Origin of the sequence: Saccharopolyspora sp. CA-218241, assembly GCF_050954615.1 — a bacterium.
In the GTDB taxonomy this organism is placed as follows: Bacteria; Actinomycetota; Actinomycetes; order Mycobacteriales; family Pseudonocardiaceae; genus Saccharopolyspora; species Saccharopolyspora cebuensis.
This window is the reverse complement of record NZ_CP191860.1, coordinates 1,134,468-1,189,942: the sequence shown is the minus strand read 5'-3', so window position 1 is coordinate 1,189,942 and position 55,475 is coordinate 1,134,468. Positions and strand designations below refer to the sequence as shown.

Below are 55,475 nucleotides of genomic sequence, written 5' to 3'. Positions count from 1 at the left end.
CCACGGTCACCGCCTGGTCGAACTGGCGATGGGTCGCGCGCAGCGCGACGCAGGAGTCGCACGGCAGGTGCGTGCCGGGGGTGATGGCGTCCAGTCCGGTCGTCCGGACCCAGGGGCCGCGCAGCGGATGGCCGCACACCGCCTGAGCCGCGTCCGCGCTCAGGTGGAACCGGCTCTGCTCCGGTGAGATCACCCAGGTCGTCACCGGCCTGGCAGGAGTCGGCTCCGCGGCCCCCGGCGGCGGCTCGTCGTCGGCTTCCTCGTGGCTCGACGTGGAGTGGGAGAGGACGATCCCGACCAGCGCCACGAGCACCACCGCCGCGAAGAGCAGCCATTCCCGTGCGCTCACCGGTCGGCCCGCACGGCGTCGATGACCAGCGGTGCGGGGGCGGCGGCCGCGCGGAGCTTCCCGGCCAGCACTTCGGCCGTCCGCGCCAGCTCGACCAGCTCAGCCGGTGCGGGGCGGTAGCCCTGCTCGACGTTCTCCGCCGTGCAGTCCAGCGCCAGCGCCCCGGCCCGCAGGTACGCCGCGAGCAGGGCGGGTTCGGCGCTCATCCCGCAGCTGCCGTCCGGCGCCGACGCGGCATCGGCACGCCCGCGATGCGGTGCGCCTCGACGTCGCACCGGACGCACGTCGGCCACAACCAGCTCTCCACCGTGTCGACCGGGCGGATCTCGGCCCCGCACAGCGCCGCGACCGAGGCGGCACCACGCCACTCCCCTTCCCGCGTCGCGTGCCGCTCCGCAGCGCCCGGCGCCCAACTGAACGGATGTGGTCTGAAGGTCATGTTCAGCATGGCGAGCAAGCTAGGGCCGCTGCTCGGCTCCGGGGTAGGACAGGGCGTCCGACTGCACGACCGGGTTAGCGGACGCCCAGCTGAGCCGCCAGCGTCCGGAGGCGCGAGGACCGCTTCGGGCTGGTGTGCAGCAGTTCGCGGACGACCGACTTCGGCAACGACTGGTGCTTCGCCCAGTTCGGCGCCATCGACGTCGCCGACGCCACCAGGTCCAGCGCCGGGCCGTGTTGACCGACCTTCACGTGCGCGAGCGCCTTGTCCGTCAGGTGGCGGCACCGCGCGATCTTCGGCAGCGCGGCCCCGGCGTTCGGCATCCCACCGGCGAGGCGCAGCGCCTCGCCGTGTTCGCCGAGGTTGATCAGGATGTCCGCCGATTGCATGGTGACCTGCGAGGGACCGAACGCGGTCGAGTAGTCGTTGCGACCGTCCGGGACCCGGGTCGACACCTCGGCCGCCTCGGCGAGGAGATCGCGCGCCCGCGACGCCTTCCCGGCACGGGCTGCGGCGTTGCCCGCTTGCAGCACCAATGAGCCGTACGCCGACAACGCGGGCAGCGTCGCCCCGCCGTCCGGTTCGATCGCCGACGCCGAGGACAGCGACAGCTCCGCGGACTCCTCGTAGCGACCGGCCACCATGAGCTGCCAGGCCAGCGAGCCGCGCACGGCCGCAGCCAGGTGCGGATCCTCTCCCCGTGCGACGAGGTCCACGGCGCGCCGGGTCGCGATGAAGGCCGCATCCAGGTGCTTGAGGTGCACGAGCGTGGACCCGGCCGCCCACAGCACGCGAGCGAGCGCGTGCCGCGCGACCTCCTCGTCGGCGCCGTGCGCCGCCGCCACCGTCGCGCGCAGGTCCGCGAGGACGCCGGGCAGCATCGCGACCGTCGCGTCGTGGTTCCCGGACCAGTACGCACCCCACACGTAGACGTCGGCGCGTTCCGCCTCGTGCGCGGTGAGCGGGGATCCGTCGGCCGGGCCGATGAGGTCGTCGACCCCGGCAACGGCGTGGCGGAGCGCGGTGACGCCTTCGGACTGCTCCTGCTCCGGCAGGTGCCCACGTCCGATCAGGTCGGCGAGGGAGACGTCCAAGGCGCGCGCCAGCCGGTGCAGGCTCGCGACGCTGGCCGTGTTCCGGCTCCCCTGTTCGAGCTTGCGCACCAGGTCGACCGACACCCCGGCCCGCTCCGCGAGTTCCCGCTGGGTGTAGAGCCTGCCCCTCAGTGCCTTGATGTGTTCGCCCAGTGACTGACTGCTCATGCCGTCAAGGTAGCGGCGCGACCTGGGCTTCTGCGAGGCCTGATCGAATGCACTCACCGGATCACCCGCGCCGGTGACGTTCGCGGGACATCGCCACCGGTTCGACTCAGTTGGCGTACCAGGATCGCCGGGAAGGCCGTTGCTCCGGCGGTGGGGTGCGGCTCATCGTGGAGCACGATCGCCACACGCTTCCGAGCATCGAGGAGACACCGCGATGACCCTCCGACCGATCGCGTGGCGCAAGTCCGGCCGGAGCACGAACACCGACAACTGCGTCGAGGTCGGCCGGGTCGGTGGTGGTGCCGCCGTGCGCGACACCAAGCACCGCGCCGCCGGGCACTTCACCACCACCCGACCCCAGTGGACCGCCTTCATCGGCGCCATCAAGACCGGGCGCTACGACTCCTGAGCCCACCACCGGGAACGCCTGTCCGGGCCTCCGGGCAGGCGTTCCCGCACGTCCGGCCGTTGTCGGAGGTCGGTGGGACGCTGGAACCCCGACCCGAGGAGGTAGCGATGGCCGCGCCGCAGATCACCACGTTCCTGATGTTCGAGGGCGACGCCGAGGAGGCCATGGAGTTCTACATCGGCCTGTTCGAGGATTCCGAGATCGTCTCGCTCAGCAAGTACGGCCCGGAGGGCCCCGGTCCCGAGGGCACCGTCGTGCACGCCACGTTCGTGCTGGCCGGGCAGCGGTTCATGTGCATCGACAGCTCCGTCTCGCACGACTTCACCTTCACCCCGGCGACCTCCCTGTACGTCGAGTGCCGGTCCGAGGCCGAGATCGACCGCCTGCACGCGGCCCTGAGCGACGGGGGCGCGGAGCTGATGCCACTGGACTCCTACGGCTTCAGCACCAAGTTCGCCTGGCTGAACGACCGGTTCGGCGTCTCCTGGCAGCTCACCCTGCCGTAGTGCGACCGCCGGGGCGGCGATGCCACCAGCAGGTCCGACGGGCAGAGGTGCCGCGCGTTCGGGTCGAACCAGGCCGACGGGTGTGGTACCTCCGCGCACGCTGTGCTTACGTCGAACGTGGAGTACGAGCAGTGGACTGAGGAGAACGCTATGCCGGCCAAACTCACAGTGGACCTTCACCCGATCTTCCGCAGTGACAGGGACATCGACACCGCCGTGCGCAACGTGATCTTCCGCGCGGCGGGCCAGAACGTCCCGCTCGTCGAGATCATCCCCGGCAAGGGTTCCGGCAAGCTCAAGAGCCGCGTTCTCGCGATGCTGAAGCAGCCCCACTTCAAGAAGCTGTACCGGCGCGTGGAATCGGCCCCGGGCAACGACGGGATGGTGCTGGTGCACCTGAAGTAGGCGCGCACCGCCACCTCGGGGTGGTCCGAATCCTGGCGCGTGGAGGCTGACGCACCGGGCAGCACCCCGGGCGTCGGCCACCCCGCGATCAGACCAGCGCCGCCGCGTCGGCTTCGGCCGCCGCCAGCACCTCGTCGATGCGGACCCGTTCGCCCCGCGACGCCGAGGCGATGGCGGCGTGCACCATCGCGAGGCTGCGCAGGTTGTCGTGGCACTCGCCCATCGGCGCCTCGCCGGTGCGCAGGGCGCGGGCGAACAGGGTGAGCGAGCCGAGCAGGTCGTCGCCGGGGTAGTCGTCGAGGGCGTCGACCGTGGCGGGAGCACCACCGGTGCGCTCGGCCACCGGCCTGCCGTCGCCGTCCCAGGTCGCGCTGCCCCGCTCGGCGCTGAGCCGCCACCGGCTGTTCCACGCGGTCTCCAGCCCGGGGCTGCACCAGCTCCCGGTGTAGACGAACCGCACCCCGCCGGTCATCTCGAAGATCGCGGTGGCCGCCGCGTCACCGCCGTACCAGCTCCACCCGGGGTTGTACTCCTCGCAGTACACCGCCACCGGCTCGGCGCCGAGCAGGAACCGGGCCGCGTCGAAGTTGTGGATGGCCATGTCCAGCACCAGCGGGTTCGCCATCACCTCGCGGAACCCGCCGAAGTGCGGTGCCTTGAAGAACTCGTGGGTGAGGATGCCGGCCCGGCCGAGCTGACCGGCCAGCCGCCGCAGCTCCCACAGTCCGCTGTGGAACCGCCGGTTCTGGCTGACCGCGAGCAGTTGCCCGGTCTCCTCGGCGATGCGGACCAGCGCCAGCGCCTCGGCGGGGGTCGCGGCCATCGGTTTCTCGCTCAGCACCGGCAATCCGCGCCGCAGCGCCTCCCCGGTCACCGGCAGGTGGGCCTCGGGGATCGTGACGTTGACGACCGCGTCGGGCCGGGACCGGTCGACCACCTCGGCCAGCGTCCGGCCGACGTCGGCACTCGGGGGCGCGGCGGACTCGGCGGCGGCCAGGTCGAGGTCCACCACGCCGACCGCCTCGACCAGCGCGCTGCTGCCGATCGCCCGCAGCCAGTTGCGGCCCATCTGACCGGCCCCGACGACGACCAGCCGCAGCGGACCGTCACCGGGGGCGGTCCGGAACGCCGTCACTCGAACCACCCCAGCGGCCGGTTGCGCAGCTCCGGCAGCACCCGCTCACCGCGCGGGGCGACCCAGGCCGCGCCGTTGGCGATCACCCGCCGGACGTCCGGGTGGTGGTAGACCGGGTACTCCTGGTCGCCGGGGCTGAAGTAGAAGATCGTGCCGTTGCCGCGCCGGAACGTGCAGCCGGAGCGGAACACCTCACCGCCGGAGAAGGAGCTGACGAAGACCAGCTCGTCGGGCGCGGGGATGTCGAAGTGCTCGCCGTACATCTCCTGCGCCGGGATGATGATCGGGTGCGGCACGCCCTCGGTGATCGGGTGCGTCGGGTCGACCGTCCACACCAGCTCGCGGTCGTCGGCGTTGCGCCAGGCCAGGGTGCAGGTGGTGCCCATCAGCCGCTGGAAGACCTTCGACAGGTGCCCGGAGTGCAGCACCACCAGGCCCATGCCGGACAGCACGTGCCGCTGCACCCGGTCGACCACCTCGTCGGCCACCTGCTCGTGCGCGGCGTGCCCCCACCAGGTCAGCACGTCGGTGCTCGCCAGCCGCTCCTCGGTGAGCCCGTGCTCCGGCTCGGCCAGGGTCGCGGTGGTCACCTCGACGCCGTCGCCGAGGTGCTCGACGAGGCCGTCCGCGATCGCCCCGTGCATCCCGTCCGGGTAGCGCTCGGCGACCTCGGGTTCGGTGGTCTCGTGCACGTTCTCGTTCCACACGGTGACCCGCAGCGGGTTCCCGGCCATCTGGCGATCCCCTCTCACTTCACCGAGCCGCGGCTGATCCCCGCGGCGATGTAGCGCTGCGCGAAGACGAGCAGCACGGCGGCGGGCAGGCACGCGAGGACCGCGGTGGCCATCACGGCCGCCCAGTTGGCGACGTCGGCGCCGATGAACTCGTAGATGCCGAGCGTGATCGGCACGATGTCGCCGGTGGTGGTCAGCGTCAGCGCGAACAGGAAGTCGCTCCACGCGAACAGGAACGCGAAGACCGCGCCGGTGATCAAGGCGTTGCGGCTCATCGGCAGCACCACGGAGACGAAGGCGCGGAACCGGTTCGCGCCGTCGACCACGGCCGCCTCCAGCACCTCGCCCGGCAGCGACACCAGGTACGCGCGCAGCAGCACCACGACGAACGGGATGCCCAGCGCCGCGTCGGCCAGCACCAGCCCGGCGTAGGAGTCGACCAGCCGCAGGTCCACGTAGGCGCTGTAGACGGCGTTGGCGATGACGATGTCCGGCACCATCTGCGCCACCAGGGCGCCGAACAGCACCCAGCGCCCGCCGGGCAGGTCGAAGCGCGCCAGCGCGTAGGCCGCCGGGGCCGCGACCGCCAGGCACAGCGCGGCGGCGCCGACGGCGATCAGCACGCTGGTCGCCAGGTTGCCGGTCTGGGACCCGAGGGCCTCGGCGAAACCGCCCCACCCCGGGTCCAGCGGCACCGGGGTGATGGCCGCCAGGCTGGTGCCCGGTTGCAGCGCGATGTTGAGCATCCAGTACAGCGGGAACAGCAGCACCGCCAGGATGGCGATCGCTCCCGCGGTCCGCAGCCACCTCATCGGCTCACCTGCCCTCGGCTCGGTTGGCGCGCAGGTAGATCAGCGCGAACACCAGGCAGGCGACCATCAGCACGTTGCCGACCACCGCGCCGCGCCCGAAGTCCAGTTGCAGGAAGGAGTTCGCGTAGACCTGGGTGCCCAGCGTCTCGGTGGCGTTGGCCGGGCCGCCGCCGGTGAGCACCAGGATGATGTCGAGCACCTTCACGGTCGCGATGAAGCCCAGCAGCAGCACGACGGTGACCACCGGCCGCAGCATCGGCCAGGTGATCGAGACGAAGGTCCGCCACCTGCCCGCGCCGTCGATCGCGGCGGCTTCGTAGAGATCGGGCGGGATCTCCTGCAAGCCGCCGTAGAGGATGACCATGTTGAACGGGATGCCGATCCAGATGTTGACCAGCACCACCGACAGCAGCGCGAGCTGCGGGCTGCTCAGCCACGGCACGCCCTGGTCGAGCAGGCCCGCGCCGCGCAGGAAGTCGTTGACGACGCCGCCTTCCTGGTCGAGGAGCTGCCGCCACACCGTGCCGGCCACCACCAGCGGGACCAGCCACGGCAGCAGCAGGAGCGCGCGCAGCACCCGCCCGAGCGGGAAGTGGCGGCGGAAGAACAGCGCCAGGGCCAGCCCGATCGTGAACTGCCCGACCAGCGAGCCGACGGTGAACAGGGCGGTGTTGCGCACCGCCGTGCCGAACACGTCGGAGGACAGCACGGCCGCCCAGTTCTCCCAGCCGGTGAACGGCGCCTCCCCGGTCCAGAAGGTCGCGGCCGTGTAGTGCCGGAAGCTCATCACGATGTTGTTGACCAGCGGATACCCGAAGAACGCGAGGATGTAGACGGCGGCGGGCAGCACGAACGCCCACTTGGCCAGCAGCGCGCGACGGCCCGAACGCGGGGCGAGCTTTCCGGCGGCCATCAGGAGTCCGCGTCGAGTTGCCGTTGGGCCCGTTCCAGCGCCTGCCGCGCCGTCGCGGTGCCGGTGAGCGCGGACTGCACCGCCGTCCACATCGCCTGCGCCGTCTGCGGCCACCGGGTGCCGAGCTTCGCGGTGCGCGAGCGCGCGTCGGGCACGGTGTCGTAGAAGATCCGCAGGTCGGGCACCTGCTCGCGGAGCCGTTCGGCGACGACGGGGCTCGCGGGCACCCGGTCGGCGGCCAACGCCACCGCGGCCTGCGCCTCCGGGGAGCTCAGGCAGCGCACCAGGTCGGCGGCGGCGCGCTGGCGCTGCGGGGTGGTCTTCGGGATGGTCAGCACCTCGCCGCCGAGCGCGGTCGCCGGTGGCGCACCGGGATGCGGCACCGGGATCGGCACCACGCCCCAGCGCAAGCCGGGCGTTTCGCGCAGCGTCGGTGCCTGCCAGCTCCCGTTGACCATCATCGCGACCCGGCCCGCGGTGAACTGGTCCCGCACTTCGGACTGGCCCCAGTTCACCACCGCCCGCGACGCCGAACCGGTCTCCACCAGGTCGACCCAGAGCTGCAACGCCTCCACCGCCTCCGGGCTGTCCAGCCGCCGCTCGTCGGCGCCGTTGGGCCACAGGAACGACAGGAACTGGTAGGCGCCCTCCAACCCGGCCAGCGCGCTGAAGGCGATGCCGTACTGCTGCTCGTCGGTCAGCGCCGCCGCGGTCGCGCGCAGCTCCTCCCAGGTGCGCGGCGGCTCCACCCCGGCCTGCTCCAGCAGGTCGGCGTTGTAGTACAGCGCCAGGGTGTTCACCGTGGGCGGGATGCCGTAGAGCGTGCCGTCGTAGGTGCTGGCGGCCAGCACGTTCGGGTAGATGCCCTCCCCGGTGATGCCCAGCTCGGGCAGCGGGTTGAGCGCCTGCGTCGCGGCGAACTGCGGCAGGTCCGGGTTGTCCAGCATCAGCACGTCCGGCAGCGAGCGGGACGAGGCCATCCGCAGCGCCTTGGGCACGAGCTGGTCGTTGACGACGCTGCGGTGCTCGATCCGCTTGCCGATCTCCTCGCCGCAGCGGGCGAGCTGGGTTTCCATCGCGCTGTGCATGGGTTCGTCGGTGTGGTAGTCCATCACCGTCAGCACCCCGGGATCGGGTGCGCTGGCACAGCCGGTCAGGACCGCGGCGCACAGCGAGACGACGAGCGCCTTCCTCGGGACGTGCTCCACCACATCGCCCTCCCTCCGGGCTCCGGTGCGCTGAGGGATTCCTGGACTGGGGACTGCTTTTTCGCCGATGGCCCGCATGGCGGTGCCGGTAGACGGCCCCACGCATGCGGCTCCGCCGCATTCTGGAAGGACCACTTAGTTCACGGGGCGTACGAACGAAACGGCGAGCACGAGACTCGCAACACCGGCGGCGGCGGTCAACCTTTTCCGGAAGCACCACACGAATCGCCTAATACCCGTTCGTGCAGGCACGATTCGGCCGAATGGCCGCCATTGCCGCCGATCCGTTGTGCCGGGCTCGGTGGCTGCCTTAGTTTGGCCGCTGTCCTTACTGCGCTGGGAGTGTGGTTGCGAGAGCACGGCGACGCCACGTCCGGACCGTCCCCGGTCGACCAAGCGGCGGTGCGACGGGGCAACCTCGCGCGGGTGCTCGCCGAGATCCGCCGCCCCGGCGGGCATTCCCGCGCGGCGCTGGCCACCACCACCGGGCTGACCAAGGCGACGGTGTCCAGCCTGGTGGCCGAGCTGATCCGACGCGGGCTGGTGCGCGAATCCGGGCAGCGGCAAGAAGGCGTGGTCGGGCGGCCCGGGCGGCTGCTGGAGCTCGACGGCGCGTCGCTGGCCGCGCTCGGCCTGGAGATCGGCGCCAACTACCTCGCGGTGCGCGGCGTCGACCTGGCCGACCGGGTGCTGCTGGACCGCCGGGTGGGCTTCGACGCGGTGCGCGCCGGTGCGGCGGGCGCGGTCGACGAGCTCGCCGAGCTCACCGCCGACGCGCTCGCCGAACTCCGCCGCGCCCGCATCGAGGTGGTCGGCATCGGGGTGGCCGTGCCGGGTCTCGCCGACCTCGCCACCGGGACCGTCCACTACGCGCCGAACCTGCTGTGGCAGGACGTGCCGGTCGCCGACCGGCTGCGCGAACGGCTCGGCACCGCCGAGGACGTCGCGGTGCTGGTGGACAACGAGGCGAACCTCTCCGCGCTGGCCGAGTTCCGCCGCGACCCGGTGACCGACCTGGTGTACCTGACCGCCGGGATCGGCGTCGGCGCCGGGCTCATCGCCGACGGCGCGCTGCTGCGCGGGGCGACCGGGTTCAGCGGCGAGGTCGGGCACCTGCCGGTCGACCCGGCGGGCGGGGCGTGCGGCTGCGGCCGGCACGGCTGCCTGGAGACCAAGATCGGCCTGGCGGCGGTCGTCCGGGCCGGGGCCCCGGACCTGCTCGACGCCCCGCGCGACCCCGAGGAGCTGGCCGCGGCGCTGCGCCACCGCGCCGAAGCCGGGCAACCGCGCGTGCTGGAGGCGCTCGACGACGTGGGCCGCTGGCTCGGCATCGGCACCTCCATCCTGGTGAACCTGCTCAACCCGGGCGCGGTGGTGCTCGGCGGGTACTTCGCCGCCGTCGCGCCCTACGTGGTGCCCTCCGCGATGCGCGAGCTGCGGTCCCGGGCGGTGGCCGGTGAGGCGGCGATCTGCCGGATCACCGGATCCGCCTTCGGTTTCGAAGCGGCGGTTCGGGGCGGGGCGAGCGTGATCGCGGACCGCGTGTTCGACGACCCGACGGCGGCGCGGCTGCGCGCCGGCCCCGGGGTCGAATCCGCCTGACGGCGCCGCGGCGGCGCCGACGACGAGGAGGAGGCACGGTTGGACGACTACACCCCGACACCTGCGGACCGGTTCTCGTTCGGGCTGTGGACGATCGGCTACCGGGGGCGCGACCCGTTCGGCGCCGACACCCGCGCCGAGCTGGACCCGGTCGAGGCGGTGCACCGGCTCGCCGAGCTGGGCGCCTGGGGCATCACCTTCCACGACGACGACCTGATCCCGTTCGGCAGCGACGACGCCACCCGCTCCCGCCTGCTGAGCCGGTTCCGCTCCGCGCTGGACGAAACCGGGCTGGTGGTGCCGATGGTGACCACGAACCTGTTCGCGCACCCGGTGTTCAAGGACGGCGCGCTGACCGCCAACGACCGCGATGTGCGCCGGTTCGCGCTGCGCAAGGTGCTGCGCAACGTCGAGCTGGCCGCCGAGCTGGGCGCCCGGACGTTCGTGGCGTGGGGCGGCCGGGAAGGCGCCGAGACCGACGCGGCCAAGGACGTGCGGACCGCGCTGGACCGCTACAAGGAGGGCGTGGACCTCGTCTGCGCCCACATCCGGGAGCGCGGCCACGACCTGCGGCTGGCGCTGGAACCCAAGCCGAACGAGCCGCGCGGCGACATCCTGCTGCCCACCGTCGGGCACGCCCTGGCGTTCATCGACCGGCTGGAGCACCCCGAGATGGTGGGGGTGAACCCGGAAGTCGGGCACGAGCAGATGGCCGGGCTGAACTACGTGCACGGCGTCGCGCAGGCGCTGTGGTCGGGCAAGCTGTTCCACCTCGACCTCAACGGCCAGCACGGCATCAAGTACGACCAGGACCTGCGGTTCGGCGCCGGGGACGTCAAGAGCGCGTTCTTCCTCGTCGACCTGCTGGAATCCGCCGGCTACGACGGTCCGAAGCACTTCGACTTCAAGCCGCCGCGCACCGAGGACCGCGACGGCGTGTGGGCCTCGGCCGCCGGCTGCATGCGCAACTACCTGGTGCTCCGGGAGCGGGCCGCGGCCTTCCGCGCCGACCCCCGGGTCCAGGAAGCGCTGGAAGCGGCGCGGGTCCCCGAACTGGCGGTGCCCACCGTGGCGCCCGGGGAGACCCCCGCCGACCTGCTCGCCGACACCGACTTCGACGTCGAGTCCGCCGCCGCGCGCGGGATGCACTACGAGCGCCTCGACCAGCTCGCCCTCGACCACCTCATGGGAGTCCCGTCGATCAAGGGAGATCGCGATGCCTAGACCCGTCACGCTGTTCACCGGCCAGTGGGCCGACCTGCCGTTCGAGGAGGTGTGCCGACTGGCCTCCGGGTGGGGCTACGACGGCCTGGAGATCGCCTGCTCCGGCGACCACTTCGAGGTCGACCGCGCCGTGTCCGAGGACGACTACGTGCGCCGCAAGCTCGACCTGCTCGACTCCTACGGCCTGAAGGTGTGGACGATCTCGCACCACTTGGTCGGGCAGGCGGTCTGCGACCACCCCATCGACGAGCGGCACCGGGGCATCCTGCCGCGCCGGATCTGGGGCGACGGCGAACCCGAGGGCGTGCGGCAGCGCGCGGCGGAGGAGTTGAAGAACACCGCGCGCGCGGCGGCGAAGCTCGGCGTGTCCACGGTGGTCGGGTTCACCGGATCGTCGATCTGGCACACCGTGGCGATGTTCCCGCCGGTGCCACCGGCCATGATCGAGCGCGGCTACGCCGACTTCGCCGAGCGCTGGAACCCGATCCTGGACGTCTTCGACGAGGTCGGGGTGCGCTTCGCGCACGAGGTGCACCCCAGCGAGATCGCCTACGACTACTGGACGACCCAGCGAGCGCTGGAGGCGATCGGGCACCGCGAGGCGTTCGGGCTGAACTTCGACCCGAGCCACTTCATCTGGCAGGACCTGGACCCGCTGACGTTCCTGTGGGACTTCCGGGACCGGATCTACCACGTCGACTGCAAGGAGACGGTCACCCGGTTCAACGGCCGCAACGGCCGGCTCGGCTCGCACCTGCCGTGGGCCGATCCCCGGCGCGGCTGGGACTTCGTGTCCACCGGGCACGGCGAGGTGCCGTGGGAGTCGATCTTCCGGGTGCTCAACTCGATCGGCTACGACGGCCCGATCTCCGTCGAGTGGGAGGACGCGGGCATGGACCGGTTGATGGGAGCGCCGGACGCGCTGGCGTTCGTCCGCGCGCTCGTCGCGATCGAACCCCCCGAGGCGTCCTTCGACGCCGCCTTCGCGGTGGACGACTGAGCACCGGTCCGGGCGGTCCCCGCCGCGCGTGCGGGGACCGCTCCGGGCGGCACGGGTCGAGGACTGCTCCCATCATGATCAGCGCGGCGGTACCGCCGCTTTCCGCGAACGAGCCCTAGCAGGAGGTGCCGGTGTTCGTCATCGGTGTTGACTCGTCGACCCAGTCGACCAAGGCGCTGGTCCTCGACGCCGGGACCGGCGAGGTCCTCGGCCGGGGCCGGGCCGCGCACCCGGACGGCACCGAAGTCGATCCCCGCGCGTGGTGGCGGGCCGCGCAGGACGCCATCGCGGCGGCGACCGCCGAGGCTCCCGGGCCGATCGCCGCCATCGCCGTCGCCGGGCAGCAGCACGGGATGGTCGCGCTGGGCGCCGACGGCGAACCGGTCCGCGACGCCCTGCTGTGGAACGACACGCGCTCCGCCCCGCAGGCCCGGGCGCTGACCGACCGGCACGGTGCGGCGGAGCTGGCCCGGCGCACCGGCAGCGTCCCGGTCGCCAGCATCACCGCCACCAAGCTCGCCTGGCTGGCCGAGCACGAACCGCACCACGCCGACCGGGTGGACCAGGTCCTGCTCCCGCACGACTGGGTGACGTACCGGCTCACCGGCCGCGCCTGCACCGACCGGGGCGACGCGTCCGGCACCGGCTACTTCTCCCCCGCCGACGGCCGGTGGTTGCCGGACCTGCTGGCCGACGCGATGGGCGGGCGCTCGCCCCGGCTCCCCGAAGTGCTGCCGCCGACCGGGCGCGCCGGGCACGCCGACCTGCTCGACGGCGCGGTCGTCGCCGCCGGGACCGGGGACAACATGGCCGGAGCGCTCGGGCTCGGCGCCGAACCCGGTGACGTGGTCGTCTCGCTGGGCACCTCCGGCACCGCGTTCGCCGTCGCCGAGCGGCCGTTCGCCGACGAGACCGGCATGGTGGCGGGCTTCTGCGACGCCACCGGCCGCTTCCTGCCGCTGGTGTGCACGCTGAACGCGGCGCGGGTCCTGTCGGCGACCGCGGCGGTGCTGGGCACCGACCTCGCCGGGCTCGACCGGCTCGCCCTCGACGCGCCGCCCGGTGCGGGCGGGCTGACGCTGCTGCCGTACCTGGAGGGCGAGCGCACCCCGAACCTGCCGGAGGCGACCGGCACCCTGCTCGGTCTGCGCGGCACCAACATGACCCCGGAGAACCTGGCCCGGGCCGCGGTCGAGGGGATGCTGTGCGGGCTGGCCGACGGCGTGGACGCGCTGCGGCGCACCGGGGTCGAGGTCGGCCGGGTGCTGCTGATCGGCGGTGCGGCCGAGTCGGCGGCGGTGCGCGCCGTGGCGGCGCCCCTGTTCGGCGTCCCGGTCGAGGTGCCGGAGCCCGCCGAGTACGTCGCGCTCGGCGCGGCGAAGCAGGCGGCGTGGGCGGTCGGCGGCGCGGCCGAACCACCGCGCTGGCCGCTGCGCACCGAGCGGCGCGAACCGGCGGAGGCGGCGGCGGGGCGCGAGGTCCGCGCGGCCTACGCCGCGGCCCGGCAGCAGGTGCACGGCTGAAATCCGCTGTCCGACCGGCGGCGCGGCGTGCCAGGATCCCGGTGTGGCGACCCGACTCGACCTGCTGCGCGACCAGTTCGACCTGACCTGGGCGCTGCTCGAACTGCACCTCGACCAGCTCGCGCCCGAGGACTTCCGGTGGGAACCCGCGGCGCACTGCTGGACGGTGCGGCCCGGCCCGGACGGCGGGTGGGTCGCCGACTTCGCCGAGGTGGAGCCGGAGCCGATCCCGGTGCCCACGATCGCGTGGACCACCTGGCACCTCGGCTGGTGGTGGAGCGCCGCGCTGGACCACCTGCGGGGCGACCCGCCGCGCGCCCACCAGGACGTCCGGTGGCCGGGCGACGGTGCCCCGACGACCGACTGGCTGCGCGGGCTCCGCACCGAATGGCTCGCCGCCCTGGACCGGCTCACCGACGCCGACCTGGACGCCACCGCGACCTTCCCGTGGGGCGAGCAGGCGCCGAAGACCGTCGCGCACACCGCGGCCTGGGTCAACGCCGAGCTGATGAAGAACACCGCCGAGCTCGGCCAGCTCCGCCTGCTCCGCACCGCCACCACCACCCGAAAGGGTCGTGAGTGAGGGGCACCCTTGCCCAAGTTACTGGGGCAAGGGTGCCCCTCACTCACGTCTCGAACGGGTGAGGCTTCAGCGGATCAGGCCGCGGGACTTCGCCTTGGCGACCGCGGAGGTGCGGGACTCGACGCCGAGCTTGTCGTAGATGTGCACCAGGTGGGACTTGACCGTCGACTGGCTGAGGAACAGCCGCTTGCTGATCTCCTGGTTGGACAGCCCCTCGGCGACCAGCCCGAGGACTTCGATCTCCCGGCTGGACAGCGCCGCGGCGGGCGCGCGCATCCGGTCCATCAGCCGGTGCGCGATCGCGGGCGCCAGCGCCGACCGCCCCGCCGCGGCCGTGCGCACCGCGTTCGCCAGCTCCTCCGGCGGCGCGTCCTTGAGCAGGTACCCGGTCGCGCCCGCCTCGATGGCCGCGAGGATGTCGGCGTCGGTGTCGTAGGTGGTGAGCACGAGCACCCTCGGCGCCTCCGGGCGCTCGACGATCGCCGCCGTGGCCTCGGCCCCGTGCATGCCCGTCCCGAACTGCAGGTCCATCAGCACCACGTCGACCTCGGTCCCGGCGGCGAGCCGCACCGCGTCCTCGGCGGACGCGGCCTCCGCGACCACCTCGAAGTCCGGTTCGGTGTCGAGCAGGGCGCGCAGCCCGGTGCGCACCACGGGATGGTCGTCGGCGAGCACCAACCGGATCCGCCCGCTCATCACCGCCCCTCCCCCGCCGGCGCGGTGCCGTGCGCGACGTCGCGCGGGAAGCTCACGGCCAGCGCCGTGCCCTGCCCGGGCGCGGATTCCACGGTCCAGGTGCCGCCGAGTGAGCGGGCCCGGGCGCGCATCGCGGCGAGCCCGAACCCGCCCTCCTCGCCCCCGGCGCGCGAGGCCACCACCGCCGGGTCGAAGCCGATCCCGTCGTCCACGGCGTCCAGGGCGAGGCGGGTGTCCATGTAGCTCAACGTCACCTCCGCCCGGCTCGCCGCGGCGTGCCGCACCGCGTTGGCCAGCGCCGACTGCGCGATCCGCAGCAGCGCCACCTCGTACGGGGTCGGCACGTCGAACGGCTCGCCGCTGAGGTGGAAGTGCACCGGGAGGCCGGAACGCTGCTGCGTCGTCGCGCACAGCCGCCGCAGCGCGGCGGGCAGCGAGCTGCCCTCCAGCTCCACCGGCGCCAACGCGTGCACCAGCCGCCGCGCCTCGGTCAGGTTGTCCTGCGCCGCTTCCCGCGCCCGCGCGACGTGCGGCGCCGCCGTGCCGGGCCGGTCGGGCAGCGCGCGCTCGGCCGCCCGCAGCAGCAGCTGGATGCTGGACAGGCCCTGCGCGAGCGTGTCGTGGATCTCGCGGGCGAGCCGTTCGCGTTCGGCGAGCACACCGGCGGAACGCTCGGCGGCCGCGAGGTCGTTGCGGGTCGCGCGCAGCTCCTCGATCAGCTCCTGCCGCCGCTGGCTCTCCCGGTGCAGCGCCTGGTACCCCAGCACGGTGGCGACTGCGACGGCGGCGCCGAGCGTCGGCCCGATCACCATGCCGATCGTGAAACTCCCCTGGTGCCCGATGAATCCCGCGATCGCCAGCGCGGTGGTGACCGCGACGACCGGCAGCCCCCACCGCGTCGGCAGCAGGTGCAGGTGCAGGAAGAACAGCGGGAACGCCAGCCACACGCCCTCCGGGGTGAGGCACAGCAGCACCGACCACACCGCGCCGAGCACCGCGAGCCACCCGGCGGCGGCGCGCGGCGAGCGCCCCACCCGGGGCAGCAGCGGCCCCGCGGCGTAGACCGCACCCATCAGCACGGCCGCGACGGCCACGAACGGTGCGCGCGGCAGCCCGTCGAGGAAGGCGCGCACCACCACCAGCGCGAGCAGCCCGGCCAGCAGCAGGTGCAGGCACACGCGCAGCACGCGCAGCGGCCGGTCCAGCGTGTGCGGGTTCACGTCCACCTCCCGCCGCGATTGTCCACGCGGGCCGCGGCACCGGCATCAACCGAAGGTTCGATCCGCGGGTGCGCAGTTCGATGCCGCGGAACCGTTCCGCGGCCCGATGTTCCCGCGGCCGGGCGCGAGCACAGTGGACCCGTACCGACCACGAGCAGGAAGGAACGCCCACGATGTTCGTCGCGTGGAGGGATCTGCGATTCGCCAAGGGGCGGTTCGCGCTGATGGGGACGGTCGTCGTCCTGATGACGTCGCTGGTCGGGCTGCTCTCCGGGTTGACGGCGGGCCTCGGCGAGCAGAGCACCTCGGCCATCACCGGGCTGAAGGCGGACCACCTCGCCTTCGCCGCCCCGGGCGACGGCGAGGACCCCTCGTTCACCCAGTCCGTCGTGCACCCGCCGCAGTGGGAGCGGTTCGCGGAGGTCCCCGGGGTGCGCAGCGCGGACCCGCTCGGCATCGCCGCCACCAAGGCCAGCACCGGCCCCGGGGCCAGCAGCGCGGCGGTCTCGGCGTTCGGCGTCACCCCGGACTCCGGCCTCGCGCCCGGCGCGGTCGCCCCGGGCACGGTCGTGCTCTCCACCGAGGCCGCCGAGGAGCTCTCCGCGCGGCCCGGTGACGCGCTCACCCTGTCCGGGCACCGCGTGACGGTCGGCGCCGTCGCCGGGGACGCCTCGTTCAGCCACGCGCCCGTCGTGTGGACCAGCCTGTCGGACTGGCAACGGCTCTCGCCCGAGTCCGGCACGCACGCCACGGTGGTCGCGCTGACCGCGGACGCGACGTCCGGGCTCGCGGACGCCGACGCCCGGCTGGGCACCAGCACCGTCACCACGGAGGACTCGTTGTCGGCGATCGGCTCCTACACCTCCGAGAACGGGTCCTTGCAGCTCATGCGCGGATTCCTGTTCGCGATCTCGGCGCTGGTGATCGGCGCGTTCTTCACCGTGTGGACGATCCAGCGCAGCCGCGACATCGCGGTGCTCAAGGCCCTCGGGGCGACCACGAAGTACCTGCTGCGGGATGCGCTCGGGCAGGCCGTCGTGCTGCTGGTCGGCGGCACCGCGATCGGGACCGGCCTCGCCGCCGCGCTCGGCGCGCTGGTCTCGGGCACCGTGCCGTTCGTGCTCAGCGCCACGACGGTGCTGCTGCCCGCGGCGGTGATGATCCTGCTCGGCGCGCTCGGCGCCGCGCTCGCCGTGCGCCGCATCACCTCGGTCGACCCGCTGACCGCCCTGTCCCAGCACTGAGATACCGGAGCGAAACCATGAGCCTGCACCTGTCCGACGTCACCCTCACCTACCCCGACGGCGAGTCCCGCCTCACCGCCCTCGACCGCGTCGGCCTGGACGTGCCGGCCGGCAGCGTCACCGCCGTGATCGGCCCGTCCGGCTCCGGCAAGTCCAGCCTGCTGGCCGTCGCGGCGACGCTGATCACCCCGGACAGCGGGCGGGTCGTCGTCGACGGCACCGACACCACCGGCGAGGACCGGGCGGCGTTGACCGAACTGCGCCGCGGCAAGATCGGCATCGTCTTCCAGCAGCCCAACCTGCTGGCCTCGCTCAGCGCCGTGGAACAACTCCAGGTCATGGCGCACCTCGACGGGACGCCGCCGCGCCAGGCCCGGGCCCGGGCGCGCGAGCTGCTCGACGCGGTCGGGCTCGCGGACAAGACCGCCAACCGGCCCGGTCGGCTCTCCGGCGGGCAGCAGCAGCGGGTCAACATCGCGCGCGCGTTGATGAACGAACCCGCCGTGCTGCTGGTCGACGAGCCGACCAGCGCCCTCGACCACGAGCGGGGCGCCGCCGTCATCGACCTGCTCACCGCGATCACCCACCGCAGGGCGACCGCGACCCTGCTCGTCACCCACGACCGCTCGCACCTCGACGGCGTCGACGCCGTCCACGAGGTCGTCGACGGGCGCATCCGCCAACCGGTCTGAGCCGCGCGGCGCCGGGGTTCAGGAGTCCTTTTCAGAATGCGGCGGAGCCGCATGCGGTGAGGCACGCAGCGTGCACCGCGGCGGGTTCTCAGCGGTCTTCTCGCGAGGACAGCCGTGACGCCGTGTACGTGGCCTGGTACATCAGGAACGGCTCCCGGAGCGAGAAGACCGCTGAGGTTCCGCCACCCGCACCGCCACGCAGACCATTCTGAAACAGGTCCTCAGGCGGTCCAGTGCGCGGGCCGGTCCAGCGCCGCCGGGATGCGGGTCGCCGCGTCGCCCTTGGCCGCGGCGACCTGCGGCTGGGTCAGGAACAGGCTCTCGGCGAGGTCGGCGCCCCGCAGGTCGGCGTCGCGCAGGTCCGCGCCGATCAGGTCGGCCGCGCCCAGGTCGGCGCCCCGCAGGTCGGCGGCGATCAGGTAGGCGCCGCGCAGCCGGGCCCCGCGCAGGTCGGCACCGCGCAACCGGGCCCCGATGAGGTCCGCGCCCCGGTGGTCGCGCCGCCGTCCCGGCACCGAGGACCGCACCAGTTCGCTGACCCGCGTCAGCCGCTGGTCGATCCGCGCCCGCACGGCGGGCACGTCCACCGAGCGCAGCTCGTCGGGCCCGGCGTCGGCCAGCCGGGCCAGTTCCGCCCGGTCCGCCCGCAGGTCCTCGTGCACCGGGGCGGCGACCTCGCGGGCGAGCGCCTCGGCGACGTACCAGCGCAGTTCGTGGAGCTGGCGCAGCACGCCGAAGACGTCGAACATCTCCCGCGCGATCCCGGGTTCCCGCCGCCAGTCCCGGCCCGCGAAGGTGTGCGCGGAGGTCTGCTGACCGGCGCCGAAGCAGTCGAACACGGTGCAGCCCGGGTAGCCCCGGTCGCGCAGCTCCGCGTGGATGCCGCACCCGAAGTCGGCCAGCAGGTTCCGGCACGGTTCGCCCGCCGCCTTGTCCACCGCGAAGTCCGCCGAGGCGGTGAAGGGCAGCGCCACGCAGCACAGGCCGGTGCAGCGCGCGCAGTCGGCGCGCAGGGCACCCCGGTCGTCGGTCATCGGTCCCATTCTCCGGCCCCGGGCGGACGGGGATCAGCCGGGCCGGATCGCGGGGGCGGGCAGCCACCAGGTGTGCCAGACGCCACCGCTGCCCCGGCCCCGCCGGACGCGGAACCGCACCTCGCCCCACCAGCGCCGGTGCACGTCGCGGCGCCAGCAGATCAGCTCGCCGTCGACCACGGCGTCCATCGCCCAGCCCTCCGGGAAGGTGCCGCGCTGCTCCGGGACCGGGTAGGCGAACGCCTTGGCCAGGTCGACCCGGACCGGCAGCCGCGGGGTGCGGTAGCGGTCGTCACCGGGTTGCTCCGGCGGTAGCGCGGGGACCTTGTCGAACACGTGGTCTAGTATGGCTACTGCGTTCGGGTGATCGCCAGTCAGCGGCGGTCGACGGCCGCCTCGACGCCGTCGAGGAACATCGCCAACGCGTCGGCGAAGGCCCGCTGCGCGCTCTGCACGACGTAGGGGCGGGAGTCGTCGGTGAACACGTCCTCGGACTCCATCCGGACCAGGTGCGGGAACCGCTCGGCGAAGTCCGGCGCGACCTCGTCGAGCCAGGCCGACCGGTCGTACCACCACGCGTCCTCGGCGACCCCGGTCTCCTCGCCCGCGCGGTGGGCGTCGGCGATCGTCCGCGCCGCACCCCGGACCAGGTGGAACAGGGCGCTGGTCGCGCTGCGCAGCTCGCGGGCGGACAGCCCGGTGCCGTGCAGCGCCCGCAGCAGCGCCTCCAGGACCGCGAACTCGTGCGGGCCGAGCACCGGCCGCGCCTGCGACACCTGGAGCAGCCACGGGTGCCGCTGGTAGCAGCCGCAGAGGTCCTCGGCCCACGCGGTGACCGCGCGCCGCCACCCGCCGCCCGGCTCGTACTCGCCGGCCAGCTCGGCGTGCGCCTTGTCGTACATCAGCTCGACGAGCTCGCCCTTGTTCGGCACGTAGGTGTAGAGCGCCATCCCGCTGCGCCCGAGCTGCCGCCCCACCGCCCGCATGGACACCGCTGCGAGCCCCTCGGCGTCGGCGAGCCCGATGGCCGCGTCGACGATGCGGTCCACGGTCAGCGCGGGTTTCGGTCCGGGCCCGGACCGCTCCGCAGCGCTGCCGGGACTCCGCCACAGCAACGACATCGACCGGCGCGCATCCCCCTGGCCCGCGAAGACGACCATCGACGAGCTCCTCGATTCGGCTCCACCAACCGTATCAGCGCACCCCGCCGCGACCGGACGCGCGAGCTCCCCGGTCCGATCGGCGAAGGATGGACGTGCCCGCCCTTCGCCCCGGCCGCGCGGGTCACCGCTACCCGAGCCACTCCAGGGCTGCGGTGGTCATGGCGGTGATGCCGGTGGTGAGGGTGGGTTCGATGACCGGGGCGAAGAACGGCGAGTGGTTGGACTGGACGTCGCGGTTGAGGGTGCCCGCCGCCTTGGCCTTCGCGTAGACCTCGGGGTCGGCGCCGCCGAACATCCAGTAGACCGTCGGCACGTCCGCCGCGGTGCCGAACAGCCCGACGTCCTCGCTGCCCATCAGCGGCGGGGTCTCCCGGACCTGCTCGTCGCCGAGCCGGGCGCGCAGCGCCGCCACCGTGCGGTCCGTGGCCGCCGGGTCGTTGACCAGCACCGGGAAGTCGACGAGCGGCTCGAAGTCCGGCTCCCGGTCGGCGCCGGAGGCCACCGCCTCGGCACGCACGATCCGGTGCACCGCCTCGATCACCTGGGTCCGCACCGGCTCGGTGAAGCTGCGGATGTTGACCCGGATCTCGGCCTGGTCCGGGATGATGTTGTCCTTGGTGCCCGCTTTGACCGAACCGACCGTGACCACCGCCGTGTCCAGCGGCGCGACCTCGCGGGAGACCACCGTCTGCAACCGCAGCACCGTCGCGGCGGCCATCACCACCGGGTCGACCGAGCTCTGCGGCTGCGAACCGTGCCCGCCCCGGCCGTACAGGGTGATCTTGATGCCGTCGGCGGCGGACATGCTGGGCCCGCTGACCCACGCCACCGCACCCGCCGGGAACGGGAACACGTGCTGGCCCAGGCACACGTCGGGTTTCGGGAACCGTTCGAGCAGCCCGTCGTCGAGCATCGCCCGCGCCCCGGCACCGATCTCCTCGGCGGGCTGGAACACCGCGACCACCGTGCCGGACCACCGCTCGCGCGATCCGGTGAGCAGGTCCAGCGCGCCGAGCAGGCAGGTCACGTGCATGTCGTGACCGCACGCGTGCATCACCGGGACGTCGTCGCCGTCCGGGCTGGTCCCCCGCGCGGTGCTCGCGTAGGGCAGGCCGGTCCGCTCGGCCACCGGCAGCGCGTCGAAGTCCGCGCGCAGCAGGACCGTCGGTCCCGCACCGTTGCGCAGCACGCCGACCACCCCGGTGCCGCCGACGCCGCTGGTCACCTCCAGCCCGAGCGCGTCGAGCCGGCGGGCGACCTCGGCGGCGGTGCGGTGCTCGGCGAAGGAGAGCTCCGGATGGGCGTGCAGGTCCTGGTACAGCGCCACGAGGTCCTCGTGGATGTCGTCGATCCGGCCCCACATGTCGCCCATTCCAACCTCCTCGTCGTGCGGAGCTCCACCGTAGGCGGCGGAGGGGCCCGAGCACCATGCCCGCCGATCAGGGGCGGCGGGTCGGGAACTCCACGACCTGCTGGTACGTCGGCCGGTTCTGCCAGCTGATCTTGTCCTGCGCGATGCCGCCGATCTTGTTGTGGATCAGCGCGTCGGCGCACCACTGGTCGCCCGGCTCGCAGTCGGCGTCTCCGGGGTAGGTCCGCTCCGACGGGACCGCCGCGGCCTCGACCAGGGTGTCCAGCAGGACATCCCGGCAGGCGCCGAGATCACCGCCGCCGCACAGCGGCTCGCCGAACCCGCCCGGCACCTGCTCGCCGAGGACGCCGCGGAGGTCCTTCGACACCTGGCCGAACCAGCCGTACTGGAACGCCGAGCCCTGGTGCGGCTGGCCGACCTGCAGCCCCGGCTCGCCGTTCTGCCAGCCGGACGGCGACTCGTTGATCCCCATCACGTCGGTGAGCGCCTGGTAGGCCTCGGTGCCCAAGGCCGGTTCGAACTGGCCGCGCACCAGCAGCGGCCACCAGGCGTCGAGCAGCTCGATCGCCTCGGCGTGCGCGTACTCCCGGCTGCCCGGCTCGGTCTCGACCCGCTTGCCGCCCTCGGCGGCCCAGTCCCGCAGCGAGCCGACCAGCGCGGCGGTGTCCGGGTCCTCGACCGGCGCGCTGTCGATCACCCGCAGCAGGTCCGGCAGCACCCGCTCGACGCGCAGGTCGGTGACGCCCGCCTCGGCCATCGCGCGGGTGAGGTCGGCGCGGGTCACCGCGCCCCGCTCGACCAGGGCCTGGACCCGGCTGTCGAGAAGATCGCCGCGCTGCACGGCGTTCTTCTCCATCGTGTCGGCCGCGGTGCCCGGCGCCTGCTTGTTGTTCCAGCTCGTGTAGTAGTCCTGGTTCACCGAGTTCGGGTGCGCGCTCATCGGCACCTCGGCGAAGGTGTTGTCCGCCGGGTTCCAGCCCTGCCACTCGTAGGCGGGGTCGGAGACGATCGGCATGCTCGGATCGACCACCGGCTGCCGCACCACGTTGGCCCCGGAGTTGAAGTAGGCGGTGTCGTCGGCGTCGACGTAGAACCAGTTGAAGGTGTAATTGATCTCCTGCGCGGCCCGCTGGAAGTCCTGCGCCGAGGCGATCGCCGCCGGGTCGTTGAACATCTGGAACCCGACGATCGAGTCGACCTCGTGCAGGAACGTCGTGCGCGCGGTGGTGAAGGCGACGGGCTTGCCGTCGATCGTGGCGCGGTGGGTCACCGGTCCGTAGCGGGTGCGGAAGGACACCAGCCGGTAGCCGCCGGCCTCGGTGTCGTCACCGAGGTTCGGCGTCCAGTGGTTCTCCCGCTCGACGGTCCGGAACGGCAGGCATTCGCCGTGGAACCGGTAGAAGCCGGACTCCTTCGTGGGCGCGCTGCCGTCCGGCTCGCACAGCTCCACCGCGTAGGTGTCGATGATGTCCTGGGACGCGGTGGTGGCGCTCCAGGCGTAGTCCTGGCCGCGCCCCAGCAGCGTGTAGAAGCTCAGGCCGGCGAAGGACGCGCCGCGCGAGGAGATCCCCGGCCCCTGGAGCTCCTGGAGGGTGAGCAGCTGCGGCGCGAAGTACCCGGTCTGCGGGCCGAACACGGCCACCGGGTTGCCGCTGGCGGTGTGCTCGCCGGAGACCACCAGCGCGTTGGACATGCCCCGCCGCTCGCCCATCCCGCCGGGCACCACGCCGTCGTCGAACAGGCCGCGCAGGCTCTCCACCGGGTCGTCGGTGGCGGGCCGAGGCGAATCGGCGTCCGGCTGCGAATCGGGGTCGGCGGGTTCGAGCGCCGAACCGTAGGCGTCGTGGACCAGCGGTTGCTCGGTGACCGACCCGGGGTCGGGCAGCGCCACCCCGCGCGGGTCCTCCGGCGTCGTGCCGTACGGGAAAGACCGTCCATCGTGGAGCGTCGTGATGGCCTCCGGGTCGTTCTCGCCGCGGAAGGTGCGCCAGACCTGCTCGCCGCGCTCGGGGCCGAACCGCTCGTGCAGCTCCATCCGGGCGATGGCGTTGCGCACCTCGCCCCCGCCGCCACCGCCGAACTGCGCGCCGACCAGGGCGGCCAGCACGACGAGGTCGGTGAGCCGGAAGGGCTCGATCCGACCGGCGTTGGTGATCGGGTCGACGTGCCCGGTGGCGACGTACTCGCCCGGGAAGTACCGGCCCCGGTGGGCGCGCTCGACGTAGGCGTTGATGCCGTCCAGGTAGGACCGGGCGTCGGCCAGCGCCTGCGCGCCGCGTTCGCCCTGCGCGGCCACCGAGTCGAGCTGCCGCTGCAACTCCTGCTCCGTGTAGGGCGCGACGGCGAAGAACTGCTGCTCCAGCTCCCGGTTCATCGGCGCGCCGCCGGCGAACGAGGTGACCTCGCCGCGTCCGGCCCGGCGCAGCACGTCCATCAGGAACAGCTTGTCCTCGGCGGTGGCGAACCCGGCGCCGAAGGTGGTGCCGTCCCGGGTGGTCCCGTAGACGTGCGGGATCCCGGCGGTCTTGTCGCGCACGATGGTGACGTCCTCGCGCGGCTGGTAGATCCGCTCCACCTCGTCGGGTTCGACGCCGAAGGAGTTGTCGTTGAAGAACTCCCGGATGGTGTCGGTGGTGAGGTGGGAGTACCCGCCGATAAGGTCGTCGTACTTCTGGATCTGGTCGTCGGAGTGCGGCGGCCGGGTGCCCAGCAGCAGGTGGCTGACGAGGTCGGCGAAGGTGGCGTTGCCGTTCTGCCCCGGCGGCAGGATGTGGTGGCACTGATCGCCGCAGTAGTCCGGCGCGGGCTCGGGCAGTTCGGGTCCCGCCGCGGCGGGGGGTGCCAGCAGCAGCGATCCGGCCACGGCCACCACCGCCACGAGCGCCGCGGGGCGCTGAGCTCGACGCATTGCCCGTCCTCTCGTCGTCTGGCAAGCGCACCGTAGCCAGCCGGACACGAAACCGAAATGCGTTCATGTTCGATTGACCCGAACGGCCCAGCAGCGGTGGCGGCCTCGTGACCCGCAGCGCCCTCACCAGGGCTCGGCCGGGCCGAGCAAGCCCTTCCAGCGCTCGTTCTCCCGCTCCAACGCCGACCACAGCAGGTTCAGCGGGTGCTCCGCGGCGCACCCGTCGCGCTCCCCGCGCCGCGCGAACGCCCCGACCAGCACCTGCCTCGCGGGGTCCACGTCGTCGACGAGCTCCACGGTGCGCAGACCCTGGCCCTCCGGAAGCCGCCCGTCGTCGGCGGCCTCGCCCACACCCCGGGTGACGACCATGCAGCCCTGCATCAACCCGCGGCGCAACAGGTCGAAGCCGTAGCGCACGTCGTCGACCTCGGAGACGATGTCGAGCTCGTCCCGGTAGTCCCGGCCGAACCAGGCACCGAGGAAACCGGAGATCAGCCCGCTGTTCGGCACCACCAGCGGCAGCGACGGCAGCCGCCCGACGTCGATCCGCCGCTCCCCCAGCACTTCCGGCGGCAGGTTCGTCACCAGCACCAGCCCGCTGCGCCGCCACTCCAGCACATCGAACCCGTCGAGCTCCGCGCCGTCGGCGGTCACCAGCACGCTGCCGCAGACCAGGTCGGCCTGCTTGGTGCGCAACGCGTCCAGCAGTTCCCGGGTGCGCAGGTGCAGCACCCGCATCTCCACCCCGCGCCGGGCGAACTCCTCGGCGACGTGCTCACCGGCGTTGGCCATGAATTCCAAGGTGAACCGGGTGGTCCCCACGGTGATCGTCTCGCCGCGCACCCGCCGCGCGTCGCGCACCCCGTCCAGCCACTCGTCCAGCGTCCGCCCGGCGAGGTCCACGAAGGACTGCCCGGACGGGGTGAACAGGACGTCCTTGCCCCGCCCCTGCTTCACCACCAGCGGTTCCCCGCACAGCCGCGCGAAGTTGCGGTTGAGCGTGTCGAGCTGCTTCTGCACGCTGGACTGCTCCCGGCCCAACCTCCGCGCCGCCGCCAACGCGGTGCCGAGCTCGCGCACCAGCACGAGGGTCCGCAACTGGTCCATCGTGGTGTCGAGCAGCGGACCGGGAATGTCCAGCAGGTCCGGGGCGGGACCGCCGGATGCGGCTGAGGGCATCGCCGACCTTTCGCATGCGTACCGGACCGATCAGTCTAAGGACCGGCTCGGGCGGCGGGGGCGGGACCTCAGCGGCGCGCTGATCTCGGGGCCAGCACGAATGATCTCGGGAAATGTTGCTCCGAACGCTGGAACGCGGTGCGGCCCGGTGGAAGGATCGACGTCGTCGCCGCGGACCGTCGCATCCGCCCGGCGCTCCGGCGCCCAGCCGACCGACCCCCGACCCGGAGGACCGCACCGCACCATGCGCATCGCGACCGCGCCACCGGCGTTGGCGGCGTCGTCCGCGCCGGCCGGGCTGATCGGTTCGGCCGCGGTGCTGGCCGGCGGACGCGACCTCGCCGAGGAGCACACCGCGGTGCTGGCCGAGCGGGAGCCGCGAGCGCTGGACGCCCAGGACGTCGTGCCGGGCACCGACGTCGCGGAGCTGCTGCGCGCGGGGTCGGGCACTGGGAGCCGATCGTGGACCACGCGTGGCGGGCGCTGCTCACCACCGCGGTGCTCGGCCTGGTGGCCAGCGCCGCGGTCGCGGTGCTCGCCGCGCTGGCCGCGCGCGGCCGGACGCGGGGGCGACGGCTGCTGCTCACCGCCGGGCTGGCGCTCGCCGGGTGCGCGCACCTGGCGAGCGCCAGCCCAGGTCCGCCCCGGCAGTGCCCACCGCGGCCGCCGCAGTCGCGGTGGGCACCGGCCTGGTGGCCGCACTGCTGTGCTGGCTACCGGGAACCGGACGGCGTTCGCGCGCCGTCCCATGAAGGCGCAGCGCCGGCTGGGGGTCGGCGCTGGATCACGCGGTGCGCCCGGTCACGACCGGGCGCACCGCGCTGCTCACGCCTGGCCCATCGGCTGCCGCTGGCGGCCGAGCCCCTCGATCTCCATCTCCACCACGTCGCCCGCCGCGAGGTACGGGAAGCGCCCGGACAGCGCCACGCCCTCCGGGGTGCCGGTGTTGACCAGATCGCCGGGTTCGAGCACCACGTACTGCGAGAGGTGCCGGACGATCTCGGCCACGCCGAAGATCATGTCCGAGGTGCTGGAGTCCTGCCGGATCTCGCCGTTGACCCACGACCGCAACCGCAGGTCCTGCGGATCGGCGATCGCACCGGTCGGCACGAACCAGGGCCCCACCGGGTTGAACGTCGCGCAGCACTTGCCCTTGGACCACTGGCCGCCGGAGTGCTCGTTCTGGAACGCCCGCTCGGAGACGTCGTTGGACACCACGAAACCGGCGATGTGGGCCAACGCCTGCTCGGCGTCGTCGAGGTAGCTCGCCCGCGCGCCGATCACCACGCCGAGCTCGACCTCCCAGTCCGTCCGGGTGGCGCCGCGCGGCACCAGCACCTCGTCGAACGGGCCGACGACCGTGTTGGGGTGCTTGAAGAACAGGATCGGCACCTCCGGCGGGGCCGAACCCGACTCGGCGGCGTGCGCGGCGTAGTTCTGCCCGATGCACAGCACCGCGCCCGGCCGCGCGATCGGCGCGCCGACCCGCAGACCGCTGCCGTCGGCCGGGTCCTCCACCTGCGGCAGCCCGCCGTCGGCCAGCGCCGCCCGGGTCCGCTCGACGCCGTCGCCGCCCAGGAACGCGGCGTCGATGTCGACCGCGACCGGCGTCAGGTCGAACAGCCGCCCCTGCTCGTCCAGGACGTGCGGACGCTCGGCCCCGGCCGGGCCCAGCCTCAGAAACTTCATCATGCTCCTCCAGGTGCGAAAAACGGGCCCTCATCAGGCAGTTCCTCGACGACGAGGATCACCGCGCCGGGCGGATGAGGATCTTGCTGGCGTCGGAGGCTCCCGAGGCCAGGTCGGCGAACGCGGCGGCGGCGCCGTCCCACGGCACCCGCCCGTCGATCAAGCGGTCCACGCGGTCGTCGGCCTCGGCGACCCACCGCGCGGTGCTCGCGAACTCCTCGCGGCTGTAGCAGAAGGCGCCGATGAGCTGCCGTTCCGCCGTGCTGATCGCGTAGGCGGGCACGGTGAGCTCCTGCTCGTTCATCCCGACCAGCACGATCCGGGCGCCCCGCGCCGAGGCCGCGCAGGCGTCGCGCACCGTGGCCGAGGAGCCCACCGCGTCGAGCACCAGCGTCGGCGCGGCACCCAGCGCGGCGGCGGACCCCGCCACCACCTCGGCCGGGTCGAGCACCTCCGCGCCCAGCGAGGCCACCAGTGCCGCGCGCTTCGGGTGCGGCTCGCTGACCACCACGCGTTCCGCGCCGAGCCGGTGGGCCGCCAGCACGCACGCCTGCCCGATCGGTCCGCCGCCCAGCACCAGCACCGCGTCCCGCGGCCCGCACCCGCCCCGGCGGGCGGCGTGGTAGCCGACGGCGAGCGGTTCGACCAGCGCACCGCGCTCCTCGGCGATCCCGGCGGCCAGCGGGACCACGTTGCGCGCCCGGACCACCATCAGATCGGCGAAGGCGGAGCTGATGGCCGGATCGACGCCGATCACCCGCCGGTCGGGGCAGGTCTGCTCCTCGCCCGCGTCGCAGGCCGGGCACGCCAGGCAGCCCAGCACCGGGTTCACCGTGACCACGTCGCCGACCGCGAGGCCGGTGCCCGCGAGAGCACCACCGGCCACCACGGCGACGGTCTCGTGGCCCATCACCTGATCGGGATGTCTGCGGCCGTTCTCGCCGGTGTAGCCGTGCACGTCGGAGCCGCAGATGCCGGTGGCGGTGATGCGCAGCAGCACCTCGCCCGGACCGGGCTCGGGATCGGGCCGGTCGTGCACCGCGATCGAGCCGGGCCCGTGGAACACCAGTGCGCGCATCGACCCTCCGGTTCAAGGACGTGAAGTCACTTCGGCCGGATGAATCTCAGCAGCAGCCGAGGGCGACGTCAAGGTCAGCGGCGGAGCTGTTCCTCCACCGCCGCGACGACCTCGGCCAGCGGGCGGCGGGTCCGTTCGGTCCAATCCGGGCCGCAGCGCGGCGTGGGCGCCGACACCGACAGGGCCGCCACCACCTCGCCGGTGTGGTCCCGGATCGGCATCGCCACGCAGCGGCAACCCACGATGTACTCCTCGTCGTCCACCGCGTAGCCGAGTTCGCGCACCCCCTCGACCTCGGCGCGCAACGCGTCGAGATCGGTCACCGTGCTATCGGTGAAGCGCTCCAACCGCACGCCCCGGTAGCGGCGCTCCCACTCCTCCGGGGACAGCCCGGACAGCAGCGCCTTGCCCAGGCCGACCGCGTGCGCGGGCAGCCGCATCCCGACCGCCGAGACGAGCTTCATCGGCTGCGGCGACTCGGCGATCGCGATGTAGACGTTCTCGGTGCCGTCGAGCCGGGAGAGCTGCACGGTCTCCTCGGTCTCGGCGGCGAGCCCCTCCATCAGCGGCAGCGCGAGACCGACGATCCCGCGGTGCCCGGTGTAGCCCTGACCGACCGTCCACGCCTTGAGCCCCAGGCCGTAGGTGCGCGTGGTCTGGTCGAACTCGGCGAAGCCCCGGTGCACCAGCGTGCCCAGCAGCCCGTGCACGCTCGACAGCGGCAGGTGCAGGATCTCGGCGATGTCACTGAGGCGGTGCCGCCCCCGGGACAGCAGCTCCAGGATGACCAGCGCGCGGTCCGCGGACTTCACCACGCCGGGCCCGCTGCCCGCCTGCTCCGGGACGGTCGATTCCGCCTTCACACCGCATTCCCTTCCCTCCGCCGCCGCCAGCGACGCTCCGACCTGCGTAGATGCTCTCCTACCGCACAGTACAGCGGGCAGTCGACCATCGCGCAGCCACTCGGTCAGTCCACAGTGGATCCCGTCGGTGCAGCGGAACGCCCGCCCGGCACCGGCCTCGCGCGGGCTGCTGCCGGACGCGGCGGACCGTGGTCCATGATGTCGGGACCCGGCGAGGCGGGAGCGACAGCCGCCGAGCAGGCGTCCCGGACACCGGCCAACCCGAGGAGGAGATGTGCGAGCGGCTTACCTGGTGACCTCGGTGACCGACGTCGTCCTGTCCGCCTGCGGCGCCCGGACGGCGCGCCGGATCACCAAACCCGCCCTGATGCCGGTGCTCGCCGCCCAACGGCCGCCGCGCGGGGCGGGGGCGGCGATCGGGCTGGCCGGGTCCTGGGCGGGCGACGTCGCGCTGCTCGCCGAGGGCGACCGGCCGTTCCGCGCCGGGCTCGGCGCGTTCCTCCTCGCCCACCTCGGCTATGCGACGGCCTTCGCGCGAGGCGGGCGGCCCCGAGCGGCGCACCTGGTTCCCGCGGCGGTGTTCACCGCGACCAGCGCGGTGGTGTTCGGGCGGCTGGCGGGACCGCTCGGCCGACCGGTGCGGGCCTACGCCGTCGCGATCGGCGCGATGGGCGCCGCCGCGACCACCGTGCGCGGCCCCGGCGCGCGCCGCATCGCCGCGGGCGCCGCCCTGTTCATCACCTCGGACGCGCTGCTCGGGCTCGGCCGCTTCGGGGTGATCGGCCGACGTCCGGAGCTCACCGATGCGGCGGTGATGACCACCTACGCGCTCGCGCAGTGGCTGATCCACGATGGGCTCAGCGCGCGGAACTGACCCGAGCGAACGGTCGGAGCGGTTCCGGACGACGGCGGGGCAGGTCACGGCGGTGCACCGTGGGGATCGACCAGCTGCCGAGCCGGTCCCGCGAGGCGTCGGCTGGCGCGGAGACCCGGTCGCGACGGCGACCGCAGCCGATCCCGGTGGGCATCGGCCGTGGACGAAGTCCGGTCGCGAGCGGTCGCAGTCGAGCCGGACCCGGCGGGGCATCGGCCGTGGCGGAGGTCCGGTCGCGACGGCGGGCCAGTCGCGGAGCACGACCGCACGGGGAGCCCGGCCGCCGAAGCCGTCCACCGCCGGCGGGGCGGTCGCCGTCCGCCGACCGCGCCTGGCACCCCTGCCCGGTGGCGACGACCTCGTCCGCACCGTCTCCCGCAGGAGAAGGTGACGTCAACGCCCGCGGGGCGGGCCGGTGCGCACCGACCCGCCCCGCCGCCGCGTCAGCCCAGCTGGGCGACGATCTCGTCGTGGTAGGCACCGACCCGCGCGTAGACACCGGGGCTGCCCGGTCGCGCGCACCCGTTGCCGAACGAGGTGACGCCGATCACCCTGCCGCCCGCGACGATCGGGCCGCCGGAATCGCCCTGGCAGGTGTCCACGCCGCCCTCCGGGAAGCCCGCGCAGACCATCGCGCCCGGGTCGTACTCGGGGTAGGCGCTGCCGCAGTCGGCGTCGGAGTTCACCGGCACGGTCGCCCGCTGCAGGTGGTCGGCGCTCGCACCGCCCTCGGAGGTGTTGCCCCAGCCGAGGATGGTGGCCTCGGTGCCCGGCGCGTAACCGGGGTCGTCGGCCGTGGCCAGCTCGATGGGAGCCTCCTGGACGGGAGCCGACAAGGTCAGGACGGAGACGTCGAAGCCCTCGGAGGCGGTCCGGTACTCGGGGTGCACCCAGACGTCGGTGACCTCGGAGACGGTGCCCTCGCTCGAGGACATCACGGTCCGGCCGCTGACCACGTTGATCTCGGCGGGCCGGGAGTCCGCGGTGCAGTGCGCCGCAGTGAGCACCTTGTCCGGGGCGACCAGCGAACCACCGCAGAACTGCTGGCCCGACGGGGTCACCAGCGCGACGGTGAACGGGTGGTCCTGGATGTCGGCGTCCTGGCCGCCGACGATGAACGGGGTGACGTCCGGCGCGGGCTCGGCCTGCGCGACGCCTGCGGTGGCGGCGGCGGTGAACAAGGCGGCGGCGACACCGGCCAGCCTGGTCCAACGGCGAGGGGCTGGGGCCATCGTGCTCTCCTGTCTGTCGTGCCGGCCACGGGACCGGACGGCTGATCACGCAGGACTCCAGGCACGATAGCGGCGCGCAGCAGCCGCCCCAAAGCACTCGAATCTGCCGGTTTTCCCAGTGCGGCAGGGAAAACGGACATCGGCGGAGATATCCCCGGCGCACCCCGATTCGCACCGGGGATACCTCCAGTCGCGGCCGGACCCCTCCGACCAGCGTTGCCACCGATCCCCGAACCGGCGGCGCACGTCCGCGGCCCCGACTGCCACATGAACGGACGTGCGCTCCCTGGTGTACCGAAGATCGGACGGAATATTCCAGGCCCGTTCGGGGGGTATGCGGTAGTCACTTGTTCAACTAGTTGGCCTAGGGGGCGCGGCGGCGAAACGCCCGAACGCACTCCCGGCAAGACGGCTCGGCATCCCGCACCACCGCGCCCGACCTGCGATTCCCGCGCAGGTGCCGCGCGGCAGCCGATTCCCCCGAGGTGAGCGCCGACCGCGCCGCATCCCGGTCGGCCGGACCACCGGAGGTGCCGGTTCGTCGCCGAGGCGCATGACCGGCGCGCTCGGGTCAGCGCGGGGTCAGTCCCGCGTCGTAGGCGAGCAGTCCCGCCTGCACCCGGTTGTCGCAGGGCAGCTTCACGAGCAACCGGGAGACGTAGCTCTTGACCGTCGCCTCCGACAGGTGCAGCCGCTCGCCGATCAGTGCGTTGGACAACCCCTGGCCGAGGCAGGCGAGCACGTCCACTTCGCGCTCGGTCAGGTTGCGGACCAGCTCGACCGCCTGCCTGCGGGTGTCCTGCTCGCGCGCGGACGCCGCGACGAGCCGCTTCTTGGCATCGCTGGACAGCACCGTGTGCCCGTCGGCGGCCACCCGGACCAGCCCGATCAGGTCTTCCGGCGGCGTCGACTTGACCAGGAAACCGGCCGCCCCGGCGCGCAGCGCACGCAGCACGTTCTGGTCGGCGTCGAAGGTGGTCAGCGCGACGACCGCGGGCGGATCCGGCATCCGGCAGATCCGTTCGATCGCGGCCAGGCCGTCCACGCCCGGCATCCGCAGGTCCATCAGCACCACGTCGGGGCGGTGGCGTACCACGGACTCCACGGCGGCAGCACCGTCCTGCGCGTCGTCCACGACGTCGAGGTCCGGGACCGAGCCGAGGATGGTGCGCAGGTGCGCGCACACCATCGGCTCGTCGTCGACGACCACGACCCGGATCGTGTCAGGCATCCGCGCTCGCCTCCCCCGTCGGCACGTACGCGGGGAGTATCACATCCACCTCGAAGCCGCCCTCGTCCGTCGCCCCCGCGCGGAACGCGCCGCCCACCAGCTCCACCCGCTGCTGCAGCCCGAGCAAGCCGGTTCCGGAGCCGCTGCCCGCGAGCCCCGGTACCGCGTCCAGCAGCGGTGGCGAGTTGCGCACGAACAACCGGACCCGTTCGTCGCTGTAGATGGTCCGCACCGTCACCGCGGCCCCGGGTGCATGCTTGTGCACATTGGTGAGCGCCTCCTGCACCACCCGGTAGGCGGTGCGCCCGACAGCAGCGGAAACGAGCGCGGGATCGCCGTCCTCGACGAGCCGCACCGGTACCCCGACGGCTTCGGACTGGCTCACGAGCTGGCCGATGCCGGGCACCGCTTCCGGCACGGCGTCCTCGGCGGGGGCCGCGGGCTCCGCCGAGCCGCTCCGCAGCACGCCGACGAGGTCCCGCAGTTCCTCCAAGGCTTCGCACCCGCTGGCGCGCAGCTCCCCGGCGGCGCGCCGGGTCTCCGGGTCCTGCGCGGCCACCCCGAGCGCGCCCGCCTGGAGCACCATGAGGCTCACCCGGTGCGTGACCACGTCGTGCATCTCGGCGGCGAGGCGCGTTCGCTCGTCCGCGCGGGCCTGGTGGGCGAGGAGCTCCTGCTCCCGCTCGGCGCGCTCGGCGCGCTCGCGCAGCGCGTCGACCAAGCGGTGGCGAGCGCGCGCGTACAGCGCGAGCACCGACGGGAGGACGGTGAGCACGACGGCGTTGACCAGCGTCTCGCCCGGCGGTTCGGCCCACGGGCGCACCGCGAGCAGCGAGGTGATCGCGACGAGGTCCCAGGCGAAGATCCACCGTCGGCGCGGCTGCGCGTAGCGGATGGCGGCGTAGATGGTCCACGGGGCGGTCGCCGGCATCCACGGGTCGGTCGACCGGTTGATCACGAGCAACGGCCCCGGGCCAAGCTCGATGAGCACCGACTGCACCAGCGTCAGCACGGCGACGCAGGTCATCAGCGCGACGGGGAAGCGCCGACGCACCAGCAAGCCGAGCGTGAGCGCGTGCATGATGAGGGCGTCGGCCCAGGTGCCGCCGGCCCAGTCGTAGGTGCCCGCCGGGACGTCGGACGGGAACAGGAAAAGCATGACGCGGCCCAGCACCTGGAGGCCCAGGACGAGAGCGACGTCGAACGCGGCTTCCCGCTTGGAGTTCCAGAGCAGCCGCCACAGCGGACGCTTCACGGTCACCACACTAGGCAGGACCGCGCTGCCGAACCGGGAATCACCTCCTTTCCGCCCACAGCTCTAGACGAAAGTTGCGAGGGCGACGGGACGGCACGACTTTCGGCAGGGCAGGAGGCAACCGGCGGCCGTGTCGCGGAGGTGCTCGCCCGGGCTTCACTCGGTGTCGTTCCGCACGACGACTGGGGGAGACCATGCGAACCGAGCTCATCGACCCGGTGGCGACGGAGGGCCGGCCGGGCGCACCGGATCACCGGTTCGCCCGGTGGCCGGTCCTGTCCATCACCGGACTCGTCGCCGCGCTGCACCTCGCGTTCAGCGCGTCCGGCCAGCACTGGATCGACGAGGTGTACATGCTCGCGGCGGGCAGGTTCCACCTCGACTGGGGTTTCGCCGACCAACCGCCGCTGGTGCCGCTGCTGGCCGCGGCGATGGACCTGCTCGCACCGGGTTCGTTGCTGGTCCTGCGGCTGCCCGCCGTGCTAGCCACGGCCGCGGCCGTGGTCGTGACGGCCCTGATCGCGCGGGAGCTCGGAGCCGACCGGCGGGCCCAGGTGCTGGCCTCCGGTGCCGCCGCGACCGGCCTGTGGGTGAGCACCATCGGCCACTGGCTGACGCCCTACGCCGTCGAGCCGCTGCTCTGGCTGCTGATCACGCTCGTGCTGGTGCGGTGGATCCGGTTGCACCGGGCGGGTCGGGACGACGACCGGCTGCTCCTGCTGCTCGGCGTCGTCGTCGGGATCACCGTGCAGACCAAGTTCCAGGTCGTGCTGCTGTGCGCGGTGCTGCTGACCGGGGTGGCCCTCTTCGGCCCGCGCGCGCTGCTCCGGCGCCCGGCCTTGTGGGGCGGTGCCGGCATCGCCCTGCTCATCGCGCTGCCGACCCTGCTCTGGCAGGCGTTCCACGGCTGGCCGCAGCTCGCGATGGGAGCGGTGGTGGCGGGCGAATCATCGTTGCTGTCCGGTGGACGAGCGGGCACCGCGGCATCGCAACTGCTCTACGCCGGGCTGGCTGGCCTCTTCCTGCTGAGCTACGGCCTCTGGCGGCTGCTGCGGTCCGCCGAGCTGCGGGACTACCGCTTCTTCGCGATCACCTTCCTGTTCCTGTACGTGTTCTTCGTCGCCACCGCCGGTCGGCCGTACTACCTGATCGGTCTGTACGGCATCGCGATGGCCGCCGGTGCGGTCGGGCTGCAACGCCGCCGGGAGGCCGTGCGGGCCCGGGGGCGCACACCGCGCCTGAGCTGGACCGCGTGGCCCGCCTACGCGCTGTCGATCGCGCTGGCCGGGTCCTCGATCGCCGCCAGCGGCGGCCTCACCTCCCTTTTCGGAGCCATGAACGACCAGCGGATCATCGCCGAAACGATCAGCACGTACCGGCAGCTCCCCGCCCAGCAGCGCTCGGACCTCGGTCTCGTCGTGGAGAACTACATCAGCGCCGCGACGATCGAGGTCGGCGCGCGGGGCACCGGAGTGCCACCGGTGCACAGCCCGCACCGCGGCTACGGGTACTTCGGCCCGCCCGCCGAGCATGTCGACTCGGTGCTCTACGTGGGGAAGGACCCGTCCCGCCTGCGGGAGCACTTCGCCGAAGTCCGGTTGGTGCGCGAGGCCACCACGAGCTATTGGTTGTGCACCGGGCGCGAGGGCCCGTGGTCCTCGATATGGCCTGAACTGCGGTTCCTGTGATGTCCGTGCTGCCACAATGGAACCTCGCCCCGCTCGACGGAAGAGAGGCCGCAGTGCCCGCCGAACGACCTCCGCTCCAGCTCCGACCACCCCGTCACCGCGTGGAGCGACGCGCCATCGCGTGGTGGACCGCGCAAGCCGCCCTGCTCGTCCTCCCGCTGCTGGCGGCACTCCTGGTGTGCGCCTTGCTCATCCCGCCCGCGCGGTTCTGGCTGCTGCTCGCCCTGGTGGTGGTCGGCGTCCTCGGCTTGGCCTACATCGGCGTGATGCCGCAGTGGCGGTACCGGGTGCACCGCTGGGAGACCACGGAGGACGCCGTCTACACGTCCGCTGGTTGGCTCAGCCAGGAATGGCGAGTGGCGCCCATGTCGCGCATCCAGACCGTCGACACCGTGCGCGGCCCGCTGCAGCAGCTCTTCAACCTGTCCAGCGTCACGGTCACCACGGCTTCGGCCGCCGGGCCGCTGACCATCGACGGGCTGGACCGGGAGGTCGCCGCGGACGTCGTCGCCCGGCTGACCGAAACCACCCAGGCGACCCCGGGAGATGCGACATGAACGCCGCGGCGGACGACGACTGGCAGCGACTCGATCCCAAGGTCGTGCTCGCCGTGCTGGCGCTCGTGCTGGCCCCGATGATTCCGGCCCTGGCGGTCATGCTCATCGCCGGAGCCGAGCCGACGGCCGTGCTCACGACGCTGGGGATCTGGCTGGCGTCGGCGGTCGCGATCGGTGGCCTCACCGCGTCGAGCTGGTACTTCACCCGGTACCGGGTCACCGGCGAGCGGTTGGAGATGCGCACGGGCGCCGTGACCCGGAGCCACCGCTCGGTCCCGCGCGACCGGATCCGCAGCGTGGACATCACGGCCGGTCCGGCGCACCGGGTGTTCGGCCTGGCGGTGCTGAAGGTCGGCGCCGGGGGCCAGGGCAGCGGCAGCACCGAGCTGAAGCTCGACGCGGTCACCCGGCCGGTGGCCGAAGCGCTCCGGCAGGAACTGCTCTACGGCAGCGCGACCGCACCGCAGGAACAGGCCGAGGAAACACCCGACGGCGCGCTGGCGGTGATGCGGCCGGCGTGGTTCGGCTACTCGGCCCTGACCCTGTCGATGATGGCGGTGGTGTGGGGTGCGATCGCCTCGGCGGTCGGCTCGTTCTCCGAGCTGCTGACCGCGTTCGGGTTCTGGGGCGTCGTCTACGCCGCGGCGACGTCGATCCCGCTGTGGTTGATCGTCCTCGCGAGCTCGACCGTCGTGCTGCTCACCGGGATGCTCGGCTCGCTGCTGCTCTCCCTGGAGGCGTGGTGGGGCTTCCGGCTGACCCGCGATCGCGGGGACACGCTGCGGGTCCGGCGCGGTCTGCTCACCACCCGGTCGATCTCGCTGGAGGAACGGCGACTGCGCGGCGTCGAGCTCGTCGAACCGCTGCTGCTGCGGTGGGTCCGCGGGGCGCGGGTGCATGCGGTCACCACCGGGCTCAGCGAGACCAAGGGCGACAAGCAGCCGGACAACAACACCCTGCTCCCGCCCGCCCCTCGGGACGTGGCGCAGCGGGTCGCGGGGAACGTGCTGCGCGACGAGGAACGACCGACCGCCCTGGCCCTGCGCGGCCACCCGAGCGCGGCGCTGCGGCGACGGCTCAACTGGGCCGTCCTCTGGGCGCTCCCGGTGGTGGTCGCCGCCGTGGTGCTCGGCGTGCTGGGGCTGGTCCCGGTGTGGCTCGCGGTGGTGGCACCGGTCGCGGTGCTCGCGATGGGCGTGGGCTTCGCGGTGGACGCCTACCGCGGTCTGGGACGCGCCCTGGGCGAGCGGTACCTGGTGAGCCGATCGGGTTCGGGCTTGCGGCGCACCGTCGCCCTCCAGCGGAGCGGCATCATCGGGTGGCGGATCAAGCAGTCGATGTTCCAGCGGCGCTCCGACCTGATCACCGTGGGGGCCACCACGGCGGCGGGGCGCGGGGTCTACCACGTCCACGACGTCCTCTCGGCGGATGGCTTGGAGTTCGCCGACGAAGCAGCTCCGGGGATCCTGGCGCCGTTCCTGGAACGGCGCTGACGTGGCGAGAGGGGGATCGCGCGGTCCGATCGGTGAGGAAGCGGTGGCTCCGCTCCGGCAGAGCGGAGCCACGTGCGCCTAGCAGTCGTACTGTCCGCGCTTGATCTCGCTGACGAACTCCCACCAGCGCTGCGGTGCGATCATGAGGTGACCCGAGGCACGGTCCTTCGTGTCCCGGATGCCCACGCAGTCGGCACCGAAGCCGACCTCGACGCACTGGCCCTGCCCCTGGGTGCGGGTGCTCGTGCGCCAGTCGGTGATGTATCCCATCCTAAAGCTCTCCAATGCGATCGTCGATGAGTTGCAGAGACCCTTCAGGGCTTATCGCATGAGCCCGCAAATGGTCCATCATCGTCACGTAGTTGTGCAGTTCTATCTCTCTTTCGAGGTAGAGGCCGCCCACGTGAGTCTCCAAATAAACCACGTCCGGGTCGATGTGATTCGAGTAACGCAGGATCACGAACGGCCCGGCCTGCGCCGGGTGAGCACCCGCGTCCAGGGGCATGACCTGAAGGGTCACATGCGGTAATTCCACCAGTTTGATGACGTGCTCGAGTTGTCTGCGGAGGACGTCCGCACCGCCCACGCAACGGCGCAGCGCCGCTTCACCCACCACTGCCCACAACTCGAGAGGGTTGGACCCGGTAACGCGTTGTTGGCGTTGTATGCGGAGATCAACTCTTCGGGTTATTTCGGAGTCGTCCGCTCGAATGAGCGTGGATTTAGTAATGGCATACGCATATTCGCGCGTTTGGAGCAGACCGGGAATCGCCTCGGACTCGTAGGTGTGGATCGAGGATGCCTCCGCCTCCAGTCCGACGTAGGTCTCGTACCACTCGGGCAGGACGTCGCTGTAGGAATGCCACCACCCGCGCTTGCGCGCGTCGCGGGCCAGGTTCACGAGCTGTTCCCGCTCGGAACCGTCCACTCCGTAGAAGTCCAGGAGCGCCGAGACGTCACCGACCGAGGGCGACCGCTTGGCCGTCTCGAACCGTCCGATCTTGGCCTGGGTGCAGCCGAGGTGCGTCGCAGCCTGCTGTTGGGTGACCTCCGCCCGCCCCCGGATGCGGCGGAGCTCGGCAGCCAGACGGCGGCGACGCACAGTGGGGCTCACTGTCATGCGGACAGTCTCCTCCGCGTGTCCACACCAGGTGATCACCCCGTCACCCTTGTGACATCTAGCGATTTGGCATATTCCAACGGATGCTGGTGTGAGGACGACGAAGCGGTCCGCACCAGGGGGTGTTCAGCAGATGTACTACCTTCTCGCGGCGTCCGTGCTGCTCTGGGCGTTGCTGTTCGGGGCGGGTTTCGCCGCGTGGTGGGTGGCGAGCAGGCCCCGGCGGCCACGCCCGAAACCGCGCTCGCGCTGACCCATCCGCCGAGCTGCCCGGGAGAACCCCCGGGCTCCGACCGGGGGTGCTCGCGATCTCACGTCACGTGATCAACTTCGCACTCAAGATCACCCGACCGGTTCCGATCCGTTCGGGCGTCCGCTCCGAAACTCCGCGATGAACGCTCACGGACGGGGGACGTTCCGGAGGTTGCTCCGGGCGAGCTGCACCATCTTGCCGACCCCGCCGGAGAGCACCGTCCGGCTGACCGCCAAGGCGAATCCCTTGACCTGAGCGCTGGTGATCTTCGGCGGCATGGACAGCGCGTTGGCATCGGTCACGATGTCCACCAGCGCGGGACCGGGGCGGCGCAGCGCTTCGGCCAGCGCCTCCCGCACCTCCGAAGGCCGCCGCACCCGCACCGCGTGCAGACCGGCGGCCGTCGCGATGGCCGCGTAGTCGATGCCGTCGTGATCGGTGCCGAAGTCCGGCATGCCGTCCACCAGCATCTCCAGCTTCACCATGCCCAGCGAGGAGTTGTTGAAGACGACCACTTTCACCGGCAGGTCGTGGGTGCGCAGCGTCAGCAGATCACCGAGCAACATGGACAGCCCGCCGTCCCCGGACATCGAGATGACCTGCCGTCGCCGGTCGGTCTGCTGCGCCCCGATCGCCTGCGGCAGCGCGTTGGCCATCGACCCGTGCACGAAGGACCCGAGCATCCGCCGCCGCCCGTTCGGCGTGATGTACCGCGCCTGCCACACGTTGCACATGCCGGTGTCCACGGTGAACACCGCGTCGTCGGCGGCCACGTCGTCGAGCACGTCGGCGACGAACTCGGGGTGGATGGGCACCTGCGATTCGACGTCGCGGGTGTAGGCCGACACCACGCTCTCCAGCGTCTCGGCGTGCTCCCGCAGGCAGCGGTCCAGGAACGAGCGGTCCTGCTTGGGCTCCAGCAGCGGCAGCAACGCCTCGATCGTCTCCCGGACGTCGCCCTGCACGGCCAGGTCCAGCACCGTGCGCCGTCCCAGGTGCGCCGGCTCGATGTCCACCTGCACCGTGTTGGCCTGCGGCAGGAAGTTGTCGTACGGGAAGTCGGTGCCCAGCAGCACCACGAGGTCGGCCCGGTGCATCGCCTCGTAGCAGGCGCCGTAGCCGAGCAGCCCGCTCATCCCGACGTCGTACTGGTTGTCGTACTGGATCCACTCCTTGCCGCGCAACGCGTGCCCGACCGGCGCCTTGAGCACCTCGGCGAGCTCCATCACCTGCTGGTGCGCCCCGCGGGTCCCCGCGCCGCAGAACAGCATCACGCGTTCGGACCCGTTGAGCTTGTCGGCCAGCGCCCGCACCTGGGCGGGGGCCGGGACCACGGTGGGCGGCGCGCAGTCCACCACGCCGTGCCCGGTGGCGCGCACCGCCTCCTGCTGCGCGACGTCACCGGGCAGCACCAGCACGGACACCCCGCGCCGCCCGGCAGCGGTCTGCATCGCGGTGCGCAGCAGCCGCGGCATCTGGGCGGGCTGCGACATGAGCTCGCAGAAGTGGCTGCACTCGTTGAACAGCTCTTCCGGGTGCGTCTCCTGGAAGAACCCGGTGCCGATCTGCTCCGACGGGATGTGCGAGGCCAGCGCGAGCACCGGGGCTCCGCTGCGGTGCGCGTCGTAGAGGCCGTTGATCAGGTGCAGGTTGCCCGGGCCGCAACTGCCCGCGCACACCGCGAGCCGGCCGGTAAGCTGGGCTTCCGCGCTGGCCGCGAAGGCCGCGGTCTCCTCGTGCCGCACGTGCACCCATTCGATGCCCTCGGTCCGGCGCACCGCGTCCACCACGGGGTTGAGGCTGTCCCCCACGATGCCGTAGATCCGTTGGACGCCCGCCTGCACGAGCACGTCGATGAACTGGTCGGCGACTGTTGGCATGGGCTCCTCCGGGTCTGCGGCTGACCTGTCCCGTCTACGCGGGGACCCGGCCACCTGCAACTCGAGAACGTCACCACCCGGACGAGTGAAAGCGGTAACGATTCCGGTGAGGCCGGCGATCTCCACGACGTCGCACGCCCCAACTTGAGAGAGGAACAGCGGTGAGCATCCGCGTCTACACCTTCTGCGCGACCGCCGTGACGGTCTCGGCAGTCGCCGGTCTGCTGGTGGGTGGCTATCTCGCGACGACCGCTGAGCAACCGAGCACCCGGCATGCCGAGGTGACCCACGTGACCGAAGTCGGTCCCGCGGAAGCGACCCTCCCGCCGCGCTGAACGCATCGGCTAGCGTCGGGCGCATGACCGAACAACGACTCTCCGTCGGCGATCAGGCGCCCGACTTCGCGCTGCCCGACGCGGACGGCAAGACCGTGGCGCTGGCCGACTACCAGGACCGCTCCCTGGTCGTCTACTTCTACCCCGCCGCCAGCACGCCGGGCTGCACCAAGGAGGCCTGCGACTTCCGGGACAGCCTCGCGCCGCTCAACGAGGCGGGTTTCGACGTGGTCGGCATCTCCCCCGACAAGCCGGAGAAGCTGGCGGCGTTCCGCGATGCGGAGGGCCTGACCTTCCCGCTGCTGTCCGACCAGGACAAGTCGGTGATGACGGCGTGGGGCGCCTTCGGCGAGAAGACGAACTACGGCAAGGTCGTGCAAGGCGTGATCCGCTCCACGTTCGTGGTGCGACCCGACGGCACGATCGGCTCCGCCCTCTACAACGTCAAGGCCACCGGCCACGTCGACCGGCTCCGCAAGGAGCTCGGCGTCTGATCGCGCGCGGGGCGTCCGGGACCTCCCGGGCGCCCCGCCCGGCTCAGTCCACGACGAGGTAGACGGCGACGGCGGCGGCGATCACCACCACCAGGTAGCGCAGGAAGTTGGCCGGGAGCCGCTGGGCGAGCTTGCCGCCGACGAACCCGCCGAGCACGGTGGTGGGCACCAGGGTCAGCACCGCGATCCAGTCCACCGGCGCGACCAGCGCGTACACCACCAGGGTGACGGCGCTGCCCACCATGCCGAGCCAGCTCTTGAGCGCGTTGAGCCTGCGCATCACGTCGGAGGCGGCCAGCACCAGGACCGCGATGAGGATCACGCTGCGCGCCCCGCCGAAGTACCCGCCGTAGATCGAGGCCAGGAAGATCCCGATCGTCAGCAGCACGAGCCGGTCGGACCCGCCGGCCTCGGGACTGCCCATCCAGCGGCGGATGGTGGTCTGGAACGCCATGAGCACCGCGGACAGCCCCACCAGCGCGGGCACCACCGCGTCGAACACCGAGCCGGGCAGCACCAGCAGCAGCACGCAGCCGATCGCCGATCCCACCGCCGCGGCGCCCGTGGTCAGCCACAGCCGCTTGCGCGAGTCCTTGAGGTCCGCCCGCTGGCTCACCGCCGCGCCGACGAACCCGGGCCCCTGGGCGACGGAGTTCGTCACGTTCGCGACCAGGGGCGGCATCCCGGTCGCCAGCAGCGCGGGGAAGACCAGCAGGGAGCCACCCCCGGCCACGGCGTTGATCGCCCCGGAGAAGAACCCCACGACGATCAGCAGCGCCAGTTCCAGCGATTCGGTCAGCACGACTTCGCAAGTTAGCCGGTCGGTGCCGCCGACCTCCCGATGGGGCGAGCCGTCTCACACCCCCGGCTTGTGGTGTCACTCGGGGTGACGAGAAGATCACCGGAACGAGAACGGAGGTTCACGTGTCCGGTGTGGAAGGCGCGGCGCTGCGGCTCGGCTCGGCGGTGGTCGGACAGGTGGCGCGGACGTGGCTCGGTCGCAAGCGCACGGAGGTGCGCCGCGGTGCGGACCTGACCGATCTGATCGGCTTCCGCTTCGGCGGGCTCCGCGAGCGCGACCGGCGCGGCCTGCACCGCAGGCTCGACGAGGTCGCCGAGCACGTCGGCGACCGCCTGGAGCAGCTCTGCGACCGCGAGTTCGCCGCCCTGCCGGAGCACGAGCGCGTCGCCGCGCTGGACGCGGTGGCCGACGCGCTCGCCGAGGCCGACCTGTCGGACACCGCACTGCTCAGCGCCGACCTGGACCCGCTCCGGCTGGCCGGGCAAGTCCGGCGGCAGGTCCCCACCGAACCCGGCGCGGGCCTGGGCGAGGCGGGCCGGGCGCTGTTCGACCGGGCGCTCGACGACGGCTGCGCCCAGCTCGTCCACCTGGTCCGCGAACTCCCGGAGTACGACGCCCGACTCGCCGAGGAATCGCTGCGCCGGGCGACGGCCGTCCTCGCCGAGGTGCAAGAGGTGCTCGACCGGCTCCCGGCCACCAGCCTCGAAGCCCCGTCCGGCACCGACCACGATGAGGCATTCCGCCGCCGCTACCTCGACCTGCTCGCCCGCCACCACGACGACTTGGAGCTCATCGGCGTCAGCGTCCGCAACTTCCGCCCGCGTACCCGCCTCTCGGTGGCCTACCTGAGCCTCACCGTGCGTGGCAATCTGCCCGCACGGGCCGGGCACGAGCACTGGTTCCCCGACCACGACGACCGCGCCCGGAGCCTGCGCGCCGAAGCCGCGCTGTCGCTGGCCCGGCGGACCCTGGTGCGCGGTGAGGCCGGGTCGGGGAAGACCACCTTGCTGCGCTGGATCGCGGTCCACGCCGCGCGGGGCGACTTCGGACCGCACCTCACCGAGTGGAACGGCTGCGTGCCGGTCCTGGTGAAGCTGCGCAGCTACGCGGGGAGGTCACTGCCCCGGCCGGAGGAGTTCCTGGCGGAGCCTGGTTGCCCGCCGACCGGACCGGTTCCGGAGGGCTGGATGCACCGGCAGCTCCTTGCGGGCCGGGCACTGCTCCTGGTCGACGGGGTGGACGAACTCACCACCACCGAACGTCCCAAGGTCCGACGCTGGCTGGACGCGCTGCTCACCAGCTACCCGGACACCCGCATCGTGATCACCTCGCGCCCAGCCGCTGCGGGAACGAAGTGGCTCCGCTCCGAAGGATTCACCACCGTCGACCTCGAACAGCTCACGCCAGGCGACGTGCGGGAGTTCCTGGACCGCTGGCACGCCGCGCTGCTGGCTGCCGACACCGGTTCGCTGCCGTTCAGCCGGACGGAGGTCGAGCAGCAGCACCGAGCGCTGCTCGCCAAACTCTACGCGCGACCGCACCTGCGCAGCCTGGCCCGCAGCCCGCTGATGTGCGCGATGCTGTGCGCGCTCAACCTGGACCGGGGCGGTGAACTCCCCCGCGACCGCAAGAGCCTCTACGAGGCCGCCTTGGAAATGGTCCTGGACCGGCGGGAGTCGCTGCGCGAGATCCGGTCGTCGGTCGCGCTGGAGTACCGGGACAAACTCGTCCTGCTCCAGGAACTCGCCTTCTGGCTCAACCTGAACGGCCGCTCCGAAATCCCCCGCGACCGAGCCATCGTGCTGCTGGCCGCGAAGTCCGCCGAGCCGGAAGCGAACCTGGACCACCTCATCGAACGCAGCGGTGTCATCCGCGAGCCGGCCGAAGGCCGCATCGACTTCGTGCACCGGACCTTCCAGGAGTTCCTCGCCGCCCGCAAAGCCGCCGACGAGAGCCACGTGGGGTTGCTGGTCGACAAGGCGCACTCGGACCAATGGCGGGAGACCGTGGTCATGGCTGCCGGCCTGCTCAACAGGCGAGGACGTGCCGACCTGATCGACGGCGTGCTCGACCGCGCGGACTCCGGCAAGCCCCGGCTGCGTCGTCGTCTTCGCCTGCTCGCCGCGACCTGCCGGGAATCCGCCCACGACTTGCCACCGGAGGCATCGGCCCGGCTGGATGGCGCGATCGGTGCGCTGCTGCCACCCCGCAGCCGTCGGGAGAGCCAGTCCCTGGCGACGATCGGTGACACCATGCTGGATCGGCTCCCGGACGACCTCCGCGCGCTGACCGACGCGCAGGCGGCGGCGACCGTCCGCACCGTCGCCCTGATCAACGGGCCGGAAGCGCTGCACAAGCTTTCCTGCTTCGCCGAGGACGGCAGACCGCGGGTGCAAGTCGAGCTCACCGAAGCGTGGCCCCTCTTCGAGCCGGAAAGCTACGCGCGCAGCGTGCTCGCCGACGCACCGCTCTTCGGGGGCGCCTGATCCTGACCAATCTCGCCCTGCTGCCCCAGGTGCGCCACCTGTCCCACCTGAGCGATCTCGTCGTTCAGATGTTCGTCGCCGGCGAGCAGGACATGAGCGCACTCGCCCATGCCCGCCACCTCACCGGACTGACGTTCGCCAACGCGGGCGAGATCAGTTTGCGGCCGCTCGAAGCGCACCCCGGGATCGAACGGCTCGTGGTCGACACCCGAGCCCGTTTCCACGACCTCGACATCATCACCGGGCTGACCCGCCTGAGCACCCTGGTTCTGGTGCAGGACGAACCGATCGAGGACTTCACCTTCCTCGCCCGGCATCCGTCGATCCGAACCCTGCGCCTGAGCATGGGACGGCCCGGAGCCGACTACCGACCGCTGGCCTCGATCGAGTCGCTGACCTCCTTGCACCTCAGCGACCTCGACCAGTCGTCGTGCCTGCTCCCCCTGAGCACGCACGGGGCGCTGCGCACGCTGTCGCTGTCGACCACCGACATCCCGGGACTGGCGGAAGTGCTGCCGGAGTTCCGCGGCCTGCAGGAACTCCGGGTCGACCTGGATTCGCCCCACGACGTGGAACCCCTGCGGAACCTGCTGATCACCGATCTCTTGATGTCGCGCATCGCCTCGCCGCTCACCCTCGCACCGCTGCGCTCCCTGGCGTCGCTTTCCGAGCTGACCATTTTCGACGCCGCGGACCTCGACCTGGCGCCGCTGGCGGACCTGGACCTGCGGTTGAAGCTCGACCGCCGCAGCACCTACCGGGGGCTCGACCGGCTCGGGTCCGGCGTGCGCGTCACCTGGCTCCGGTAGCCAACTCCCGCAGGGCGGGGAGGAGCAGGCGGAGGGCTCGGCCGCGGTGGGAGTCGGCGTCCTTCTCCTCCGGGGTGAGTTCCGCGCTGGTGCGGGTCTCGCCCTCGGGGACGAAGATCGGGTCGTAGCCGAAGCCGTTCGTGCCGCGCTCGGCCCGGACGAGGGTGCCGCGCCATTCGCCGCGCACCACGGTCTCGGTGCCGTCGGGCAGCACGAGGGCCGCCGCGGAGACGAAGCCCGCACCCCGGCGCTCGTCCGGGACGTCGCCGAGCTGGCCGAGGAGCAGGTCCAGGTTCGCCTGGTCGTCGCCATGGCTGCCGCTCCAGCGCGCGGAGAGCACGCCGGGCATCCCGTTGAGCGCGTCGACCTCGAGGCCGGAGTCGTCGGCGACGGCGGGCAGCCCGGTGGCGCGCGCCGCGTCGGCCGCCTTGGCCACCGCGTTGTCCTCGAAGGTCGCGCCGGTCTCCGGCGCCTCCGGGAACTCCGGCACGTCGGCGAGGCCGACGACCGCCACGCCGTGCACGCCCTCGGCGTCGAGGATGCGCCGCAGCTCGACGAGCTTCTTGGTGTTGCGGGTCGCCAGCAGCAGCCGGGTCACGACTTGCCCCCGGGCAGCGGGCCGGGGTAGGGCTGGGCCAGCGCCTCGGTCTGGAGCCCGGAGAGCCGGGTGCAGCCCGCGAGCGCGTAATCGATCATGGTGTCCATCGTGGAGCGGGTGAAGGTGGCGCCCTCGCCGGTGCCCTGCACCTCGACCAGCGTGCCGTGGTCGGTGGCCACCACGTTCATGTCCACCTCGGCGCGGGAGTCCTCCTCGTAGGGCAGGTCCAGCCGGACCCGGCCGTCCACGACGCCGACGCTCACCGCCGCGACCCCGCAGGACAGCGGCTTCGGGTCGGACAGCCGCTTCGCGGCGCCGAGCCAGGTGATCGCGTCGGCCAGCGCCACGTAGGCGCCGGTGATGGCCGCGGTGCGGGTGCCGCCGTCGGCCTGGATGACGTCGCAGTCCAGGGTGATGGTGTTCTCACCCAGCGCGGACAGGTCGATGCAGGCGCGCAGCGACCGGCCGACGAGCCTGCTGATCTCGTGGGTGCGACCGCCGATGCGGCCCTTCACCGATTCGCGGGCGCTCCGGGTGTTCGTCGCCGAGGGCAACATCGCGTACTCGGCGGTCACCCAGCCCAGCCCGGAGCCGGTCCGCCAGCGCGGCACGCCCTCCTGGACGCTGGCCGCGCACAGCACGCGCGTCCGGCCGAACTCGACCAGCACCGAACCAGCAGGCCAGTCCTGGTATCCCCGGGTGATCCGCACCTCGCGGAGCTCGTCGTCGCTCCGCCCGTCAGCTCGTGCCACGCCCCCACCCTATGCCCGAACCCGCACCACGCTCGCCCGGGGCAACCAGAATCCCGCACCACCAAACAAGCGGGCGAAGCCGCTCCCGCACTCGCGCACAACCGGCACCACCGCCAGGCAAGCGGCGAAGCCGGGGCTCCGCACCGCCCGAACATGAGCCGACCACAGTCAGGCAAGCGGCGAGAGCCGCTTCCGCACTACCCCACGCACGGCACCGGCACCGCCGCGGGTTCTCGGCTGTCTTCTCGCGAGGACGCCCTGATGCCGTGTATTGGCATACATCAAGAAGGGCGCCAGGAGCGAGAAGGCAGCTGAGGTTCCGCCACCCGCACCGCCACGCAACCGGACCACGGCACCATCAAACGAAGTACTCGCGGCCTGCTTCTACTACTTCTACCGGCCCGTCGAACGCGGCCGCCGCCTCGGCGCGGATGGCGTGCGGGTCGGACCACGGTTGCAGGTGGGTCAGCAGCAGCCGCCGCGCTCCCGAGGACACCGCGGCCTCCGCGGCCTGGAGCCCGGACAGGTGCAGGCCGTCGGGCGCCTCCGGGTGGTGCGGCCAGGACGCCTCGGCGAGCAGCACGTCGGCGTCGCGGGCGAGTTCGTCGAGCGCCGGGCAGGGGCCGGTGTCGCCGGTGTAGGCCAGCACCGCGTCGTCGGCGGTGATCCGGAAGCCCCAGGCCGGGCAGACGTGCGCCACCGGCACGGGCCGGACGTGGAACGGGCCGATCCGCAGCTCTTGGGGCATCGGGACGAAGTCGAACACGTCGCTCAGGTCGGTCTGCTGCCGATCGGCCTCGTCGGTGGCGTGCAGCGCGGCGAAGCGCTCGGGGGCTTCGGCCGGGGCGAACACCGGCAGCCGCCGCTGCCGGGTGTCGTAGGGCGGCGCCGGGTGGTAGCGGCGCAGCACCGTCAGCGCCCCGAAGTCCGCGCAGTGGTCGGGGTGCAGGTGGCTGAACAGCACCGCGTCCAGCTCGAACGGGTCGGCGACGCGCTGCAGCGCCCCGAGGGTGCCGTTGCCGAGGTCGAGCACGATGCGGCTGCCGCCGGACTCCACCAGGTAGCCGGAGGCCGGCGACTCCGGCCCGGGGATGCTGCCGGAGCAACCGAGGATCGTCAGCTTCACGCGGTCGAGCTTGGCACGAGCAGCGGCCCGACGGCATCCACCGGGAGCGCGGGACCGAGGAACCGGCCCGCCATCCGGGCGAACCGCTCGGGGGTCCCGGTGACCCGGAACTCGTGGCGCACCGGCTCGGCGCCCGGGGTGAGCAGGTCGTGCTCGGTGAGCTTGCGGACCACGTCCTTGGCGGTCTCCTCGGCGCTGGAGACGAGCGTCACCTGCTCGCCCATCGCGAGCTGGAGCACGCCGGTGAGCATCGGGTAGTGCGTGCAACCGAGCACGAGGGTGTCCACGTCGGCGCGTTGCAGCGGGTCGAGGTAGTTCTGCGCGAGGCCGAGGACCTGCCTGCCGCTGGTGATGCCGCGCTCCACGAAGTCGGCGAAGCGCGGGCAGGCGGCGGTGGTCAGCTCGATGTCCGGGGCGGCGGTGAAGGCGTCGTCGTAGGCGCCGGACCGGATGGTGGCCTGGGTGCCGATCACGCCGACCCGGCGGTTGCGGGTGGTCGCCACGGCGCGGCGCACGGCGGGCAGCACCACCTCGACGACCGGCACGTCGTAGCGCTCGCGGGCGTCGCGCAGGCAGGCGGACGAGGCGGTGTTGCAGGCGATGACCAGCATCTTGACGCCCTCGTCGACGAGCGCGTCGGTGATCGCGAGGGTGCGTTCGCGGATCTCGGCGACCGGCATCGGACCGTAGGGCGCGTTGGCGGTGTCGCCGACGTAGCGCAGCGCTTCGCCGGGGAGCTGGTCCATGATCGCGCGGGCCACCGTGAGCCCGCCCACCCCGGAGTCGAAGATCCCGATCGGCGCGTTGGTCACCCGTTCAGTCTGCCAGAGCGGGGCCGGGAGCGGCGGGCCAGCAGCAACGCCGCCAGCAGCCCGCCGAGCGCCCCGAACAGGTGGCCTTCCCAGGACACGTTCGGCTGACCCGGCAGCACGCCCCACAACATGCCGCCCCAGTAGAAGAACAGCACCAGGGCGACCACGATCTGGCCCGCGCTGCGCTGCACGAACCCGCGCAGCAGCAGGAACACCATCCAGCCGAACACCACGCCGGAGGCCCCCGCGTGCGTCGTCCCGCCGTCGGCGACCAGCCAGGTGCCCACGCCCGCGACCAGCCACACCACGGCGGTGACCCCGAGGAACTGCCGCACCCCACCGGACAGCAGCAGCCAGCCCAGCACGAACAGCGGCACGCTGTTGGCGATCAGGTGGCCGAACCCGAAGTGCAGCAGCGGCGCCCACAGGATGCCGTCGAGCCCGTCGACGTCGCGCGGCTCGATGCCGGCGCCGTCCAGCGCCAGCGCGGGCAGGAGCAGGTCGACGAGCTCGATCGCCCAGAGCACCACGAGGAACCCGAGCATCCCGACGGCGGATCGCAGCGGCTTCTCCGGCAACACCCGCGCCCGGCGCCGCTCAGGCAACTCATTCACACCGACGAGGCTACGCGGTTCGTCCGGTTCCGGGCTCCGGAATCACCCTGAGTCCCCCCGTGACCGCCGGCGGGCGGAACCTCCGCTTCACCCGGGTGACCTCGGGCGCTCGCCCGGTGACGACCCGGGGCGTCGCGGGTCCGGTCGGCTCCTAAGATCGAGGGCCGTCGGGTCCGGGTTCGGAGAGGTGACGTGGTGGGCGTCGAGGTCGACATCGCGGTGCGGGCGCAGGCCCGCCGAGGCGGGGCACCCACCTGGGACGTCCGCACCGACACGGTGCTCTGGGTGGACGGCCCCGCGCGCAGCGTGCACCGCTTCACGCCGGGCCGCGCCGATCACGAGATGGACGTCCCGCAGCTGATCGGCGCCGGGAAGCCGCGCTCCCTGGGCGGCCTGGTGCTGCACCTCGACGAGGGCATCGCGCTGTTCGAGTCGACCGGGACCAACCGCACCTGGTTGGTGTACTGGGCGCGGGAGGGCGTCACCCCCGGGGCCACCGCGATCGACGGCAAGGGCCGGTTGTGGGCGACCACCATCAGCCCCGACCGGTCCGACGGCTGGCTTGCGCGGGTCTCCGGCTCCGGTTCGGCGACCATCGCGCTGAGCGGGCTCACCGCCGTCACCGGACTCGACTGGAGCCCGGACGGCGCCCTGATGTACCTGGCGGTGGACGGGCGGCTCGACGTGCTCGACCACGACCTCGCCACCGGTGAGATCGCTGCCCGGCGCCCGTTGTGCGAGGTCGGCGAGGCCCTCGGCGGGATGTGCGTGGACGCCGACGGCGGGATCTGGGTCGCCCTGCGCGAGGCCGGGGAGCTGCGGCGGTTCACCCCGGACGGGGCGCTGGACCGCACCGCGGCGCTGCCCGCGCGACGGCCGACCGGCTGCTGCTTCGGCGGCGAGGAGCTCACCGACCTCTACGTCACCACTGCCCGCGACGGCGTGGACGAGCCCGGGGAGGCCGACGGCGCACTGCTGGTGCTGCCGGACGCGGGCACCGGCCTGCGCCCCTTCGCCTTCGCGGGCTGACCACCCGCACCCGGCTTCACCCGGAAGGGGGAAGAGTGAGAGGCGCCTTCATCCGGCATAGTCGGATGAAGGCGCCCTCACCTGGAAAGGTCAGGCCCAGAGTTGGCCTTCGAGGCCGCCCGCCGCCTCGTCGAGGGTGCCCGCGTAGGCACCGGTGGACAGGTACTTCCAGCCCGCGTCGGCGACCACGAACACGATGTCGGCGCGCTCGCCCTGGGCCGCGGCCTTCTCCCCGATGGTCAGCGCCGCGTGCAGCACCCCGCCGGTGGAGATGCCCGCGAAGATCCCCTCGGACTCCAGGAGCTGCCGGGTGCGCCGCAGCGCGTCGTAGGAGCCGACCGAGAACCGGCGGCTGAGCACCTCGGCGTCGTAGAGCTCCGGGACGAAGCCCTCGTCGAGGTTGCGCAGGCCGTAGACCAGCTCGCCGTAGCGCGGCTCGGCGGCCACGATCTGCACGCCCGGCTTCTGCTCCCGCAGGTAGCGCCCGACACCGACCAGCGTGCCGGTGGTGCCCAGGCCCGCGACGAAGTGCGTCACGCTCGGCAGGTCGCGCAGGATCTCCGGGCCGGTCCCCCGGAAGTGCGCGTCGGCGTTGGCGGGGTTGCCGTACTGGTACAGCATCACCCAGTCGGGGTTCTGCTCGGCCAGCTCCTTGGCCACCGCGACCGCCTGGTTCGACCCGCCCGCGGCCGGGGAGGACACGATCCGCGCGCCGAACGCCTGGAGGAGCTGCCTGCGCTCCTCGGAGGTGTTCTCCGGCATGACGCAGACCAGCCCGTAGCCCTTGAGCTTGGCGGCCATCGCCAGCGAGATCCCGGTGTTGCCCGAGGTCGGTTCCAGGATCGTGCACCCGTGGGTGAGGCGGCCCTCCTTCTCGGCCGTCTCGATCATGGCCAGCGCGGGCCGGTCCTTGATCGAACCCGTCGGGTTGCGGTCCTCCAGCTTCGCCCACAGCCGGACGTCCGGCGACGGCGACAGGTGCGGCAGGCCCACCAGCGGCGTGTCGCCGAGCGCGTCCAGCAATGAGTCGTAGCGAGCCACTGCGGTCTCCTCCTAGCGCGGTGTGGGTGGCGGCTGCGGCGTCCCGGCGGCGCCGGGACGCCCACCGGACTTCAGCGCATGCCGCCCGCGACGGCCGGGAGGATGGTCACGCTGTCGCCGTCGGAGACCTTGGCCTCCAGACCACCGCTGAACCGGACGTCCTCGTCGTTGACGTAGACGTTGACGAAGCGGTGCAGCGCGCCCTCCTTGACCAGGCGGTCCTTCAGGCCGCTGTGCCTGCTGTCGAGGTCGTCGATCACCTCGGCGAGGGTGTTGCCGCTGGCCTCGACCGACTTCTGCCCGTCGGTGTGGGTGCGCAGGATGGTGGGGATGGAGACGGTGACTGCCATGGGGGGACCTCCTGTCCACGGGGATGTTGCTCTCGACATGAGAATGCGGCCGCCGGAGCGGCCAGGGGGTGAGCGGGGGCTCAGTCCCGTTGCGGGACCTCGTCGGCGCCGGTGTGGGCGAACATGTAGGACTCGACCACCTCCACCGGTTCCTCGGTCACCTCGCCGTCGAGAATCCGGTACGACCGCAGCTCGTGGGTCTGCGGGTCGCGGGTGGACACGAGCACGTAGTGCGCGTTGGGCTCCGAGGCGTAGGCGACGTCGGTGCGCGACGGGTAGGCCTCGGTAGAGGTGTGCGAGTGGTAGATGACCACCGGCTCCTCGTCTGCGGCGTCCATGCCGCGCCAGACCTTCAGCTGCTCCGCGGAGTCGAACCGGTAGAAGGTGGGCGAGCGCTCGGCGTTGACCATCTCGATCAGCCGTTCCGGGCGGTCCGACCCTTCCGGGCCGGCAATCACGCCGCAGGCCTCGTCGGGGTGGTCCCGCCGGGCATGGGCGACCATCGCGTCCACGAGGTCACGTCGGATCACCAGCACAGACACCATCCTAATAGGTGAGGCACCGGCCTCCCACGATGTGGAAACCGCGGGACCGGTGCTGTTTCCAGGCGCAACGCCGACCCACGATGCTTCATTCCCGGCAGGACGGGTAGAGGACCGTGCAGGAGGTCACCTCGCCCACCGGCTCGGCCGCCAGCACCGCCCGGACGATGGCGCGGGCGAGCACCTCGGCCGCCGCCGAGGCCAGCTCGTCCAGCCGGAGCGACCACCCCGCCGCGCCGCGCTCGGGCAGCTCCGGTCCGGTGCCGGTGGCCAGCGCGAACACCGTGTCGCCGTCGCCCATCAGGTGCGCCGGCCGGATCGCCCGGGCCAGCCCGTCCTGGGCGGCGACCGCGATCCGGCGGCACTCCGCCTTGTCCAGCACCGCGTCGGTGGCCACCACGCCGATCGTGGTGTTCACCGGCCGACCGATCGGACCGCGCCGCCCGGGACGCACCCCGGCCAGCCGGCGTCCGGCCGCCACCTCGGCGGGGGCGGGCGCGGGCAGGCCCACGTCGAACCACGGCCGCCCGGTCTCGGGGTCGATCACCGAGCCGGAGGAGTTCACCGCGACCAGCGCGCCGACCACCGCGCCGTCGTCGAGCACCGCGCTGGCGGTGCCGATGCCGCCCTTGAGCTGCCCCGCGACCGCGCCGGTGCCCGCCCCGACGTTGCCCTGGCGGACCTCGGCGCGGTCGGCCGCCGCGCACGCCCGGTAGCCGAAGTCGGCGTCCGGCCGGTTGCCCCAGTCGCCCATCGGCAGATCGAACAGCACGGCGGCGGGCACGATCGGGACGACGTGCGCCGGGTCGGAGCCGACCGGGAAGCCGTGCCCCCGCTCGGCCAGCCAGCGCATCGCCCCGTCGGCGGCGGCCAGCCCGTAGGCGCTGCCGCCGGAGAGCACGACCGCGTGGGCCCGCTGCACCAGGTGGGACGGGTCGAGGACGTCGGTCTCCCGGGTGCCGGGGCCGCCGCCCCGCACGTCCACCGCCGCCGCGGCGCCCTCGGGCACCAGCACCGCGCTGGTCCCGGTCGCCCAGCGCTCGTCCAGCCGCTCGTGGTGGCCCACCAGGACCCCGCCGACGTCCACGATCGCGTCCCGCTCACCCGGTCGAAGCACCACCAGCAGCTCCCTCCGCCGCACCGGAGGCCACGGTAACCACCCCGGGCCCCAACCCCGGAAGGGACACCACGAGGGCACGAGGGAATCCGACCCAACCGGCCAGCGGCGAAAGCCGCTTCCAGCCAAGCGCACGCGCGAAACCCGATCACCGTCAGGCAAGCGGCGGGAGCCGCTTTCGCACTGCCCCGCCCTCGCAACTTGCACCGCCGCGGGTTCTCAGCGGCCTTCTCGCGAGGACAGCCGCGACGCTGTGTACGGGTGGGTACATGAGGAGCGGCTCCCGGAGCGAGAAGGCCGCTGAGGTTCCGCCACCGGCACCGCTCCGCACAAGAACCACAACACCCTCAAGTCAAAAGCGCCCCGACGAGGCTGTCTTGGACCCAGGTCAACCACTGGTAGACGCCGAGGTGCTCCCGCCGCATGTCGTCCTCGGGGAGCTCGTCGGGGGTCTCCTCGTCGATCTCCAGGGCGGTGCCGAGGGCGAGGCGCACGTCGTTGAGGGCGGTGAGCCAGCCGTCGGCCTGCTGGTCGGTCAGGGCGATGCCGCCGCCCTGCGACGGGCAGGTCTCCAGCACCATCGTCGCGACGTCGCTCTTGGCCTGGACCACCTCGGGTTCGTAGAGCGAGCGCATCGCCCCGGCGGCGTCGTCGCGGTCCTCCCCGGTGTCGCCGGGGTCCTCCTGGTCGAGCCGGTAGAAGTCGGGCAGCAACCGGGCCAGCACCCGGTCGTCCGGCGCGGTGGTGGGGCCGGTGCGGATGCCGGTCAGCTCGGCGAGCTCGTCGCGCGGCGCCTCGTGCGCCCGCCCCGCGAGCATGTCCCGCACCTGGCCGACGAGCCCGCGGATGACCGCGGCCTCCTGCTGCGTCACGGTCGCCACCAGGCGCTCGTTCTCTCGGCTCCAGCCTTGCACGCTCAGGAATCCTTCTGCATCGTCGCCCAGAGGCCGGCCGCGTGGAGCTTGGCCACGTCGCCCTCGACCTTCTCCTTCGATCCGGACGAGACCACGGCGCGGCCCTTCTGGTGCACGTCCATCATGAGCTTGGTGGCGTGGTCCCGGGTGTACCCGAAGATCTTCTGGAAGACGTAGGTCACGTAGGACATCAGGTTGACCGGGTCGTTCCAGACCACGGTCACCCACGGCCTGTCCTCGGAACCGAGTTCGTCCGGTTCGAGTTGCGCGCGCTCGAGTTCAGCGGGCGAAGTCATGGCACCATCGTCGCACGGCCCACGCCCGGGGTTGTCGACCACACGGGCATTCCGGGCGGAGCACCGGTTCACCGCGTGCCGGTCGTGCCGTGCGACCACGTAATCTCACCCGCATGAGGGGCGCACCCAACGCGAGCACCGCACTGCTGACCGACCACTACGAGCTGACCATGCTCGCCGGCGCGCTGCGCGACGGCACGGCGCACCGGGACTGCACCTTCGAGGTGTTCACCCGGCGGCTGCCGGGGGCCCGGCGCTACGGGGTGGTCGGCGGCGTCGGACGGCTGCTGGACGCCATCGAGGATTTCCGGTTCGGCGAGGACGAGCTGGCCCACCTGGCCGAGCACGAGGTCGTCGACGAGGCCACCCTCGAATGGCTGCGCGACTACCGCTTCACCGGGGACATCGACGGCTACCTGGAGGGCGAGCTGTTCTTCCCCGGTTCCCCGGTGCTCACCGTGCGCGGCAGCTTCGCCGAGGCAGTGTTGCTGGAGACGCTGGCGCTGTCGGTGCTCAACCACGACAGCGCGATC

The 55,475-nt window shown here is 72.6% G+C and carries 58 protein-coding genes (2 of these 58 cut by a window edge); 20 read left to right on the top strand and 38 right to left on the bottom strand.

The window, feature by feature from the left end; genetic code table 11:
- The 4 genes from ACQP0T_RS05920 to ACQP0T_RS05905 all read right to left on the bottom strand — a co-directional run.
- A protein-coding gene (locus tag ACQP0T_RS05920; RefSeq protein WP_433871669.1) for a hypothetical protein crosses the window boundary here: on the bottom strand, positions 1-349 show its 5' portion. The gene continues 155 nt to the left of window position 1, outside the view; only the first 349 of its 504 coding nucleotides appear in the window; its start codon is at positions 347-349; the stop codon falls past the left edge of the window.
- Entirely contained in the window at positions 346-555 is a 210-nt protein-coding gene (locus ACQP0T_RS05915) for a hypothetical protein (RefSeq protein ID WP_433871668.1), read from the bottom strand. Before ACQP0T_RS05915 ends, ACQP0T_RS05920 begins: the two co-directional genes overlap by 4 nt.
- A complete protein-coding gene (locus ACQP0T_RS05910; RefSeq protein WP_433871667.1) occupies positions 552-788 on the bottom strand; it encodes a zinc finger protein in 237 nt (78 codons plus the stop codon). Before ACQP0T_RS05910 ends, ACQP0T_RS05915 begins: the two co-directional genes overlap by 4 nt.
- Positions 789-862: 74 nt before the next feature.
- Positions 863-2,050: a helix-turn-helix domain-containing protein gene (locus tag ACQP0T_RS05905; RefSeq protein WP_433871666.1), complete on the bottom strand. Its 1,188-nt coding sequence runs from the start codon at positions 2,048-2,050 to the stop codon at positions 863-865.
- Between the two features lie 214 nt (positions 2,051-2,264).
- Between ACQP0T_RS05905 and ACQP0T_RS05900 the strand changes: the two genes are divergently transcribed.
- The 3 genes from ACQP0T_RS05900 (at position 2,265) to ACQP0T_RS05890 (ending at position 3,370) form a co-directional block, all read left to right on the top strand.
- Positions 2,265-2,459: a DUF397 domain-containing protein gene (locus ACQP0T_RS05900; protein WP_433871665.1), complete on the top strand. Its 195-nt coding sequence runs from the start codon at positions 2,265-2,267 to the stop codon at positions 2,457-2,459.
- A 107-nt stretch (positions 2,460-2,566) separates the two neighbouring features.
- Complete coding sequence (locus tag ACQP0T_RS05895; RefSeq protein WP_433871664.1) at positions 2,567-2,965, top strand: VOC family protein; 399 nt, start codon at positions 2,567-2,569, stop codon at positions 2,963-2,965.
- Positions 2,966-3,115: 150 nt separating this feature from the next.
- A complete protein-coding gene (locus ACQP0T_RS05890) occupies positions 3,116-3,370 on the top strand; it encodes a Smr/MutS family protein (RefSeq protein ID WP_433871663.1) in 255 nt (84 codons plus the stop codon).
- An 88-nt stretch (positions 3,371-3,458) separates the two neighbouring features.
- Here ACQP0T_RS05890 and ACQP0T_RS05885 read toward each other — a convergent pair whose 3' ends face one another.
- Genes ACQP0T_RS05885 through ACQP0T_RS05865 form a run of 5 tightly spaced genes read right to left on the bottom strand, consistent with a single transcriptional unit; the run spans position 3,459 to position 8,175 of the window.
- On the bottom strand, positions 3,459-4,505 hold the full coding sequence (locus ACQP0T_RS05885) for a Gfo/Idh/MocA family protein (protein WP_433871662.1): 1,047 nt from the start codon (positions 4,503-4,505) through the stop codon (positions 3,459-3,461).
- Positions 4,502-5,239 carry a ThuA domain-containing protein gene (locus ACQP0T_RS05880; RefSeq protein ID WP_433871661.1) on the bottom strand — a complete coding sequence of 246 codons (738 nt, stop codon included), beginning with the start codon at positions 5,237-5,239 and terminating at the stop codon, positions 4,502-4,504. The genes ACQP0T_RS05885 and ACQP0T_RS05880 overlap by 4 nt, the downstream gene beginning before the upstream one ends.
- A 14-nt stretch (positions 5,240-5,253) precedes the next feature.
- The gene (locus ACQP0T_RS05875; RefSeq protein WP_433871660.1) at positions 5,254-6,051 is read right to left on the bottom strand and encodes a carbohydrate ABC transporter permease; all 798 of its coding nucleotides are present in this window, start codon (positions 6,049-6,051) and stop codon (positions 5,254-5,256) included.
- 4 nt (positions 6,052-6,055) lie between these two features.
- The gene (locus ACQP0T_RS05870) at positions 6,056-6,964 is read right to left on the bottom strand and encodes a carbohydrate ABC transporter permease (RefSeq protein WP_433871659.1); all 909 of its coding nucleotides are present in this window, start codon (positions 6,962-6,964) and stop codon (positions 6,056-6,058) included.
- Positions 6,964-8,175: an ABC transporter substrate-binding protein gene (locus ACQP0T_RS05865; RefSeq protein WP_433871658.1), complete on the bottom strand. Its 1,212-nt coding sequence runs from the start codon at positions 8,173-8,175 to the stop codon at positions 6,964-6,966. The genes ACQP0T_RS05870 and ACQP0T_RS05865 overlap by 1 nt, the downstream gene beginning before the upstream one ends.
- Positions 8,176-8,520: 345 nt before the next feature.
- On the opposite strand from ACQP0T_RS05865, the gene ACQP0T_RS05860 reads away from it, so the two are divergent.
- The 5 genes from ACQP0T_RS05860 to ACQP0T_RS05840 all read left to right on the top strand — a co-directional run bounded on the left by ACQP0T_RS05860 (position 8,521) and on the right by ACQP0T_RS05840 (position 14,104).
- A complete protein-coding gene (locus tag ACQP0T_RS05860; RefSeq protein ID WP_433871657.1) occupies positions 8,521-9,774 on the top strand; it encodes an ROK family protein in 1,254 nt (417 codons plus the stop codon).
- 39 nt (positions 9,775-9,813) lie between these two features.
- Positions 9,814-10,998 (top strand): xylose isomerase, encoded by a 1,185-nt coding sequence (gene xylA / locus ACQP0T_RS05855; protein WP_433871656.1) that lies wholly within the window; start codon positions 9,814-9,816, stop codon positions 10,996-10,998.
- On the top strand, positions 10,991-11,998 hold the full coding sequence (locus ACQP0T_RS05850) for a sugar phosphate isomerase/epimerase family protein (protein WP_433871655.1): 1,008 nt from the start codon (positions 10,991-10,993) through the stop codon (positions 11,996-11,998). The genes xylA and ACQP0T_RS05850 overlap by 8 nt, the downstream gene beginning before the upstream one ends.
- A 131-nt stretch (positions 11,999-12,129) precedes the next feature.
- The gene (gene xylB, locus ACQP0T_RS05845) at positions 12,130-13,521 is read left to right on the top strand and encodes a xylulokinase (RefSeq protein WP_433871654.1); all 1,392 of its coding nucleotides are present in this window, start codon (positions 12,130-12,132) and stop codon (positions 13,519-13,521) included.
- A 43-nt stretch (positions 13,522-13,564) separates the two neighbouring features.
- Entirely contained in the window at positions 13,565-14,104 is a 540-nt protein-coding gene (locus tag ACQP0T_RS05840; protein ID WP_433871653.1) for a DinB family protein, read from the top strand.
- Positions 14,105-14,170: 66 nt separating this feature from the next.
- Here ACQP0T_RS05840 and ACQP0T_RS05835 read toward each other — a convergent pair whose 3' ends face one another.
- Entirely contained in the window at positions 14,171-14,800 is a 630-nt protein-coding gene (locus ACQP0T_RS05835; protein ID WP_433871652.1) for a response regulator, read from the bottom strand.
- Positions 14,800-16,020: a sensor histidine kinase gene (locus tag ACQP0T_RS05830; protein ID WP_433871651.1), complete on the bottom strand. Its 1,221-nt coding sequence runs from the start codon at positions 16,018-16,020 to the stop codon at positions 14,800-14,802. The genes ACQP0T_RS05835 and ACQP0T_RS05830 overlap by 1 nt, the downstream gene beginning before the upstream one ends.
- Before the next feature lie 173 nt (positions 16,021-16,193).
- On the opposite strand from ACQP0T_RS05830, the gene ACQP0T_RS05825 reads away from it, so the two are divergent.
- Entirely contained in the window at positions 16,194-17,264 is a 1,071-nt protein-coding gene (locus ACQP0T_RS05825; RefSeq protein ID WP_433871650.1) for an ABC transporter permease, read from the top strand.
- Between the two features lie 17 nt (positions 17,265-17,281).
- Positions 17,282-17,956 carry an ABC transporter ATP-binding protein gene (locus tag ACQP0T_RS05820; protein WP_433871649.1) on the top strand — a complete coding sequence of 225 codons (675 nt, stop codon included), beginning with the start codon at positions 17,282-17,284 and terminating at the stop codon, positions 17,954-17,956.
- 221 nt (positions 17,957-18,177) lie between these two features.
- Here the strand turns inward: ACQP0T_RS05820 and ACQP0T_RS05815 are convergent, their stop codons facing one another.
- From ACQP0T_RS05815 to ACQP0T_RS05775, 9 genes are all read right to left on the bottom strand, one after another.
- Complete coding sequence (locus ACQP0T_RS05815) at positions 18,178-18,990, bottom strand: pentapeptide repeat-containing protein (protein ID WP_433871648.1); 813 nt, start codon at positions 18,988-18,990, stop codon at positions 18,178-18,180.
- Between the two features lie 33 nt (positions 18,991-19,023).
- Positions 19,024-19,326, bottom strand: a complete 303-nt coding sequence (locus ACQP0T_RS05810; RefSeq protein ID WP_433871647.1) for a hypothetical protein — start codon at positions 19,324-19,326, stop codon at positions 19,024-19,026.
- Positions 19,327-19,364: 38 nt separating this feature from the next.
- Positions 19,365-20,150 carry a TetR/AcrR family transcriptional regulator gene (locus ACQP0T_RS05805; RefSeq protein WP_433871646.1) on the bottom strand — a complete coding sequence of 262 codons (786 nt, stop codon included), beginning with the start codon at positions 20,148-20,150 and terminating at the stop codon, positions 19,365-19,367.
- A 130-nt stretch (positions 20,151-20,280) separates the two neighbouring features.
- Positions 20,281-21,525, bottom strand: a complete 1,245-nt coding sequence (locus tag ACQP0T_RS05800) for an amidohydrolase (protein WP_433871645.1) — start codon at positions 21,523-21,525, stop codon at positions 20,281-20,283.
- A 67-nt stretch (positions 21,526-21,592) separates the two neighbouring features.
- Positions 21,593-24,433: a penicillin acylase family protein gene (locus ACQP0T_RS05795; RefSeq protein ID WP_433871644.1), complete on the bottom strand. Its 2,841-nt coding sequence runs from the start codon at positions 24,431-24,433 to the stop codon at positions 21,593-21,595.
- A 123-nt stretch (positions 24,434-24,556) separates the two neighbouring features.
- Positions 24,557-25,612, bottom strand: coding sequence for a LysR family transcriptional regulator (locus ACQP0T_RS05790; RefSeq protein WP_433871643.1), 1,056 nt, complete (start codon positions 25,610-25,612; stop codon positions 24,557-24,559).
- A gap of 825 nt (positions 25,613-26,437) precedes the next feature.
- Entirely contained in the window at positions 26,438-27,301 is an 864-nt protein-coding gene (locus tag ACQP0T_RS05785; RefSeq protein WP_433873603.1) for a fumarylacetoacetate hydrolase family protein, read from the bottom strand.
- A 58-nt stretch (positions 27,302-27,359) separates the two neighbouring features.
- A complete protein-coding gene (locus tag ACQP0T_RS05780) occupies positions 27,360-28,379 on the bottom strand; it encodes a zinc-dependent alcohol dehydrogenase (RefSeq protein WP_433871642.1) in 1,020 nt (339 codons plus the stop codon).
- A gap of 74 nt (positions 28,380-28,453) precedes the next feature.
- Positions 28,454-29,242, bottom strand: a complete 789-nt coding sequence (locus ACQP0T_RS05775; RefSeq protein ID WP_433871641.1) for an IclR family transcriptional regulator — start codon at positions 29,240-29,242, stop codon at positions 28,454-28,456.
- A 301-nt stretch (positions 29,243-29,543) separates the two neighbouring features.
- On the opposite strand from ACQP0T_RS05775, the gene ACQP0T_RS05770 reads away from it, so the two are divergent.
- On the top strand, positions 29,544-30,116 hold the full coding sequence (locus ACQP0T_RS05770) for a lysoplasmalogenase (protein ID WP_433871640.1): 573 nt from the start codon (positions 29,544-29,546) through the stop codon (positions 30,114-30,116).
- 443 nt (positions 30,117-30,559) lie between these two features.
- Here the strand turns inward: ACQP0T_RS05770 and ACQP0T_RS05765 are convergent, their stop codons facing one another.
- From ACQP0T_RS05765 to ACQP0T_RS05755, 3 genes are all read right to left on the bottom strand, one after another.
- Complete coding sequence (locus ACQP0T_RS05765; RefSeq protein ID WP_433871639.1) at positions 30,560-31,348, bottom strand: S1 family peptidase; 789 nt, start codon at positions 31,346-31,348, stop codon at positions 30,560-30,562.
- A gap of 571 nt (positions 31,349-31,919) precedes the next feature.
- Positions 31,920-32,579: a response regulator gene (locus ACQP0T_RS05760; RefSeq protein WP_433871638.1), complete on the bottom strand. Its 660-nt coding sequence runs from the start codon at positions 32,577-32,579 to the stop codon at positions 31,920-31,922.
- Complete coding sequence (locus ACQP0T_RS05755; RefSeq protein WP_433871637.1) at positions 32,572-33,834, bottom strand: sensor histidine kinase; 1,263 nt, start codon at positions 33,832-33,834, stop codon at positions 32,572-32,574. Before ACQP0T_RS05755 ends, ACQP0T_RS05760 begins: the two co-directional genes overlap by 8 nt.
- A 194-nt stretch (positions 33,835-34,028) precedes the next feature.
- Between ACQP0T_RS05755 and ACQP0T_RS05750 the strand changes: the two genes are divergently transcribed.
- Genes ACQP0T_RS05750 through ACQP0T_RS05740 form a run of 3 tightly spaced genes read left to right on the top strand, consistent with a single transcriptional unit; the run spans position 34,029 to position 37,572 of the window.
- The gene (locus ACQP0T_RS05750; RefSeq protein ID WP_433871636.1) at positions 34,029-35,522 is read left to right on the top strand and encodes a glycosyltransferase family 39 protein; all 1,494 of its coding nucleotides are present in this window, start codon (positions 34,029-34,031) and stop codon (positions 35,520-35,522) included.
- Entirely contained in the window at positions 35,522-36,079 is a 558-nt protein-coding gene (locus tag ACQP0T_RS05745) for a PH domain-containing protein (RefSeq protein WP_433871635.1), read from the top strand. Before ACQP0T_RS05750 ends, ACQP0T_RS05745 begins: the two co-directional genes overlap by 1 nt.
- Positions 36,076-37,572, top strand: a complete 1,497-nt coding sequence (locus ACQP0T_RS05740; RefSeq protein WP_433871634.1) for a PH domain-containing protein — start codon at positions 36,076-36,078, stop codon at positions 37,570-37,572. Before ACQP0T_RS05745 ends, ACQP0T_RS05740 begins: the two co-directional genes overlap by 4 nt.
- 78 nt (positions 37,573-37,650) lie before the next feature.
- Here the strand turns inward: ACQP0T_RS05740 and ACQP0T_RS05735 are convergent, their stop codons facing one another.
- From ACQP0T_RS05735 to ACQP0T_RS05725, 3 genes are all read right to left on the bottom strand, one after another.
- The gene (locus ACQP0T_RS05735; RefSeq protein ID WP_345362855.1) at positions 37,651-37,842 is read right to left on the bottom strand and encodes a DUF397 domain-containing protein; all 192 of its coding nucleotides are present in this window, start codon (positions 37,840-37,842) and stop codon (positions 37,651-37,653) included.
- A gap of 1 nt (position 37,843) precedes the next feature.
- On the bottom strand, positions 37,844-38,692 hold the full coding sequence (locus tag ACQP0T_RS05730) for a helix-turn-helix domain-containing protein (protein WP_433871633.1): 849 nt from the start codon (positions 38,690-38,692) through the stop codon (positions 37,844-37,846).
- Positions 38,693-39,091: 399 nt separating this feature from the next.
- Positions 39,092-40,825, bottom strand: a complete 1,734-nt coding sequence (locus tag ACQP0T_RS05725; protein ID WP_433871632.1) for a pyruvate dehydrogenase — start codon at positions 40,823-40,825, stop codon at positions 39,092-39,094.
- A 161-nt stretch (positions 40,826-40,986) separates the two neighbouring features.
- Between ACQP0T_RS05725 and ACQP0T_RS05720 the strand changes: the two genes are divergently transcribed.
- Positions 40,987-41,160, top strand: a complete 174-nt coding sequence (locus ACQP0T_RS05720; protein WP_345362849.1) for a hypothetical protein — start codon at positions 40,987-40,989, stop codon at positions 41,158-41,160.
- Positions 41,161-41,183: 23 nt separating this feature from the next.
- Positions 41,184-41,654, top strand: a complete 471-nt coding sequence (gene bcp, locus ACQP0T_RS05715) for a thioredoxin-dependent thiol peroxidase (RefSeq protein WP_345362847.1) — start codon at positions 41,184-41,186, stop codon at positions 41,652-41,654.
- Positions 41,655-41,697: 43 nt separating this feature from the next.
- Here the strand turns inward: bcp and ACQP0T_RS05710 are convergent, their stop codons facing one another.
- Positions 41,698-42,456, bottom strand: a complete 759-nt coding sequence (locus ACQP0T_RS05710; RefSeq protein ID WP_433871631.1) for a sulfite exporter TauE/SafE family protein — start codon at positions 42,454-42,456, stop codon at positions 41,698-41,700.
- Positions 42,457-42,578: 122 nt separating this feature from the next.
- On the opposite strand from ACQP0T_RS05710, the gene ACQP0T_RS05705 reads away from it, so the two are divergent.
- Positions 42,579-44,942: an NACHT domain-containing protein gene (locus ACQP0T_RS05705; RefSeq protein ID WP_433871630.1), complete on the top strand. Its 2,364-nt coding sequence runs from the start codon at positions 42,579-42,581 to the stop codon at positions 44,940-44,942.
- Between the two features lie 29 nt (positions 44,943-44,971).
- A complete protein-coding gene (locus ACQP0T_RS05700) occupies positions 44,972-45,751 on the top strand; it encodes a hypothetical protein (RefSeq protein ID WP_433871629.1) in 780 nt (259 codons plus the stop codon).
- Here ACQP0T_RS05700 and rdgB read toward each other — a convergent pair.
- The 5 genes from rdgB to ACQP0T_RS05675 all read right to left on the bottom strand — a co-directional run bounded on the left by rdgB (position 45,735) and on the right by ACQP0T_RS05675 (position 49,653).
- The gene (rdgB, locus tag ACQP0T_RS05695; protein WP_433871628.1) at positions 45,735-46,349 is read right to left on the bottom strand and encodes an RdgB/HAM1 family non-canonical purine NTP pyrophosphatase; all 615 of its coding nucleotides are present in this window, start codon (positions 46,347-46,349) and stop codon (positions 45,735-45,737) included. The two genes, ACQP0T_RS05700 and rdgB, sit on opposite strands and share 17 nt — an antisense overlap.
- Positions 46,346-47,101, bottom strand: coding sequence for a ribonuclease PH (gene rph / locus ACQP0T_RS05690; protein WP_433871627.1), 756 nt, complete (start codon positions 47,099-47,101; stop codon positions 46,346-46,348). The genes rdgB and rph overlap by 4 nt, the downstream gene beginning before the upstream one ends.
- 358 nt (positions 47,102-47,459) lie before the next feature.
- Positions 47,460-48,227: an MBL fold metallo-hydrolase gene (locus tag ACQP0T_RS05685; RefSeq protein WP_433871626.1), complete on the bottom strand. Its 768-nt coding sequence runs from the start codon at positions 48,225-48,227 to the stop codon at positions 47,460-47,462.
- Positions 48,224-49,039, bottom strand: coding sequence for a glutamate racemase (gene murI / locus ACQP0T_RS05680; RefSeq protein WP_345362835.1), 816 nt, complete (start codon positions 49,037-49,039; stop codon positions 48,224-48,226). The genes ACQP0T_RS05685 and murI overlap by 4 nt, the downstream gene beginning before the upstream one ends.
- On the bottom strand, positions 49,036-49,653 hold the full coding sequence (locus tag ACQP0T_RS05675) for a rhomboid family intramembrane serine protease (RefSeq protein ID WP_433871625.1): 618 nt from the start codon (positions 49,651-49,653) through the stop codon (positions 49,036-49,038). The genes murI and ACQP0T_RS05675 overlap by 4 nt, the downstream gene beginning before the upstream one ends.
- Positions 49,654-49,848: 195 nt before the next feature.
- On the opposite strand from ACQP0T_RS05675, the gene ACQP0T_RS05670 reads away from it, so the two are divergent.
- Positions 49,849-50,682, top strand: a complete 834-nt coding sequence (locus tag ACQP0T_RS05670) for an SMP-30/gluconolactonase/LRE family protein (RefSeq protein ID WP_433871624.1) — start codon at positions 49,849-49,851, stop codon at positions 50,680-50,682.
- Positions 50,683-50,772: 90 nt separating this feature from the next.
- Here ACQP0T_RS05670 and ACQP0T_RS05665 read toward each other — a convergent pair whose 3' ends face one another.
- The 6 genes from ACQP0T_RS05665 to clpS all read right to left on the bottom strand — a co-directional run bounded on the left by ACQP0T_RS05665 (position 50,773) and on the right by clpS (position 54,942).
- Positions 50,773-51,723, bottom strand: coding sequence for a PLP-dependent cysteine synthase family protein (locus tag ACQP0T_RS05665; protein WP_433871623.1), 951 nt, complete (start codon positions 51,721-51,723; stop codon positions 50,773-50,775).
- A gap of 71 nt (positions 51,724-51,794) precedes the next feature.
- Positions 51,795-52,073: a MoaD/ThiS family protein gene (locus tag ACQP0T_RS05660; RefSeq protein ID WP_433871622.1), complete on the bottom strand. Its 279-nt coding sequence runs from the start codon at positions 52,071-52,073 to the stop codon at positions 51,795-51,797.
- An 80-nt stretch (positions 52,074-52,153) separates the two neighbouring features.
- Positions 52,154-52,609, bottom strand: coding sequence for a M67 family metallopeptidase (locus tag ACQP0T_RS05655; RefSeq protein WP_345363019.1), 456 nt, complete (start codon positions 52,607-52,609; stop codon positions 52,154-52,156).
- A 94-nt stretch (positions 52,610-52,703) separates the two neighbouring features.
- A complete protein-coding gene (locus ACQP0T_RS05650) occupies positions 52,704-53,738 on the bottom strand; it encodes a P1 family peptidase (protein ID WP_433873601.1) in 1,035 nt (344 codons plus the stop codon).
- A 341-nt stretch (positions 53,739-54,079) separates the two neighbouring features.
- Positions 54,080-54,646, bottom strand: coding sequence for a DUF2017 domain-containing protein (locus tag ACQP0T_RS05645; RefSeq protein WP_433871621.1), 567 nt, complete (start codon positions 54,644-54,646; stop codon positions 54,080-54,082).
- Between the two features lie 2 nt (positions 54,647-54,648).
- Positions 54,649-54,942: an ATP-dependent Clp protease adapter ClpS gene (gene clpS, locus ACQP0T_RS05640; RefSeq protein ID WP_345362823.1), complete on the bottom strand. Its 294-nt coding sequence runs from the start codon at positions 54,940-54,942 to the stop codon at positions 54,649-54,651.
- 113 nt (positions 54,943-55,055) lie between these two features.
- Between clpS and ACQP0T_RS05635 the strand changes: the two genes are divergently transcribed.
- Positions 55,056-55,475 carry the start of a nicotinate phosphoribosyltransferase gene (locus ACQP0T_RS05635; protein WP_433871620.1) on the top strand. The gene runs 888 nt beyond the window's last position, so the window shows 420 of its 1,308 coding nt (coding positions 1-420); its start codon is at positions 55,056-55,058; its stop codon lies off the right edge, out of view.

Coding starts and splice junctions, on each gene's coding strand:
- ACQP0T_RS05915 (WP_433871668.1), bottom strand. CDS start 555: ATGAGCGCCGAACCCGCCCTGCTCGCGGCGTACCTGCGGGCCGGGGCG.
- ACQP0T_RS05910 (WP_433871667.1), bottom strand. CDS start 788: ATGACCTTCAGACCACATCCGTTCAGTTGGGCGCCGGGCGCTGCGGAG.
- ACQP0T_RS05905 (WP_433871666.1), bottom strand. CDS start 2,050: ATGAGCAGTCAGTCACTGGGCGAACACATCAAGGCACTGAGGGGCAGG.
- ACQP0T_RS05900 (WP_433871665.1), top strand. CDS start 2,265: ATGACCCTCCGACCGATCGCGTGGCGCAAGTCCGGCCGGAGCACGAAC.
- ACQP0T_RS05895 (WP_433871664.1), top strand. CDS start 2,567: ATGGCCGCGCCGCAGATCACCACGTTCCTGATGTTCGAGGGCGACGCC.
- ACQP0T_RS05890 (WP_433871663.1), top strand. CDS start 3,116: ATGCCGGCCAAACTCACAGTGGACCTTCACCCGATCTTCCGCAGTGAC.
- ACQP0T_RS05880 (WP_433871661.1), bottom strand. CDS start 5,239: ATGGCCGGGAACCCGCTGCGGGTCACCGTGTGGAACGAGAACGTGCAC.
- ACQP0T_RS05875 (WP_433871660.1), bottom strand. CDS start 6,051: ATGAGGTGGCTGCGGACCGCGGGAGCGATCGCCATCCTGGCGGTGCTG.
- ACQP0T_RS05870 (WP_433871659.1), bottom strand. CDS start 6,964: ATGGCCGCCGGAAAGCTCGCCCCGCGTTCGGGCCGTCGCGCGCTGCTG.
- ACQP0T_RS05850 (WP_433871655.1), top strand. CDS start 10,991: ATGCCTAGACCCGTCACGCTGTTCACCGGCCAGTGGGCCGACCTGCCG.
- ACQP0T_RS05835 (WP_433871652.1), bottom strand. CDS start 14,800: ATGAGCGGGCGGATCCGGTTGGTGCTCGCCGACGACCATCCCGTGGTG.
- ACQP0T_RS05825 (WP_433871650.1), top strand. CDS start 16,194: ATGTTCGTCGCGTGGAGGGATCTGCGATTCGCCAAGGGGCGGTTCGCG.
- ACQP0T_RS05820 (WP_433871649.1), top strand. CDS start 17,282: ATGAGCCTGCACCTGTCCGACGTCACCCTCACCTACCCCGACGGCGAG.
- ACQP0T_RS05815 (WP_433871648.1), bottom strand. CDS start 18,990: ATGACCGACGACCGGGGTGCCCTGCGCGCCGACTGCGCGCGCTGCACC.
- ACQP0T_RS05805 (WP_433871646.1), bottom strand. CDS start 20,150: ATGGTCGTCTTCGCGGGCCAGGGGGATGCGCGCCGGTCGATGTCGTTG.
- ACQP0T_RS05800 (WP_433871645.1), bottom strand. CDS start 21,525: ATGGGCGACATGTGGGGCCGGATCGACGACATCCACGAGGACCTCGTG.
- ACQP0T_RS05795 (WP_433871644.1), bottom strand. CDS start 24,433: ATGCGTCGAGCTCAGCGCCCCGCGGCGCTCGTGGCGGTGGTGGCCGTG.
- ACQP0T_RS05790 (WP_433871643.1), bottom strand. CDS start 25,612: ATGCCCTCAGCCGCATCCGGCGGTCCCGCCCCGGACCTGCTGGACATT.
- ACQP0T_RS05785 (WP_433873603.1), bottom strand. CDS start 27,301: ATGAAGTTTCTGAGGCTGGGCCCGGCCGGGGCCGAGCGTCCGCACGTC.
- ACQP0T_RS05780 (WP_433871642.1), bottom strand. CDS start 28,379: ATGCGCGCACTGGTGTTCCACGGGCCCGGCTCGATCGCGGTGCACGAC.
- ACQP0T_RS05765 (WP_433871639.1), bottom strand. CDS start 31,348: ATGGCCCCAGCCCCTCGCCGTTGGACCAGGCTGGCCGGTGTCGCCGCC.
- ACQP0T_RS05760 (WP_433871638.1), bottom strand. CDS start 32,579: ATGCCTGACACGATCCGGGTCGTGGTCGTCGACGACGAGCCGATGGTG.
- ACQP0T_RS05750 (WP_433871636.1), top strand. CDS start 34,029: ATGCGAACCGAGCTCATCGACCCGGTGGCGACGGAGGGCCGGCCGGGC.
- ACQP0T_RS05745 (WP_433871635.1), top strand. CDS start 35,522: ATGTCCGTGCTGCCACAATGGAACCTCGCCCCGCTCGACGGAAGAGAG.
- ACQP0T_RS05740 (WP_433871634.1), top strand. CDS start 36,076: ATGAACGCCGCGGCGGACGACGACTGGCAGCGACTCGATCCCAAGGTC.
- ACQP0T_RS05735 (WP_345362855.1), bottom strand. CDS start 37,842: ATGGGATACATCACCGACTGGCGCACGAGCACCCGCACCCAGGGGCAG.
- ACQP0T_RS05730 (WP_433871633.1), bottom strand. CDS start 38,692: ATGACAGTGAGCCCCACTGTGCGTCGCCGCCGTCTGGCTGCCGAGCTC.
- ACQP0T_RS05725 (WP_433871632.1), bottom strand. CDS start 40,825: ATGCCAACAGTCGCCGACCAGTTCATCGACGTGCTCGTGCAGGCGGGC.
- bcp (WP_345362847.1), top strand. CDS start 41,184: ATGACCGAACAACGACTCTCCGTCGGCGATCAGGCGCCCGACTTCGCG.
- ACQP0T_RS05660 (WP_433871622.1), bottom strand. CDS start 52,073: ATGGCAGTCACCGTCTCCATCCCCACCATCCTGCGCACCCACACCGAC.
- clpS (WP_345362823.1), bottom strand. CDS start 54,942: ATGACTTCGCCCGCTGAACTCGAGCGCGCGCAACTCGAACCGGACGAA.